Source organism: Streptomyces sp. TRM70350 (assembly GCF_019219825.1).
In the GTDB taxonomy this organism is placed as follows: Bacteria; Actinomycetota; Actinomycetes; order Streptomycetales; family Streptomycetaceae; genus Streptomyces.
The window spans coordinates 170554-223207 of the sequence record NZ_JAHUXH010000010.1 but is presented as its reverse complement, the minus strand read 5'-3'; the positions used below and the strand labels follow the sequence as shown (position 1 = coordinate 223207).

General features: G+C 71.7%; 47 protein-coding genes and 3 pseudogenes (1 of these 50 cut by a window edge). 20 read left to right on the top strand and 30 right to left on the bottom strand.

The genetic code is table 11. The annotated features are described in order from the left end of the window. Positions 1-130 precede the first annotated feature (130 nt). Complete coding sequence (locus KWI83_RS18545; protein ID WP_218515457.1) at positions 131-667, top strand: HAD-IIIA family hydrolase; 537 nt, start codon at positions 131-133, stop codon at positions 665-667. A 24-nt stretch (positions 668-691) separates the two neighbouring features. Here KWI83_RS18545 and KWI83_RS18540 read toward each other — a convergent pair whose 3' ends face one another. Both KWI83_RS18540 and KWI83_RS18535 read right to left on the bottom strand, forming a co-directional pair. After that, positions 692-1630, bottom strand: a complete 939-nt coding sequence (locus KWI83_RS18540) for a polysaccharide pyruvyl transferase family protein (RefSeq protein WP_218515456.1) — start codon at positions 1628-1630, stop codon at positions 692-694. 47 nt (positions 1631-1677) lie between these two features. Beyond that, the gene (locus KWI83_RS18535; protein WP_218515455.1) at positions 1678-3744 is read right to left on the bottom strand and encodes a SpoIIE family protein phosphatase; all 2067 of its coding nucleotides are present in this window, start codon (positions 3742-3744) and stop codon (positions 1678-1680) included. Between the two features lie 157 nt (positions 3745-3901). Between KWI83_RS18535 and KWI83_RS38725 the strand changes: the two genes are divergently transcribed. Then, positions 3902-7072: a SpoIIE family protein phosphatase gene (locus tag KWI83_RS38725; protein ID WP_256362447.1), complete on the top strand. Its 3171-nt coding sequence runs from the start codon at positions 3902-3904 to the stop codon at positions 7070-7072. 15 nt (positions 7073-7087) lie between these two features. On the opposite strand, the gene KWI83_RS18520 is transcribed toward KWI83_RS38725, so the two are convergent. The 4 genes and pseudogenes from KWI83_RS18520 to KWI83_RS18505 all read right to left on the bottom strand — a co-directional run bounded on the left by KWI83_RS18520 (position 7088) and on the right by KWI83_RS18505 (position 10825). Next, the gene (locus KWI83_RS18520; RefSeq protein WP_218515454.1) at positions 7088-7957 is read right to left on the bottom strand and encodes a sugar phosphate isomerase/epimerase; all 870 of its coding nucleotides are present in this window, start codon (positions 7955-7957) and stop codon (positions 7088-7090) included. Next, positions 7954-8973 (bottom strand): Gfo/Idh/MocA family protein, encoded by a 1020-nt coding sequence (locus tag KWI83_RS18515; protein WP_218515453.1) that lies wholly within the window; start codon positions 8971-8973, stop codon positions 7954-7956. Before KWI83_RS18515 ends, KWI83_RS18520 begins: the two co-directional genes overlap by 4 nt. 23 nt (positions 8974-8996) lie before the next feature. Beyond that, positions 8997-9866 (bottom strand): annotated as a pseudogene (locus KWI83_RS18510) (MFS transporter); the annotation flags it as partial. A gap of 8 nt (positions 9867-9874) precedes the next feature. Next, positions 9875-10825: a TIM barrel protein gene (locus KWI83_RS18505; protein WP_218515452.1), complete on the bottom strand. Its 951-nt coding sequence runs from the start codon at positions 10823-10825 to the stop codon at positions 9875-9877. Positions 10826-11047: 222 nt separating this feature from the next. On the opposite strand from KWI83_RS18505, the gene KWI83_RS18500 reads away from it, so the two are divergent. Then, positions 11048-12055 carry a LacI family DNA-binding transcriptional regulator gene (locus tag KWI83_RS18500; protein ID WP_218515483.1) on the top strand — a complete coding sequence of 336 codons (1008 nt, stop codon included), beginning with the start codon at positions 11048-11050 and terminating at the stop codon, positions 12053-12055. 6 nt (positions 12056-12061) lie between these two features. Here the strand turns inward: KWI83_RS18500 and KWI83_RS18495 are convergent, their stop codons facing one another. From KWI83_RS18495 to KWI83_RS18480, 4 genes are all read right to left on the bottom strand, one after another. Beyond that, entirely contained in the window at positions 12062-13066 is a 1005-nt protein-coding gene (locus KWI83_RS18495) for a substrate-binding domain-containing protein (RefSeq protein ID WP_218515451.1), read from the bottom strand. A gap of 725 nt (positions 13067-13791) precedes the next feature. After that, complete coding sequence (locus KWI83_RS18490; protein ID WP_218515450.1) at positions 13792-14214, bottom strand: Fur family transcriptional regulator; 423 nt, start codon at positions 14212-14214, stop codon at positions 13792-13794. Positions 14215-14359: 145 nt separating this feature from the next. Next, complete coding sequence (locus KWI83_RS18485; RefSeq protein ID WP_218515449.1) at positions 14360-16585, bottom strand: cation-translocating P-type ATPase; 2226 nt, start codon at positions 16583-16585, stop codon at positions 14360-14362. Between the two features lie 12 nt (positions 16586-16597). Then, positions 16598-16897 carry a DUF1490 family protein gene (locus KWI83_RS18480; RefSeq protein WP_218515448.1) on the bottom strand — a complete coding sequence of 100 codons (300 nt, stop codon included), beginning with the start codon at positions 16895-16897 and terminating at the stop codon, positions 16598-16600. A gap of 262 nt (positions 16898-17159) precedes the next feature. Here KWI83_RS18480 and KWI83_RS18475 point away from each other — a divergent pair, with 262 nt between their 5' ends. From KWI83_RS18475 to KWI83_RS18435, 9 genes are all read left to right on the top strand, one after another. Further along, positions 17160-18101, top strand: a complete 942-nt coding sequence (locus tag KWI83_RS18475; RefSeq protein ID WP_218515447.1) for a metal ABC transporter solute-binding protein, Zn/Mn family — start codon at positions 17160-17162, stop codon at positions 18099-18101. A 20-nt stretch (positions 18102-18121) separates the two neighbouring features. Next, positions 18122-18982, top strand: a complete 861-nt coding sequence (locus KWI83_RS18470; protein WP_374106330.1) for a metal ABC transporter ATP-binding protein — start codon at positions 18122-18124, stop codon at positions 18980-18982. Beyond that, positions 18979-19860, top strand: a complete 882-nt coding sequence (locus KWI83_RS18465) for a metal ABC transporter permease (protein ID WP_218515446.1) — start codon at positions 18979-18981, stop codon at positions 19858-19860. The genes KWI83_RS18470 and KWI83_RS18465 overlap by 4 nt, the downstream gene beginning before the upstream one ends. 146 nt (positions 19861-20006) lie before the next feature. After that, the gene (locus tag KWI83_RS18460; RefSeq protein WP_218515445.1) at positions 20007-20651 is read left to right on the top strand and encodes a choice-of-anchor M domain-containing protein; all 645 of its coding nucleotides are present in this window, start codon (positions 20007-20009) and stop codon (positions 20649-20651) included. Further along, positions 20651-22339, top strand: a complete 1689-nt coding sequence (locus tag KWI83_RS18455; protein ID WP_256362485.1) for a choice-of-anchor M domain-containing protein — start codon at positions 20651-20653, stop codon at positions 22337-22339. The genes KWI83_RS18460 and KWI83_RS18455 overlap by 1 nt, the downstream gene beginning before the upstream one ends. Next, positions 22339-23895, top strand: a complete 1557-nt coding sequence (locus KWI83_RS18450) for an anchored repeat ABC transporter, substrate-binding protein (RefSeq protein WP_218515443.1) — start codon at positions 22339-22341, stop codon at positions 23893-23895. The genes KWI83_RS18455 and KWI83_RS18450 overlap by 1 nt, the downstream gene beginning before the upstream one ends. A gap of 5 nt (positions 23896-23900) precedes the next feature. After that, entirely contained in the window at positions 23901-25418 is a 1518-nt protein-coding gene (locus KWI83_RS18445; protein WP_218515442.1) for a TIGR03773 family transporter-associated surface protein, read from the top strand. Next, positions 25411-26157, top strand: a complete 747-nt coding sequence (locus KWI83_RS18440; protein ID WP_218515441.1) for an anchored repeat-type ABC transporter ATP-binding subunit — start codon at positions 25411-25413, stop codon at positions 26155-26157. The genes KWI83_RS18445 and KWI83_RS18440 overlap by 8 nt, the downstream gene beginning before the upstream one ends. Beyond that, complete coding sequence (locus tag KWI83_RS18435) at positions 26154-27035, top strand: anchored repeat-type ABC transporter permease subunit (protein ID WP_218515440.1); 882 nt, start codon at positions 26154-26156, stop codon at positions 27033-27035. Before KWI83_RS18440 ends, KWI83_RS18435 begins: the two co-directional genes overlap by 4 nt. Before the next feature lie 8 nt (positions 27036-27043). Here the strand turns inward: KWI83_RS18435 and KWI83_RS18430 are convergent, their stop codons facing one another. From KWI83_RS18430 to KWI83_RS18415, 4 genes are all read right to left on the bottom strand, one after another. Then, the gene (locus KWI83_RS18430) at positions 27044-27811 is read right to left on the bottom strand and encodes a trans-aconitate 2-methyltransferase (RefSeq protein ID WP_218515439.1); all 768 of its coding nucleotides are present in this window, start codon (positions 27809-27811) and stop codon (positions 27044-27046) included. A gap of 94 nt (positions 27812-27905) precedes the next feature. Then, positions 27906-29123: an aminotransferase class V-fold PLP-dependent enzyme gene (locus KWI83_RS18425; RefSeq protein WP_256362446.1), complete on the bottom strand. Its 1218-nt coding sequence runs from the start codon at positions 29121-29123 to the stop codon at positions 27906-27908. Position 29124: 1 nt separating this feature from the next. Continuing rightward, positions 29125-30444 (bottom strand): pyridoxal-phosphate dependent enzyme, encoded by a 1320-nt coding sequence (locus KWI83_RS18420; protein ID WP_218515438.1) that lies wholly within the window; start codon positions 30442-30444, stop codon positions 29125-29127. After that, a complete protein-coding gene (locus tag KWI83_RS18415) occupies positions 30441-31910 on the bottom strand; it encodes a Y4yA family PLP-dependent enzyme (protein ID WP_218515437.1) in 1470 nt (489 codons plus the stop codon). The genes KWI83_RS18420 and KWI83_RS18415 overlap by 4 nt, the downstream gene beginning before the upstream one ends. 276 nt (positions 31911-32186) lie before the next feature. Here KWI83_RS18415 and KWI83_RS18410 point away from each other — a divergent pair, with 276 nt between their 5' ends. Continuing rightward, on the top strand, positions 32187-33278 hold the full coding sequence (locus tag KWI83_RS18410; RefSeq protein WP_218515436.1) for a PP2C family protein-serine/threonine phosphatase: 1092 nt from the start codon (positions 32187-32189) through the stop codon (positions 33276-33278). Between the two features lie 39 nt (positions 33279-33317). On the opposite strand, the gene KWI83_RS18405 is transcribed toward KWI83_RS18410, so the two are convergent. The 10 genes from KWI83_RS18405 to KWI83_RS18360 form a co-directional block, all read right to left on the bottom strand. Then, complete coding sequence (locus tag KWI83_RS18405) at positions 33318-33500, bottom strand: hypothetical protein (protein ID WP_256362444.1); 183 nt, start codon at positions 33498-33500, stop codon at positions 33318-33320. Continuing rightward, a complete protein-coding gene (locus KWI83_RS18400; protein ID WP_256362443.1) occupies positions 33488-33892 on the bottom strand; it encodes a radical SAM protein in 405 nt (134 codons plus the stop codon). The genes KWI83_RS18405 and KWI83_RS18400 overlap by 13 nt, the downstream gene beginning before the upstream one ends. Before the next feature lie 168 nt (positions 33893-34060). Then, positions 34061-34639, bottom strand: a complete 579-nt coding sequence (locus tag KWI83_RS18395; RefSeq protein ID WP_308122099.1) for an SRPBCC family protein — start codon at positions 34637-34639, stop codon at positions 34061-34063. Continuing rightward, positions 34636-34941 carry a DUF427 domain-containing protein gene (locus tag KWI83_RS18390; protein ID WP_218515435.1) on the bottom strand — a complete coding sequence of 102 codons (306 nt, stop codon included), beginning with the start codon at positions 34939-34941 and terminating at the stop codon, positions 34636-34638. The genes KWI83_RS18395 and KWI83_RS18390 overlap by 4 nt, the downstream gene beginning before the upstream one ends. Positions 34942-35020: 79 nt before the next feature. Beyond that, positions 35021-35347: a hypothetical protein gene (locus KWI83_RS18385; RefSeq protein ID WP_218515434.1), complete on the bottom strand. Its 327-nt coding sequence runs from the start codon at positions 35345-35347 to the stop codon at positions 35021-35023. 50 nt (positions 35348-35397) lie between these two features. Further along, positions 35398-36024: a hypothetical protein gene (locus KWI83_RS18380; protein ID WP_256362442.1), complete on the bottom strand. Its 627-nt coding sequence runs from the start codon at positions 36022-36024 to the stop codon at positions 35398-35400. Positions 36025-36219: 195 nt separating this feature from the next. Next, on the bottom strand, positions 36220-37350 hold the full coding sequence (locus KWI83_RS18375) for a site-2 protease family protein (protein WP_218515432.1): 1131 nt from the start codon (positions 37348-37350) through the stop codon (positions 36220-36222). 23 nt (positions 37351-37373) lie between these two features. Continuing rightward, a complete protein-coding gene (locus KWI83_RS18370) occupies positions 37374-37823 on the bottom strand; it encodes a DUF3040 domain-containing protein (RefSeq protein WP_218515431.1) in 450 nt (149 codons plus the stop codon). A gap of 60 nt (positions 37824-37883) precedes the next feature. Continuing rightward, positions 37884-38699: a slipin family protein gene (locus KWI83_RS18365; protein ID WP_256362441.1), complete on the bottom strand. Its 816-nt coding sequence runs from the start codon at positions 38697-38699 to the stop codon at positions 37884-37886. Beyond that, positions 38696-39337 (bottom strand): hypothetical protein, encoded by a 642-nt coding sequence (locus tag KWI83_RS18360; protein ID WP_308122098.1) that lies wholly within the window; start codon positions 39335-39337, stop codon positions 38696-38698. Before KWI83_RS18360 ends, KWI83_RS18365 begins: the two co-directional genes overlap by 4 nt. A gap of 256 nt (positions 39338-39593) precedes the next feature. On the opposite strand from KWI83_RS18360, the pseudogene KWI83_RS40330 reads away from it, so the two are divergent. Continuing rightward, positions 39594-39815 (top strand): annotated as a pseudogene (locus tag KWI83_RS40330) (monovalent cation/H(+) antiporter subunit G); the annotation flags it as partial. A 305-nt stretch (positions 39816-40120) separates the two neighbouring features. Here the strand turns inward: KWI83_RS40330 and KWI83_RS18355 are convergent. The 3 genes from KWI83_RS18355 to KWI83_RS18345 form a co-directional block, all read right to left on the bottom strand. Beyond that, positions 40121-41005, bottom strand: a complete 885-nt coding sequence (locus tag KWI83_RS18355) for a cytochrome c biogenesis CcdA family protein (protein ID WP_218515430.1) — start codon at positions 41003-41005, stop codon at positions 40121-40123. Positions 41006-41011: 6 nt separating this feature from the next. Beyond that, positions 41012-41572 (bottom strand): redoxin domain-containing protein, encoded by a 561-nt coding sequence (locus KWI83_RS18350; protein WP_218515429.1) that lies wholly within the window; start codon positions 41570-41572, stop codon positions 41012-41014. Positions 41573-41668: 96 nt separating this feature from the next. Then, positions 41669-42370, bottom strand: a complete 702-nt coding sequence (locus KWI83_RS18345) for a Crp/Fnr family transcriptional regulator (RefSeq protein WP_256362440.1) — start codon at positions 42368-42370, stop codon at positions 41669-41671. 279 nt (positions 42371-42649) lie between these two features. On the opposite strand from KWI83_RS18345, the pseudogene KWI83_RS18340 reads away from it, so the two are divergent. Then, a pseudogene (locus KWI83_RS18340) lies at positions 42650-42916 on the top strand (M56 family peptidase); the annotation flags it as partial. A gap of 186 nt (positions 42917-43102) precedes the next feature. Here KWI83_RS18340 and KWI83_RS18335 read toward each other — a convergent pair. Continuing rightward, positions 43103-44089 carry a sporulation protein gene (locus KWI83_RS18335; RefSeq protein WP_218515428.1) on the bottom strand — a complete coding sequence of 329 codons (987 nt, stop codon included), beginning with the start codon at positions 44087-44089 and terminating at the stop codon, positions 43103-43105. A 393-nt stretch (positions 44090-44482) separates the two neighbouring features. Here KWI83_RS18335 and KWI83_RS18330 point away from each other — a divergent pair, with 393 nt between their 5' ends. The 4 genes from KWI83_RS18330 (at position 44483) to KWI83_RS18315 (ending at position 49447) form a co-directional block, all read left to right on the top strand. Beyond that, the gene (locus tag KWI83_RS18330) at positions 44483-45820 is read left to right on the top strand and encodes a hemolysin family protein (RefSeq protein ID WP_218515427.1); all 1338 of its coding nucleotides are present in this window, start codon (positions 44483-44485) and stop codon (positions 45818-45820) included. Beyond that, positions 45817-46842 (top strand): hemolysin family protein, encoded by a 1026-nt coding sequence (locus KWI83_RS18325; RefSeq protein WP_218515426.1) that lies wholly within the window; start codon positions 45817-45819, stop codon positions 46840-46842. Before KWI83_RS18330 ends, KWI83_RS18325 begins: the two co-directional genes overlap by 4 nt. 248 nt (positions 46843-47090) lie before the next feature. Beyond that, positions 47091-48431 carry a hemolysin family protein gene (locus KWI83_RS18320; protein ID WP_218515425.1) on the top strand — a complete coding sequence of 447 codons (1341 nt, stop codon included), beginning with the start codon at positions 47091-47093 and terminating at the stop codon, positions 48429-48431. Next, positions 48428-49447, top strand: coding sequence for a hemolysin family protein (locus tag KWI83_RS18315; RefSeq protein ID WP_218515424.1), 1020 nt, complete (start codon positions 48428-48430; stop codon positions 49445-49447). The genes KWI83_RS18320 and KWI83_RS18315 overlap by 4 nt, the downstream gene beginning before the upstream one ends. Before the next feature lie 111 nt (positions 49448-49558). Here the strand turns inward: KWI83_RS18315 and KWI83_RS18310 are convergent, their stop codons facing one another. Together KWI83_RS18310 and KWI83_RS18305 are read right to left on the bottom strand one after the other, a co-directional pair. Next, the gene (locus KWI83_RS18310) at positions 49559-50440 is read right to left on the bottom strand and encodes a universal stress protein (protein WP_218515423.1); all 882 of its coding nucleotides are present in this window, start codon (positions 50438-50440) and stop codon (positions 49559-49561) included. Between the two features lie 139 nt (positions 50441-50579). Next, complete coding sequence (locus KWI83_RS18305; RefSeq protein ID WP_218515422.1) at positions 50580-51266, bottom strand: hypothetical protein; 687 nt, start codon at positions 51264-51266, stop codon at positions 50580-50582. 154 nt (positions 51267-51420) lie between these two features. Between KWI83_RS18305 and KWI83_RS18300 the strand changes: the two genes are divergently transcribed. Next, positions 51421-52654 carry the 5' portion of a glycoside hydrolase family 15 protein gene (locus KWI83_RS18300; protein WP_218515421.1) on the top strand. Its footprint extends 608 nt past the window's final position, so the window shows 1234 of its 1842 coding nt (coding positions 1-1234); its start codon is at positions 51421-51423; the stop codon falls past the right edge of the window.

Below are 52654 nucleotides of genomic sequence, written 5' to 3'. Positions count from 1 at the left end.
GCGGCAGATGGCGTCGTGATCCGGATGCGCACCCGCCCGGCGGAGGTGGCGCCGTGACCCGGATGCGCATCTCCCCGGCGAGAGGTGGCGCCGTGAGTCGGTCCGCGGCGGCCGTGCTGGAGGTGGCGTCGTGAGCCCGATTCGCGCTGTGCTCCTCGGCCGGGACGGCATCCTCGTCGAGGACGTTCCCGGCAACGCCGATCCCGACCGCGTCCGCCCCGTCGCCGGAGTCCACGAGGCGCTCGCGCTGCTGCGCTTCCACGGTTTCCGTACCGGCTTCCTCACCCACGAGCCCGGCGTCTCCCACGGGCGGCTCACCGAGGCCGACGTGCGTCGGGTCGACGCCCGCGTCGAGGAACTGCTCGGCCCGTTCGACGTACACGGCGTGTGCCCGCACGCCCCCGCCGACGGCTGCCACTGCCGCCCACCCGAGCCGGGCCTGATCCTCTGGGCCGCCGGACGCCTGTGCACGGCCCCCACCGACTGCGCCGTGATCGGTGACACCGACGCCCACATGGAGGCCGCCCACCGGGCGGGCGCCCACGCCATCCTCGTACCGACCGCCCGCACGCGACCGGAGACGACCGCCCAGCACACCGCCCCTGACCTGGGCACGGCAGTACGGTCCCTGGTGTCCGGCAGGCCGGTTTCTCGTACGGCGAGGTGACCTGCCCAGGGAGCCGCAGGCTTCTCACCCGCGCCGCTCACCTGCCGCCGGCCGGGCCCCCGTCACCCCCAGCGCCGCCGCCAGCGCTTCCGCGCCGTCCCGTACGCCGGTGCCGTCCCGGAAGCGGTCCCGCGTGCGGCGGGCGGCGCCGCGTCCGGCGGTCAGGCACCAGTCCCACCAGCGCTCCAGCTCGCGCACGTCGAGCCGCTCGGCCGCGATCAGTGCGGGCCAGCCGCACGCGCGCGCCTGTGCGGTCACCTTCGCGCCGCCCGTGACCGGGTCGACGGCCAGTGCCGGAGTGCCCGCCCGCAGCGCCAGCACCAGCCCGTGCAGCCGGTCCGTGACGACGAGGTCGAGGCGGTCGAGCACCGACGACAGCTGGGCGGGCGTCGCGCTCAGCCGCCAGTCGTGGGCGTCGAGCCGGGTCTCCAGCTCCAGCCGCGCACAGTCCTTCCCGGCCAGCCAGCGGGTGACGGCGTCGGCGACCTCCGCGTGCCGTCGCCGCTCCGCGTACTCGTGCTGCCCGTGCGTGAGGATCACCCCGATCACCGGCCGGGCCGGGACGGCGGGCGCGCGGGCGGCGAGGTCCACCAGCGGCTCGGCGCCCGGAGCGTCCCGCGCCAGCACCTGGTGGAAACCGGCGACGGCCGGACCCGCCGGATCGACGACCGACGTACCGACGGCGATCCGTACGCAGTGCGCGAACCGCCGGTGCAGCTCCTCGACCTGCGGCCCGTGCACCGGCCCGCACACGAACACCAGATGGGAGTACGCCTCGGCCCGCACCTCCTCCAGGTGCGGCGCCCCCGGCCGGAACCCCGGACTCCAGGCGACGTCGTACGCCAGCCCGGCCCGCTCCAGTACGTCCTCCACCCGCCGCAGCGCCAGCACGTCCCCGGCGGTCACCTCCCCGTCTCGGAAGCTGAACCACCCGGTGAGCAGGATCCGCCGCGGTTGCTCCATGGTGCCGACGGGTGCCCTGCACCCCCGGCGGCCAATCGCCGTACCGCCTACAGGGCGCGCGCGACGAGGAGGGCGACGTCGTCGTGGTCGTCCGCGTGACGCAGGCCGTACAGCAGCAGGTCGCAGGTCTCCTCCAGCGGCCGGTGGGGTTCGTCGAGGAAGGTGAGGAGGACGTTCAGGCGGTCGTCGATGGGGTGGTGGCGGGTCTCGACGAGGCCGTCGGTGTAGAGGACCAGCAGGTCGCCGGGGGCCAGCTCGACCGTGGTGGGCTCGAACGGGATGCCGCCGATGCCGAGCGGTGCCCCGGACGGCAGGTCGAGCAGTTCAGGGGCCCGGCCGGGACGGGCCAGCGCGGGCGGCATGTGACCCGCGTTGGCGATGCGGCACTGTCTGGTGCGCGGGTCGTACACGGCGTACACGCACGTGACGATGTAGTGCTCCAGATCGCAGGTGATCTTGTCGAGGTGCTGGAGCACGGCACCGGGGTCCAGATCGAGGTCCGCGTAGGCGACGGTCGCCGTGCGCAGCCGGCCCATGGTGGCGGCGGCGTCGATGCCGTTGCCCATGACGTCGCCGACGACCAGGGCGGTCTTGTCGTCGGTCAGGCCGATCACGTCGTACCAGTCGCCGCCGACCTCGCTGGTGGCCTGGGCGGGCTGGTAGCGGGAGGCGAGTTCCAGGCCGGTGTGGTGCGGCGGGTGGTCGGGCAGCAGGCTGCGCTGGAGGGTGAGCGCGGTGTTGCGCACGCTCTGGAACCAGCGGGCGTTGTCGATGGCCACGGCGGCACGGCTGGCCAGCTCACTGGCCAGCACGACGTCGTCCTGGTCGAACGGCAGCGGGTTACGGGTGCGCTTGAGGTCGAGGGCGCCGAGCACCTCGCCGTGCGCGATCAGTGGCACCGCGAGATACGAGTGGACGCCGGCCTGCGCCAGCAGGGCGACGGCCTCGTCGTCCCGGGCGATCCGCGGCAGGTCGCGGTCGTCGACATGCCGTACCAGGACCGGCCGGCCGGTGTGCACGCACAGGGTGACCAGGCGGTCGCCCTCGTAGGCGGCGACGTCTCCGGGCGGGTCGGCGGCGTGCAGCGCCACGGTCGGGTGGGCCGCTTTGAGTGCGAGGGCGCGGAACAGCTCCGGCCCGTTGTCCGGCGGGCGGGTCCGCCGGCAGGCCAGCGCGGAGTCCAGGACGTCCACGGCGACCACGTCGGCCAGCTCGGAGGCGGCGATGTCGGCCAGTTCGCGCGCGGTCTGCTCCACCTCCAGCGTGGTGCCGACCCGGGTGGAGGCGTCGGCGATGAGGGCGAGGCGCCGCCGGGCCCGGTCGGCCTCGGCGGCCGCGCGGTGCCGTTCGGTGACGTCGACGACGGAGGTGGCCGCGCCCAGGACCCGCCCGCCGGGGTCCTCCAGCCGGTAGAACGACAGGGACCAGGCGTGCTCGTGCTCGGGGTCGGTCGGCGGGCGGCCCACGTGGTACTGGTCGAGCAGCGGGGTGCCGGTGGTGAGCACCTGACGCAGGCAGGCCTCGATGGTCTCGATGTCCGGCAGGTGCAGGGTCTCGCGCAGATGCCGGCCGATGTGGTCCTCGGCGGGCACCCCGTCGATCCGCTCCAGTGCCGGGTTGACCAGCAGATAGCGCAGGTCGGGGTCCATGAGGGCCAGGCCGATCGGGGACTGGTTGATCAGCCGCTCGCACAGGGCGAGGTCGGTCTCGACGCGCTGGAGCAGGTTGTGGTCGGCGGCGAGGCCCAGGGCGTAGACATCACCGAGGTCGTCCAGCAGCCGCATGTTGCGGAACTCCGTCAGGCGAGTGCTGCCGTCCTTGAGCCGGATCGGGAAGGTGCCGGCCCAGCTGCGGCCGGTCTCCAGCACCTCCGCGAACAGCTTCATCACGGCCGGCAGGTGCTCGGGGCGGACGAACAGCCGCGCCGCGTGCGTGCCGAGCGCCTCCTGCGCGGTGTAGCCGAAGAGGTCCTCGGCCTGCGGGGTCCAGAACACGATGCGCCCCTCGGCGTCGACCACCACCGCTGCCACGCTCAGCACGTCCAGCAGGCCGGTCGGTCCGGGCGCCTCCGGGCCGTACTCGTCCCCGTCGGACTGGAAGGATTCGGCTGCCATCCCTGATCCTCCTCCTCCGGCCGGCGGAAGTGACGATGTGCCCTTCCATGCTGCCCCCCGCCCTCTGCCTTGCCCAGCCCGAGGGCCGGGGCGTCCGCCGGGGGGCGTGCACATCGGACGGACAAGAAGGAACATGGTCGTGTAGAGGATGGCGACAATGGACGCTGCGCGACACGGTTCCGATACGTCGCCGCCCGCCGGAGCGGGCGAGTACTTCGACGCGTCCACCGACGCGGCGGCGGTGGTCTCCGCCACCGGCGTGGTGATCGGCTGGACCCGCGCGGCCGAGGAACTCCTCGGGCGTCCGGCGGAGGAGGTCGTCGGCGGCTCCGCCGGACGTCTGCTGGCGATGCCCGGGGATCCGGTCCGCACGGCCGGCATCGCCGACCGGTGCCGCGCCGGAATGGGGTGGAGCGGTCACGTCCCGCTGCGGCACCGCGACGGCCACCGGATCGACGTCGACCTGCGGGTCTCCGCCTGCTTCCGGATCGGCTCGCAGGAGTGCTTCCTGGTCTCCGCCCGGGAGCAGCGGCAGCAGTGGAAGGTCGGTCAGTCCGTCCTCGACGGCTTCCTGACCCGCTCGCCGGTCGGCATGGCGGTGATGGACCTGGATCTGCGGTACGTGTGGCTGAACGACACCCTGGAACGCTTCGGCGGTGTGCCCCGGGAGCAGCGGCTGGGCCGCCGGCTCAGCGAACTGCTGCCCGGGCTGCAGGCGGAAACCCTCGAAGGCCTGATGCGCAAGGTGCTGGCCACCGGAGTCCCCGTCACCGACTACGAGTACGTCGGCTGGAGCTGGGCCGACCCGCACCGCCGGCACGCCTACTCCACGTCGTTCTTCCCGCTGGTGGACGCCGACAACTCCGTCACCGGGGTCTGCTACATGGTCCTGGACGTCACCGAGCGGTGGAACGCCCGCCAGCTGCTGTCGCTGGTCAACGACGCCGGGAAAAGCATCGGCCGGACACTGGACGTGATGCGCACGGCACAGGAACTCGCCGACTTCGCCGTCCCCCGCTTCGCGGACTTCGTCGTCGTCGACCTCCTGGAGCCGGTCCTCAGCACCGAGGGGCACGGGGCGTGGCTGACCGACGCGGGACCGGCGTCCGCCAAGCCGGTGATGCGCCGCGCCGGGATGAGTTCGGTGCGCGAGGGCTGTCCGGAGGCCGTGGCGCGGGTCGGGGACAGGGTGGACTTCGTGCCGCCGCCGCACGACGTGAATCTGATCATCAACGGCGATCCGGTCCTCATCCCGGTCCTCGACCCGTCCGACGAGTGGTGGATGGCCGAGGAGCCCGCGCGAGCCGGCAAGATCCGGGAGTTCGGACTGCACACCTTCATCGCCGTGCCGATGCGGGCGCGGAACACCGCCCTGGGCATCACCACGTTCATGCGGTCGCTCAACCCCGCCCCCTTCCAGCCCGACGACGTCCTGCTGGCCCGGGAACTGGTGGCCCGCGCGGCGCTGTGCGTGGACAACGCCCGCCGCTACACCCGGGAGCACACGGCGGCGGTCACCCTGCAGCGCAGCCTGCTGCCCCAGGCCCTGACCGGCGGTACGGCGCTGGAGGTGGCCTCCTGCTATCTGCCCGCCGACCCGAGCGGCGGGGTCGGCGGCGACTGGTTCGACGTCATCCCGCTGTCCGGCGCCCGGGTGGGGCTCGTCGTCGGCGACGTCGTCGGCCACGGCATCACCGCGGCCGCCGCGATGGGTCGGCTGCGTACGGCGGTGCAGACCCTCGCCGACATGGAGCTGCCGCCCGCCGACCTGCTGGCCCACCTCGACGACCTGGTGCTGCGGCTGAGCGAGGAGAAGACCGACGAGAGCACCACCGCCTTTCTCGGCGCGACCTGTCTGTACGCCGTGTACGACCCGGTCAGCAGGCGGTGCGCGATGGCCCGTGCCGGACATCCGCCCCCTGTCGTGGTCGCCCCCGACGGGCAGGTCTCCTTCCCCGAACCGCCGGCCGGGCCGCCGCTCGGGCTGGGCGGGATGGCGTTCGAGTCCACCGAGATCGAACTCGCCGAGAACAGCCTCTTCGGTCTCTACACCGACGGCCTCATCCTGGGAGCCGACCACGACATGGAACTCGGCATGACCCGCCTCGGCGAGACACTGGCCCAGCCCTTCGCCGCCAGGGGCGCGGCGCAGGCCGGGCGCGGGGGCGGTGACGTGGGGGCGGGTGGCGGTGACGTGGGGGTGAGGGCGACGGGTCGTGGTGGTGTGGGGGCTGCCGGGCGGAGCGAGGGCGCTGGTGGTGTGGGGGCTGCCGGGCCGAGCGAGGGTTCTGGTGCGGGGGCTGCCGGGCGTGGTGACGGTGCTGGTGCGGGGGCTGCCGGGCGGGGTGACGGTGCTGGTGCGGGGGCTGCCGGGCGGGGTGACGGTGCTGGTGCGGGGGCTGCCGAGCGGGGTGACGGTGCTGGTGGCGTGGGGTCTCCCGGGCAGGGGCCGGATCCCGGCCTCGTGGAGTCCGCCCGGCGGGGCCCGGATCCCGACGTTGCGCCGTTCACCCGGCGGGGCCAGGACCCCGGCGGGCGGGGTCAGGAGTCCGACGTTGCGGCGACCGGCGGGCGGGGTCAGGAGTCCGACGTTGCGGTGCCCGGCGGGCGGGGTGAGGATCCTGGCGGGGCGGAGTCCAGTGGACGGTGCCGGGAGCGTGGCCCTGTGGGGTCGGCGGGGCGGGGTTCGGTCTCCGGTGCCGTGGCGCCCGGCGGGCGGGGTCAGGAGTCCGACGTTGCGGCGCCCGGCGGGCGGGGTGAGGATCCTGGCGGGGCGGAGTCCAGTGGACGGTGCCGGGCGCGTGGCCCCGTGGAGTCCACCGGACGCGGCCCGGCCCCCGGTGCCGCGGCGGAGCCCGACCTCGTGGCCCTGTGTGCGTCCGCGGTGGAGCGGCTCGTGCCCGTGCCCCAACCCGACGACATCGCCCTGCTCCTGACGCGCACCCACGCCCTCGGTGCCGACCACGTCGTCTCCTGGGCCGTACCCGCGGACCCCGCCGCCGTCGCCGACCTCCGGGCCCGGGCGACCCGCCAGGTCGAGGCCTGGGGCTTCGGGGAGCTGGCCATGACCACGGAGCTGATCGTGAGCGAACTGGTCACCAACGCCATCCGCTACGCCGCACCGCCCATCCATCTGCGCCTGCTCCGCGACTCCCGCCTGACCTGCGAGGTCGCCGACGCCAGCAGCACCGCACCCCGCCTGAGGCACGCCCGCAGCACGGACGAGGGTGGCCGCGGCCTGTTCCTCGTGGCCCAGCTCGCCCACCGCTGGGGCGCCCGCTACACACCCGGCGGCAAGGTCATCTGGGCGGAACAGGAGATCGGGTGAGGCACTCTCCCGGCGTCACCCGGCCAGTTCCTTGGTGATGCGGTCGAGCATGAACGCCGAGGACTCGCGGGCCCGCTCCTCCCAGGCGAACACGCAGGCGGTGGCGACGCCGTCGAAGTCCAGCTCGCGCAGGGTGCCGAAGAAGGCGTCCCAGTCGACCTCGCCCTGGCCGATGTCGAGGTGCTGGTGGATCCGGGCCGGGGTGCCGGGCGGGTTGAGGATGTAGCGCAGCCCGGACGACCCCTTGTGGTTGAAGGAGTCCGCGATGTGCACGTGCCGGAGCTTGTCCCCGGCGTAGCGCAGCATCGCCGCGATGTCGGCCCCCACCTCCGAAGCACCCGACAGGTGGAAGGAGTGCGGCGCGCAGTAGAGGTAGTTCACCCAGGGCTTGTTGATGGCGCGGACCAGGTCCACCGCAGGGGCGTTCTCCTCGCAGAAGTCGTCCGGGTGCGCCTCCAGGTTGAGGGCGATGCCCTCCCGCTCGAAGACCGGCAGCAGTTCCTCCATCGAGCGCCAGAACGCGGCCTCGCTCTCGGCGGCCCGCTCCGGACGGCCGTTGAACTCGGAGTTCATCAGCGGGCATTCGAGGTCGGCCGTGATCTCGATCATCCGCTTCCAGTACCGGACGGCGGCCTGCCGCTCCGTCTCGTCGGGCGAGGACCACTTGTACAGGGGCAGGACGGAGGACAGCTGGACGCCGTGCGTGCGCAACGACCGCTTGAACGCGGCCACACGGTCGTCGTCCGCCCGAGGATGCAGGAAGAACGGCATGAAGTCGTCACGCGGCGACAACTCGATGTACGCATAGCCGAGTTCGGCCACCGTGCGCACCATGTCGTCGAGCGGCAGGGCGCGGAACATGTACGGGTCGAGGGCGATCTTCATGCGGTTCCTCCGTAGAACACCGGGCGGGGCTTCATGTCGACGGTGACGACCTGGCCGCCGGTCTGCAGGGAACGGACGGCGGCGTCGGTGATGACGGTGGCGGCATAGCCGTCCCACGCGGAGGGGCCGGTGGGCTCGGCGCCGTCCGCGACGGCGTTGATCCACTCGCGGAACTCGGTGTCGAAGGCGTCCGCGAACCGCCCCTTCCAGTCCTGCAGGACGGCGGTGCCGTGCCGTCCTGCGGTACGGATCCCCACGGCGGCCGGGTCGGGCAGCCGGACGAGGCCCTCCTCGCCGACGGTCTCGCACTGGATGTCGTAGCCGTACTGGCAGTTGACGAAGACCTCCAGGTCGATGCGGACGCCGCTCGCCGTCTCGAAGTACATGAGCTGGGGGTCCTTGAGGTGCGCGAACCGTTTGCCGGTGGCGCGCGGCGTGATCACCTGGGCGGAGACGATCTCGTCGTCCAGCAGCCAGCGCAGTACGTCGATCTCGTGCACGGCGGTGTCCTGCGCGGCCATGACGGAGGTGTACGACTCCGGCACCGTCGGGTTGCGGTGCGCGCAGTGCACGATCAGCGGGGTGCCGACGGCGCCGGAGGCGATGACCTCCTTCATCTGGCGGTAGCCGGCGTCGAAGCGGCGCATGAAGCCGACCTGGACCAGGCGGCGACCGTGGGCGCGTTCGGCGTCGACGACGCGCAGACAGTCCTCGGCGGTGGTGGCGAGGGGCTTCTCGCAGAAGACGGGTTTCCCGGCCGCGACCGCGTCCAGGACGTGCTCGGCGTGCGTGGGCCCCCAGGAGGTGACGAGGACGGCGTCCACGTCGGGGGAGCCGATCAGGTCGGCGCCCGTGGGCAGCGCGGTGGCGCCGACGCGGGCGGCCACCCCGGCGGCGCGCGATGCGTCGATGTCGGTCACGGCGGTGACGGCGGCCCCGGTGACGACCTCGGTGAGGCGCCGTATGTGGTCCTGGCCGATCATTCCGGCGCCGATGACACCTACACGTACGGTCATGGTCATTCCCTCCACGGGGGTTCAATGATCGTGTTGACGCCGGTGATCTGCTGCACGATCGCGATGCCGAAGCCGACGAACATCAGTCGGCGCACCCAGGGCACGGCCCTCATGTCCCGCCAGCCGCCGAGCTTCTCCCGCTCGTCCCGGACGGCGAGCGCGGACACCTCGCTCAGCTCGGCCTCGGCCCGGGCCCGCGACCGCACCTGCTTCAGCACGTCGAGCGCCTCACCGAAGCGGGTCCGGGAGGCCAGCCAACGCGGGCTCTCCGGCATCACCAGCATGCCGAACCACAGCACCACGGCCGGCAGCGTGGCGATCACCAGCATCCAGCGCCACACGCCGCCGGACTCGCCGCCCACCTGCGCGATGATCGCGTTGGAGGTGAAGGCGAGCAGCTGCCCGCTGACGATCATCAGTTCGTTGCGGGTGACCAGTGCGCCGCGCCGCTCGGCCGGCGAGATCTCCGCGAGGTACACCGGCACGGTCACCGAGGCGCCGCCGACCGCGAGGCCGAGCACGAACCGGGCGACCACCATCACGGCGGTGGTCGGCGCGAGGGTGCAGCCGAGCGCGCCGACGAAGAACAGCACGGCGAGGGCGAGGATCGTACGGCGTCGTCCGCGCGCGTCCGACATCCGGCCCCCGGCGACCGCGCCGAGCGCGGCCCCGAGCAGGAGCGAGCTGGTGACCATGCCCTCGGTGACCGGGGTCAGGCCCAGGTCGTCGGTCATGTAGGGCAGGGCGCCGTTGATGACACCGGTGTCGTACCCGAAGAGAAGGCCGCCGAAGGTGGCGATGACGGTGATGAGGCGCAGCCGCCGGGAGACCGCGGCGGGGGCCCGGTCGGCGACCGGCGTGGGAGCCGGTGTCGCGTCGTCCTTGACGTCCATGCCACCTCCTACCGGGCGTGGTGCGGGCGTTGCGTCCCGGTGAGGCCGCAGCCGGCCAGGTGCTCACGGGTGCGGACGGCGATGGGGAGCGGCACGTCCGGAGCGCACGGGTACAGGTCCTGCTCGACGATGACGAACAACTCGGCGTCGAGCCCGGCGAGTTCCGCCACCACGTCCGCCGGGTCGGGCACGCCCGCCGGAGGGGAGACGCACACCCCGCGCCGGACGGCCTCGCCGAAGGACAGCCCCTCGGCGGCGACCTGGGCGAGCACCGCCGGGTCCATCTGTTTGATGTGCACATAGCCGACGCGCTCACCGAAGCGGCGGATCAGGTCGAGGTTGTCCCCACCGCCGTACGCCACGTGTCCCGTGTCCAGGCACAGATTCGTGTACCGGCTGTCGGACTCGTTCAGCAGCCGCTCGATCTCCGGCTGGGTCTGGAGGTGGCTGTCGGCGTGCGGATGGACGACGAGGCGTACGTCGTACTCGTCGAGGAGCAGCCTGCCCAGCCGGTCGGCGGCCCGGCCGAAACCGGCCCACTGCTCGGCCGTCAGCTCGGACGGCTCGGTGAACGCGCCGGTCTTCTCGTCCCGGTACATGGGCGGGATCAGGACCAGGTGGTGGGCGCCCGCCGCGGCCGTCAGCGCGGCGACCTGCCGGACGTGGGCGAGCATCTCGTCCCACGCCTCGGGGCGGTGCAGCGCGCCGAAGGCCGTACCGCCGGAGACCTTGAGCCCTCGGGCGTCGAGTTCCGCCCGCAGCCGCCGCGGGTCGGTGGGGAGATAGCCGTAGGGGCCGAGTTCCAGCCACTCGTAGCCGGCCTGCGCGAGTTCGTCGAGGAAGCGGGTGTACGGCACCTGGTGTTCGTCCTCGGGGAACCACACGCCCCAGGAGTCCGGGGCGGAGCCCAGACAGAGGTTGCCCGCGGTGGTGCGGAGTGGGGACGGCGCCGTTGCCATGGAATGTCCTTCGGGGAGAGGGAAGAGGGGAGTTCGGAGTTCCTGCGGTTCTCCTCGCAAACGTGCTGTCGCGCTCTACTAGCGCGCTCTAGTGCGAGTACGATGACCCCTGTCCAAATGTCATGTCAATACCTTGTTGCCGGGGGATTTCACGGCTGCCCCAGCAGACGCCGTCGAAGGGTGGGTTCACAGGTGGATGCAACGGGCCGGCAGCGGCCCACGATGGCCGATGTCGCCGACCGGGCGGGCGTGTCCCGGGCGCTGGTCTCGATCGTGTTCCGCAACCAGCCGGGCGCGAGCCAGGAGACCCGCGAACGGGTGCTGCGCGTCGCCGAGGAGATCGGCTACCGGCCCGACAGCGCGGCCCGGCTCCTCGCCCGTGGCCGCAGCCGCACGCTGGGTGTGATGTTCACCGTGCACCAGACCTTCCACACCGACCTGATCGAAGGGATCTACCCCGAGGCCGAGCGACTCGGCTACGACGTCCTGCTCTCCGCGGCGGCCGAGGGACGCAGCGAGTCCAAGGCGATCGAGGCGCTGCTCGGTCACCGCTGCGAGGCGCTGATCCTGCTCGGCCCCGAGGCGGACGCCGCCTACCTCGACGAACTCGGGCAGCGCGCCGTCACCGTGTCGGTCAGCCGCCGAGTGCCGCGCGCCGCCCGGGTGGACTTCGTGCACAGCGCCGAGAGCAAGGGGGTGCGGCAGGCCATGGACTACCTGGTGGAACTCGGGCACCGCAGGATCGTGCACGTCGACGGCGGCCGGGGGCCCGGCTCGGCCGAGCGGCGGCGCTCCTACCGGGCCGCGATGCGCCGGCACGGACTGGAGCCGGAGATCCGGGTGATCCCCGGCGAGCACACCGAGCAGTCCGGGATCGAGACCGGCCGCCTGCTCCTGGCGGAGCACGACCGGGGCCTGCCCCTGCCGACGGCGGTCCTCGCGGGCAACGACCGGTGCGCGATGGGCGTGTTGATGGCCCTGGTACGGGCGGGTGTCGAGGTCCCGCGGGACATGTCCGTCGTCGGCTACGACGACAGCCACCTCTCCCATGTGATGCCGATCGGGCTGACCACCGTCCGCCAGGACGCGAGGCTGATGGCCGAGCACGCGGTGCGGTTCGCCGTGGAACGGCTGCAGAGCCCGGAACTGCGGCCACGGGAGGCGGTACTGGACCCGAAGCTGGTGGTACGGGGGACTACCGGCCCGCCGCCTGAGGGGGCGGCGGGCTGAACCTGGTCAGCGGGTGCCGTTGGCGGCGAACTTCGCGACGGAGTCGACGTTCTCCTTGGTGACGAAGGCCGGTCCGGTGAGCACCGGGGCGGTGCCGCCGCCGCTGATGTTGCCGTTGGTCCGGTACAGCCACAGCCCGTCGACGGCCAGGTAGCCCTGCAGATACGGCTGCTGGTCGACCGCGAACTCCACGGACCCGTCCTGGACGGCCTGGACCAGGTCCTTGTTGAGGTCGAAGGTGGCCACCTTGGCCTTGCTTCCCGAGTCCTTCACCGACTGCACGGCCGTGAGCGCGAAGGGGGCGCCGAGGGTGACCACCTGGTCGATGGAGGAGTCCTGCTGGAGCTTGGCGGTGATCGTGGACTTCACGGTCGGCATGTCGGTGCCGTTGACGTAGAGGGTCTCGGTCTGGCCCTTGAATCCCTTCTTCAGGCCGGCGCACCGGGCCTCCAGTGCGACCTGCCCCTGCTCCTGGATCACACACAGGGCGTGCTTGGCGCCCATCTGGTTCAGACGCTCGCCGAACGCCACGCCCGCGATGTTCTCGTCCTGGCCGAAGTACTCCAGCATGCCGAGCTGCTTCCAGTCGTCCAGGCCGGAGTTGAAGCCGACGACCGGGATACCGGCCGCCGTGGCCTTGGCCACCACCGCCTTCATCGCGTCCGGCTTCGCCGCGGTGAGCGCGATGCCGTCGACCTTCTGGTCGATCGCGTTCTGCACCAGGTTGGCCTGGTTTCCGGCGTTGGGGTCGCTGGAGTAGACGAGCTTGATGTTGTCCTTCGCGGCGGCCGCCGTGGCGCCCTTGCGGATCAGGTCCCAGAAGGTGTCGCCGGGGGCGGCGTGCGTGATCATCGCCACCGTCATACGGGGGGTGTCCGCCTTGCCCACGCCGGCGTCCGCCGCGGCTTCCTCGGACTTCTTGCCGCCGGAGCCGCTGGAACAGCCGGCGGCGAACAGGGCGCCCGCCAGAAGCGTGGCGGTCAGGGCGGCGGCTCTGTGGTTTCTGTGCATGTCCCGTGCACCTCGTGAGGAGTAGATCGAAGGAGGGAGTGAGGGGGGAGAAGGGGATGGCAGCTCCGTGCGGGGCGGGGGCGGGTCGTCGGCCGAACGATGCCTCGCGCGGTGCCTCGCCTGTGCTAGAGCGCTTTATTAGCGCGCTCTAGTAGCACGTACTATGGGGCCGCCCCCAGGGGATGTCAATGCGTTTGTCAGGACGTTTGAACAAGGTGTGTGTCGTCCCGCACGCCGGGCAGGGCGAAGAAGGGGGTTGGCCGGCCGGATGTGGCTGTCCAGCGGGATCACGTCCCCCTGCGGGTCCTGCGCGTACCGCGGGGTGTCGGTCTCGTGCCGCCCGTGCCGCAGGGCGGGCAGGGCCGGGTTCGGCTTCGGTGTCGAGGGCGGTTTCGGGCACGCCCGGCCTCCGGACAGTTGTACGAACGAGGCGGTGCAGCCGATGCCAAGCAGCGCCCGGCCCCGCACACCGCGTTCCTGACCAGCTCCTGACGTGAGGCAGAGCGAGAATTCGTCCGCCGTCCACTCACCGCGGCACGGCTCTGCCGCAGGAACCGCGCGCCCTCGTCCGTCAGGCGGGGGAGAGTCACCTCGTACCGGGCCGTGTCGCCGATCGGCGGGCGAACCGGCACCGCGTGTGCGGGATCGTCGGCCGGCGTTGTCCTGGTTGCGGCCGTGCGACGTTCGTGCACGGCGCGGCGGTGTGGCCCGCCGCCCCCGAACCGTTACCGGACCATGACGGCGGTGTCTTCTCCGTCCTCGGTGGTATGGCAGTCGGTGCACAGGCCGGTGAGCTCGACGGTGTGCTGCACCGCGGCGAACCCGGTGTCGGCGGCGATCCGGTCCGCCCACCGCTCGACGACCTCGGAGTCCACCGGTCGGCTGCTGCCGCAGCAGCGGCAGATCAGGTAGTGGCGGTGGCCGTCGGCGGGCCGCCGACGGTAGAGCCGTCCGCCCGCCTCGTCGCGTACGACGTCCACACCGCCCTCCGCCTCCAGGTCACGCAGTGCGCGGTAGACGGTGGTGAGGCCGATCTTGTGGGCGTCGGCGACCAGCAGGGCGTGCAGTTCCTGGGCCGACACGAAGTCCTGGCAGCCCGCGAGCGCGCTCAGGACCGCCTTGCGCTGCCGGGTCGTCCGGCCACCCACGGCAGATCACCCCCCATCGACGCTCGCCGGGTCGTCGGCACGCGCAGGCCAACTGGAAATGACATCCATATCCATATGGACGATAGCTCAAGTGTGCGGGGGTGTGCGAGCAGGACGCGGGGCGCCCGGCCGACGGCGTGGGGAATCAGCGCACTCGCCGCTCCTCCAGCGGTGCGGCCCGCAGTCGTGCGGTGGCGTCGCTCGGCAGGTGCGGGGTGTGACCCACCAGTCGGGCGGAGTTGGCGACCACGGCGATGCTGCTGGTGTTGTGCAGCAGGGCGGCCAGGACGGGGTTGATGGAGCCGCCCGCGCCCGCGATGAGTCCGGCCAGGTTCACGCCGATGGACAGCGTGTAGTTCTGCCGTACGACGCGCAGGGTGTGGCGGCTGAGTTCCACGACGGCGGCCACCTGGCGCAGGTCGTTGCCGGCCAGGGCGATGTCGGCGGTCTCCAGAGCGACATGGGAGGAGTGGGCGCCCATGACGATGCCGACGTCGGCGAGCGCCAGGGCGGGCGCGTCGTTGGTGCCGTCGCCGACCATCGCCACGCTGTGTCCCTCTGCCTGGAGGTCACGGATCAGCTGGAGTTTGGCCTCGGGCAGCGCGTGGGCGTGGACCTCGGTGATGCCGAGGGTGTCGGCCACGGCCTGGGCGGTCTCGGGGGCGTCGCCGGTCAGCAGCACGATCCGGGTCACCCCGAGGTCCGTCAGCTGGCGGACGACGGTGTCGGCTCCGCCGCGCACGGCGTCGGACAGGCCGAGCATGCCGATCAGCTTGTCGTCGTGGGCGAGGCAGATGACGGTCTCGCCGCCGGCGCGCAGTCGGCTCGTCCACTCCTGGGCCACCTCGGAGAGGTCCAGACCGTGGCGGCGCAGCAGGGCGGGGCTGCCCACCAGCAGGCGGCTGCCGTCGAGTTCGGCGCGCACGCCCATGCCGAGGACGACCTCGCAGGCCTGGTGGATCGGGATGTGCAGGTGCTGTTCCTCGGTGCGCCGGACGATGGCCTGGGCGAGCGGGTGCCGTGCGTGCAGTTCGCCGGAGGCCGCGAGGCTCAGCACCTCGTCGGCGGTGACCGCCTCGTCGAGCGTCACCACGCTGGTGACCAGGGGGCGGCCGAGCGTGAGCGTGCCGGTCTTGTCGAAGACGACGGCGGTGACGCGGCCGATGCCCTCCAGGTGGGTGCCGCCCTTGATGAGGGTGCCCCGGCGGGCGCCGTTGCCGATGGCCGCGCTGATCGCGGTCGGGGTGGCCAGGCCCGCGGCGCAGGGGCAGGCGATCAGCAGCATGGTCATCGCCCGTCGGGCATCCCGGGTCAGCGCGTACGTGATCCCGGCGAGGGCGAACGAGACGGGCACGAAGCGGCGGGTGAAGGCGGTGGCGACGGTCTGGATCGGGGCCCGGTCGGCCTGTGCCTCCTCGACCCGGGTGATGATCCGCCCGACGACCGTGTCCTGTCCGACCGAGGTGGCCCGTACGGTCAGGGAGCCGGTGGAGACGAGGGTGCCCGCGTACACGTCGCTGCCGGGCTGCACGTATACCGGGAGTGCCTCGCCAGTGATGGCCGCCTGGTCCACGAGTGCCTCGCCGGTCTCGGCGGTGCCGTCGACGGGGATGCGGTGGTGCTCGTACACCGCGATCACGTCTCCGGCCCCGACCTCCGCGAGATCGACCTCCACCTCCACACCGTCGCGGACCAGCCAGACGCGCTCCTCGCCGATGGAGAGCAGCTCCTCGATGGCGCGCCGGGTTCGCCGCAGGGTGATGGCCTGGAGGAACTCACCGATGTTGAGCAGCCACAGCACCATGAGCGCGACCACGTTCTCGCGCAGCACGAGCGAGATCACGGTCGCCGTCGTCACCAGCACATCGGTGCCCGCATGGCGTCTGCCGCCGAGTGTGCGGGCGGCGCCGCGGAAGAACGGCAGCCCGCTGAACACGGTGACCGCGCCGAGGAAACCGGCCGAGCCCGTCGGCGTCCACGGCGTCCGGCCGAGCAGTCGCCGCAGTCCCACGAGGGCGAGTACCGCACCGCCGACCACGAGTCGCGCCACCTCTCCGGTGGAGGAGTCGGGCGCGGACCGGCTGTCCCTGGCGGGCACCCCCGGCGGCGGCGCCTCGTCGAGGGCGGCGACCAGGCGGTCGACGTCGACCAGGTCGGGCTGCACCCAGACGATCACGGCACCGGTCCGCGGGAAGATACGCAACGCCCGGAAACCCGGCAGATCGGTGAACCGCTCGTCCACGATCCCGGCGCGGCCCGGCCGCCCCCGCAACCAGGGAACCAGCAGCCGTACGCGCCCGGCAGCCGCCGAGCGCACCACCACCCCGGAGCCGGAGGCCGGACGACCGGCCACGGGAACGTTGCCGGGCATGGCCACCGCCTCTCAGTGCTCGTGGTCGTGGGCGTGTCCCTCGACACCGACCGCCGAGGGCGGCGGCGCCTCCTCACCCAACTGCTCCCTGGCCTCCGCCAGCAGGTCGCCCGCCTTCAGGCGGGCCTCTTCGGCGGCAGCACCGAGCCGCCGCCCCGTCGTGATGCCACCGGCGATACCGCTGACCAGAAGTCTGCGCGCCGAGGGCTTCGCCTTGGCGGCTCCCCGCAGAACCAGTACGCCCGCGGTTCCGGACAAGGCGTAGTGCGTGATGCGGCCCACGACCGCACCGGCGAAAGCGGCGGGATGCATCATGATCTCCTTCCGCGGAGCGGATTCCTCCGTTTTCGACGCGGTACGTCCATTCTTGTCCCGTGGGGGGGCGTCGCGCATCAGTCATCGCTGGGGAAGTCGTGGCCGCGCATGCCGAGGCGACGAGAGTTAGGTTCTTGGTAAGGATTTCCATATCGGCTGACCGAAAGGCGGTGTTGACATCCGTTTCCATCTAGCGTGGGCCCCAGCCGGGACAGGCTGAGCTCGGCGGACAACTCACTTCATCGCGGAGGGATTCCCCATGCGTGCGTCCTGGTCCCGGCGTTCGGCGCCGCTCATAGCCGGTGTCTGCCTGGCCGCCCTGGCCGGTTGCGGCAACTCGTCCGACTCCGGCGGCGACCCCCACGCCTCGCAGAGTCCCGTTTCCTCGTCCGCCATCCCGGTGGTGGCCTCGACGAACGTCTACGGCGACATGGCCGAGCGGATCGGCGGCGCGCGGGTGAAGGTCACCTCGATCATCAGCAACCCGGACCAGGACCCGCACTCCTACGAGGCCAGCACCCAGAACCAGTTGGCGCTGTCCAAGGCGAAGGTCGTCATCGAGAACGGCGGCGGCTACGACGACTTCATCGGCCGGATGCTGACGAGCAGTGACAACTCGTCCGCCGAGGTCATCAACGCGGTCAGGGTTTCCGGGAAGACCGCCCCACCGGGCGGGGAGCTCAACGAGCACCTCTGGTACGACTTCCCCACCGTGGGCAGGATCGCCGACCGTATCGCCACCGCCCTGGGCAAGGCCGACCCGGACGGCGCCGACACCTTCACCAAGAACGCGAACGCCTTCAAGGCGCAGCTGAAGCCGCTTCAGGAGAAGGAAGCGCAGGTCAGGACCGACCACGGCGGCGAGCAGGTGGCCGTCACCGAACCCGTCCCGCTGTACATGATCGAGGCCTGCGGCCTGGAGAACGCGACGCCGGAGGAGTTCAGCGAGGCCGTCGAGGAGGGCGACGACGTCTCCCCGAGGACCCTGCAAGCCACGCTGGCGCTGTTCACCGACAAGAAGGTCAAGGCGCTGGTCTACAACGAGCAGACCTCCGGCCCGCAGACCGAGAAGGTCGAGAAGGCGGCCAAGTCCGCCGGAATTCCCGTCGTCCCCGTGACCGAGACCCTGCCGGAGGGCAAGGACTACATCGGCTGGATGACCGCCAACGTCGACGCGCTCGCGAGCGCGCTGGCCAAGTGAGGCGGTCCGCCGTGGCCACCGTGTCCCGCGCCCGCGACCGCGGGACGACCGACGACCGTGGCACGGCCGGCGCGGTGATCAGCCTGCGCGGAGCGGCCCTCTCCTACGGCGAGCGCGTGCTGTGGCAGGACCTCGATCTCGATGTCCAGCCGGGGCAGTTCCTGGCCGTACTCGGGCCCAACGGATCGGGCAAGACCAGCTTCGTCCGCGCCCTGCTGGGGCAGCGGCAGTTGTCCGCGGGCACGCTGACGGTCCTGGGCCGCCCGCCGCGCCGGGGCAGTCGGCACATCGGCTACGTCCCCCAGCAGGCGACGCTGTCCGCGCACGCGATGCTGCGCGCCCGGGACGTCGTCCGCTTCGGCATCGACGGGCACGGCTTCGGACCACGGCTGCGCACGGGCGCCGTACGGAAACGGGTGGACGAGGTTCTTGCGGCGGTCGGTGCCGCCGCGTTCGGGGACGTCCCCGTCGGCCTGCTCTCCGGCGGTGAACGGCAGCGCGTGCGCATCGGGCAGGCGCTGGCGACCGACCCGCGGATCCTGCTGTGCGACGAGCCCCTGCTCTCCCTCGACCTGCACCATCAGCGGGCCGTGACGGAACTGGTGGACGCCCGGCGCCGCTCCCACGGCACGGCGGTGGTCTTCGTGACCCACGAGATCAACCCCGTGCTGGGACTGGTGGACCGCGTGCTGTACCTCGCCCGCGGCGGCCACCGGGTCGGCACGCCGGACGAGGTGCTGACCTCCGAGGCGCTGTCGCAGTTGTACGGCACGCAGGTCGACGTCATCCGCGTCCGGGACCGGATCACGGTGGTGGGCGTGCCCGACGAGGTGGCCGAGCCGCCGCACCACCCGAAACTGCCGCACGGAGTACGGCCATGACCATCGCCGAGGGGATCTGGCAGCAGATCTTCAACTTCGACAACTACGGCGAACTGCTCGCCCTGGTCCGCAACTCCCTCATCGCCGGTGCCGCGCTCGGCCTGGTCGGTGGGCTGGTCGGGGTTTTCGTGATCATGCGGGATCTGCCGTTCGCGGTGCACGGGACCAGCGAGCTGTCGTTCGCCGGCGCCTCGGCCGCGCTGCTGCTGGGGGTGAACATTGTGGCGGGCTCGATCGTCGGATCGCTGATCGCGGCCGGGACGATCGGCCTGCTCGGCTCGCGTGCCCGGGACCGCAACTCGGTGATCGGCACGATCATGCCGTTCGGCCTCGGGCTCGGCGTGCTCTTCCTCGCCCTGTACGAGGGCCGGGCCGCGAACAAGTTCGGCATCCTCACCGGGCAGATCGTCGCCGTCGACACCCCGCAGATGTCGTGGCTGCTCGGTACGTCGGCCGTGGTGCTGGTGGCGCTGGCGGTCATGTGGCGGCCGCTCGCGTTCTCCAGCGCCGACCCGGAGGTGGCCGAGGCGCGTGGGGTGCCGGTCCGCGCACTGTCGTTCGCCTTCATGATCGTGCTGGGACTCGCGGTCGCGCTGTCCGTGCAGATCGTCGGGGCGCTGCTGGTCCTCACCCTCGTCGTCACCCCCGCGGCCGCCGCGGCCAGGATCACCGCGTCGCCGGTGCTGCTGCCCGTGCTGAGCGTGGTCTTCGCGGTCGTCTCGATCGAGGGCGGGATCCTGCTCGCCCTGGGCGGCAGCATCCCGATCAGCCCCTACGTCACCACCATCTCGTTCACGATCTACCTGGTCTGCCGGGGCCTGGGCGCCCACCGGACCCGGCAGTGGGGAGCCAGGAGACCGGTTCCCGAGCCCGGCTGATCACCGCGCATCCGTCCCGCCGTCCCGCAGCTGTCGTACGGCCGTCACCCAGGCGTCACCGCAAACCCGTTGCCCCCTCTGTTGAAAATGATTATCGTCTTTCTCGTGCCCGATCGGGCATGAACATGACCCATGGGGGGTTTCTCTTGCGTACCCACAGACGCCTGCTGACCGTCACCGGCCTCGCCGCCGCCGCGCTCGCCACGGCCGGTCTCAACACGTCGGCCTTCGCCGCCACCACCCTGAGCAGCGGCCACGTCGACGTCCTCGACGCCGAGTGGGACGGCGCCGACCTGCACCTGCACGTCCACGACGAGGAGACCGGCACCGAGTACGAGCCGGCCGACGTGACCCTCTCGGTGCCGGCGGCGGCGAAGGTCGCCAACCCGGGCTTCGGGTTCCTCGGTTCGGGCAGCCAGATCTGGCTGCTGCCGGACACCGAGGCCGAGGCCGACGCGGCCGGGGTGCTGTTCCCGGGCATCTCCACCGAGCACCTGACCACCGGGGTCTTCGCGAACGACACCGTCACGTACCGGCTCGTCAGCGCCACCCGCGACGGCGCCGCCACCGACGACTTCAGCATCTACGCGGGCAACGGGGCCCGCTGGTACGACAGCAACCCGAACATCTCCACCTTCAAGTCCCGGACGTTCGGCGTCGACACCCACAACCACGCCAACTGGGCCTTCGAGGAGGCCGGTACCTACCAGCTCACGTTCCGTGTCCAGGGCACGGTCGGTGGCGTGACGGAGTCCGTCACCGAGACGTACACCGTCGTCGTCAGCTCGTGATGCGGGCCCTGACGCGCGGCGGACGCGCCTTCACGGCCGCGGTTGTCACCGCGGCGACCGCGGTGCTCCTGGGCGCGGCAGGGCTGGCCGCCGCCGGCGGCGGCGGGCCCGCCCGCGCCGCCGGCGGTGCCGTCGTACTCGACGAGGGCGAGCTCGATCTCACGCCCCGACCGGTTGACGGAAAGCTGGAGTTGCAGATCGACGACCGGAGCGGCGGTACGACGGTCGTGCGTGAGCCCTCCGGCGTGGTGCTGCACGCGGTGCAGTCGTCCCTGCAGTTCACCCTCGACCCGGTCGCCATGGCGCTCGGCACCACGAACCTGGACACCTGGCAGCTCAACGGCTGGGAGGCGGAGAACATCTTCGCGCCGGAACCGGGCTGGAACGGCTCCGCGGCGGGGGGTGACACCGAGGTCACGCTGTCCGGGTACGAAGGGCCCGGGGACTTCGGTATGGCCGCGTACACCCGCGAGATGGACAGCATGGACGCTCCGGCGATCCCGTACCTCGGCAGCGTCGCATCCGTTCAGCGCGCCTTCACCCTGCCCGGCGACGAGGAACGGCTGCTTCCCGTCTGGCAGTTCACCAAGGAGGGCGTCTACCGGCTGACGTTCACGGTGACCAGCGGTGGTTCCACCGACACCGAGACGCTGGCCGTGGTGGTCGGCGACGACGTCGACCCGAACGACGTGCTGCCCGGCGACGGCTCCACACCGACGCCCTCGACTCCGCCGACGTCCTCGGCGCCGACGAGTACCGCGCCCTCGACGAGCGCGACGCCCACCGCACCGGCTCCACACGTCATCGACAACGGCCACCTCGATCTGGCGGCGCGCCCGGTGGACGGCTCGCTGCAGTTCCAGATCAAGGAGGGCACGGCGCAGGACCACGAGTGGTTCGAGCCCGGGAAGGTCGTCCTGCACGTGAAACCCGCGGCCCGACGGAAGATCACCGAGGGGTACGAGTTCCTGGGCTCCGTGGGTGATCCCGTGTGGTGGCTGCCCATCCAGCAGGTCGACGGGCTCCTCTGGCCCGGCTGGAGCACCGACCAGTTCAAGAGCTCCGAGATCGACGGCCGTGTCGCGTTCCGGCTGGACGCCGTCCAGGGCCCGGGAGGGCTGAGCATCTTCACGGAAGGCTCGGTCGGCTCGGTCACCATGCACGCCCACAGCGGGGACGGGCTGCCGGACGGCTTCGACCTGTCCGTACCGACCCACCGCCACACCGTGTGGGCCTTCGCGGCCGAGGGCGTCTACCGCACCACTTTCACCGTCAGCGCCACCCTCGCCGACGGCAGGAGGGTCAGTGACACGGAGACCGTCGCCTGGGTGGTCGGGGACGACGTGGACCCGTCGACCGTGACGCCGGGTGAGGGGGACGAGCCGACAGCGTCACCGACGGTCACCCCGTCGGGCTCCGAGTCCCCGACGCCGACTGCCACCACGACCGCGACCACGGCCCCGTCCCCGTCCCCGTCCGCGTCCGGCTCGGCCTCAGCCACGGCCCCGGGCTCCGGCTCCTTCGGGACCGGCGGAACCTCGTCGACCGGCGGCGACGGCACCTCGACGCACGGCGGGCTCGCCTCCACTGGCGCGCAGGCCGCCGTGATCGCGGGCATCGCCGCTGCGGCCCTGCTCGCGGGCGGCGGTGCGGTGTTCTTCGTACGACGTCGCCGTACCGCCCAGTGATGGCTGTTCGAGAAAAGGAGGTGCCCGTGCGGGGCCACCGCAGACGCACCACCGCCGCGCTGGTCGCGGCGAGCGCCCTGCTCTCCGGGTGCAGTGGGCCGCACACCGGGTCGTCCGACGCCGAGCTGACGGTGTCGACGACCACCGCGATCATCGCCGACCTCGTCGAGCAGGTCGGCGGCGATCGCGTCGACGTCACCTCGATCGTGCCGCACCACGGCGACCCGCACTCCTACGAGCCGAGCCCCGGCGACGCGGCCAAGGTCGCCAGGGCCGATGTCGTGTTCAGCAACGGTCTGCTGCTCGAAGAGCCCGGGATCATGAAGATGGTCCACACCAACGCCAGGAAGTCCGCACCGAAGATCGAGGTCGCCGAGCAGCTGGAGCAGTACGGCGGCACGGTCATCAAGCTGGAGGAGGACCTCGGACTCGACGTGCTCTGGCTCGGCTGGGCCGTCGAGGGCAGGGTCGGCGGAGACGGCTCCCAGGTCCGCACGACCGCAACGAAACTGGAGGGGCCCGGCGAGCTGCGCGTGTATCTCACCGACACGCTCGGCAGGCCCCAGGTGTACATGGACTCCGCCAACGGCTTCGACGACGCCGACTCCTTCGCCCTGCCGCCCGAGGCACACACGCACGTCAACTGGGCGTTCAGCGAGCCCGGCACGTACCGGCTGACGGTCGAGGGGCGGACCGAGACCCTCGACGGGACGACCGAGGAGATCGGCAGCGGCACCTTCACCTTCACTGTCGGCGACGACGCCGAGGCGCCCCAGGGAGCGCGCGTGCTCGACGGAGGGCACGCCGACGTCACGCTGAATGCCGAGACCGGGAAGGTGTACGTCCGCGCCGACGACGACAAGAGCGGCGAGCCCGAGCGTCTCCCGGCCGACGACGTGGTGCTGAACGTTCCCGACCGGGCCAAGGAGACCGTGCCGAAGGAGCAGCCGTACGCCTTCCTCGGCGCGGCGGGCGACGAACTGTGGGTGCTGCCGCAGGCCGTGATCGGCAAGCACGTGCACGGCGAGATGGACCCGCACGCCTGGGCGGACGTCGCCAACGCCCAGGCGTACGTGCGGCGGATCGAGGCCGAGCTGATCAAGGCCGACCCGGACGGGAAGGCGACGTACGAGAAGAACGCCGCCGCCTATCTGAAGACGCTCGGCGCCCTCGACGAGGAGGTCGCCAGGAAGCTCGCCACCGTGCCCGAGCGGAACCGCAAGCTGATCACCACACACGACGCCTTCGGCTACCTCGCGAAGGCGTACGGCATGGAGGTCGCGGGCTTCGTCGTGCCCGTGCCCAACCAGGAGCCGAGCGCGGCCGAGGTGGAGGAACTCGGCGGCACCATCCGGGAGAAGAAGGTCCCGTCCGTGTTCCTGGAGCCGAATCTCGCCGCGCGGGCCGACGTGCTGCGCCGGGTCGCCGAGGACGCGGGGGTCGGCATCTGCACGATCTACGGTGACTCGTTCGACGACAGGGTCCAGGACTACGTATCGATGATGCGGCACAACGCGACCGAGCTCGCCAAGTGCCTGGGGGAGGACGCCCGATGAGGGGCATGCGGAGCGTTGGGCGAGTCGCCGTGGCCGTGCTGTTCGCGGCCGCCCCGGCGGGAGGCGGGGTCGCCGTCGCCGAAGACGGCACGGCAGGGCCCGCACTCGGCCGGATCGCCTACGCGGACGGGGTGCTGACCCTGGATCCGGCGACCGGAGCCCATGTGATCGAGGTCGGTGACGCGGGCGTGGCTCACGCGTCGGCGCCCGGGTGGGACACCACCGATGTCCCCGAGGGCGCGGTGACCGGGGACACCGTGCGCTGGTCGCTGACCGGGCTCGACGGGCCGGGTGACCTGAAGGTGTACTCGGACGACGAGGGCGGCGCGTCCGCTGTGCTCTTCGACAGCGCCGACGACCTGCCCGACGAGCACGAGCTGCCGGTGGGCCACCAGGGCGACACCCGCTGGGAGTTCAGCGAGGACGGCACGTACCAGGTCATCTTCACCGCCGAGGCCACGGCCGCGGACGGGCGGGAGCTGTCCGTCGGCACCGTGTACACGGTGATGGTCGGGGACACGGCGGACGGGAAGGACACGGCCGGGGAGGAGCCGGTCGCCGAGGCGTCTCCCGTCGAGGAGACCTCCGAGGAGGCCCCAACTCCTTCGGTGGGCGGCACGACCGTGACCAAGGCGGCCGAGCCCGAGCGGCGCACCGCCCTGGCCGCCACCACGGCCTCCACCGACGTCGTGTCCGAAACGACGGTCCTCGACGAGGGCCACGTCGACTTCGCGGCCCGCGTCGTCGGCAGCAAGCTGCAGATCCACATCAAGGACGGCACGGTCTCGGGGAGGACCACCTGGCGCGAGCCCTCCTCCGTGGTCCTGCACGTCAAACCCGCGGCCAGGAACACCCTTCCGCCCGGCGACGAGTTCGCGTTCCTCGGCAAGGGCGGTGACCCGGTGTGGCTGCTCGACCAGGTGCAGCAGGAGGGCCTGCTGTGGCCCGGCTGGTCGACGGACAACATCGAGGCGGGGAAGACCAAGGGGGGTGTGGAGTTCTCGCTCACCGCGGTCGCGGGTCCGGGCGTCTTCGCGCTCTACACCTACGACGCGATGTCGGGCGCGAACGTCCTGTTCAACAGCAAGGACGGGGTGCCGGACTCCTTCGACGTCGCACAGAACACGCACGCGCACGGCGGATGGGCGTTCACCGAGGAGGGAACGTACCGGCTGACCTTCACGATGAGCGGCACCCTGGCGAACGGCACGAAGGTCTCCGACACGGAGACGGTGACGTTCGCCGTCGGCGACACCGACCCCGGCACGGTGACGCCGGGCGACGGCTCCGGCAAGGGAACGTCCGAGCCCTCCGGGACGTCCGGGTCCTCTTCCCCGGACACGTCGGGCTCCGTGTCCGACTCCGGGTCCACCGGCGGCTCTTCGACGGACGACGCCGGCGGTTCGATGGCCTCCACCGGGGCGGGCGGGGCGCTGCCCCTGGGCTCGGCCGCCGCCGCGCTGACCGCCGTGGGCGCCGTGTCCTTCCTGGCCGTCCGGCGCAGAAGGACCACGCATGACTGACAGCGGCCCGCTGCTGCGGGTCACCGACGCGAGCGTCGTCCTCGGCGGGCGGACCGCCCTGGAGAAGGCCGACCTCTGCGTCGAAGCGGGCGAGCTGGTCGGCCTCATCGGCCCGAACGGCGCCGGGAAGACGACCCTCCTGCGCGCCGTCCTCGGCCTCGTTCCGCTGGCCGCGGGCGAGGTCGCCGTCGAGGGACGGACCGGACGTCGGGTCGGCCGAGGCATCGGATATGTGCCCCAACGGCACGAGTTCGCCTGGGACTTCCCCCTCGACATCGCGGGCGCCGTGCTCACCGGACGCACCCGGCAGATGGGCTGGCTGCGCCGCCCGGGCGCGGCGGACCGGGCGGCGGTGGACGAGGCGCTGGAACTGACCGGGCTCGCCGAGCTGCGGCGGCGCCCGCTCGGGGAGCTGTCCGGCGGCCAGCGGCAGCGGGTCCTGGTGGCCCGCGCGCTGGCCGCGGGCCCGCGCATCCTGCTCCTGGACGAGCCGTTCACCGGAGTCGACGTACCCACCCAGGAGTTGCTGAACGAGCTGTTCGGCCGGCTGACCACGGAAGGCAGGGCGCTGCTGATGACCACCCACGACCTGGCGGCTGCCGCCCGCACCTGCCACCGGGTCGCGCTGATCAACCGCACGATCGTCGCCGAGGGCGGCCCCGATCTCCTCGCCGACTCCGACCAGATGCTGCGCGCTTTCGGCCTCGACCGCGCGATCGGCACGGTGACCGCGTCATGAGCGAGCTGGTCGCCTTCTTCACCGATCCCTGGCACCTTCCCTTCATGCAGCGGGCGTTCGCCGTGGCAGCGGTGGTGGGCCTGGTGTGCGGCGTCGTCGGCGTGTACGTCGTCCTGCGCGGCATGGCCTTCATCGGCGACGCCGTCGCCCACTCCGCCTTCCCTGGCGTCGCCCTCGCCTACGCCTTCGAGGGCAACCTCCTGCTCGGCGGCGCCGCGGCCGGCATCACCACGGCCGTGCTGATCGCCTTCGTCTCCCAGAACCGGCGGCTGAAGGAGGACACCGTCATCGGCGTCTTCTTCGCCTTCGCCTTCGGACTGGGCATCGTCCTGGTCTCCACGCGTGACAGCTGGACGACCGACCTGTCCTCCTTCCTCTTCGGACAGGTCCTGGCGGTCAGCTCCGCGGACGTGTGGACCGTGGCCGCGATCGGTGCCGTCCTCGTCCTCGTCGTCCTGGCGATCGGCAAGGAACTGGTCGCGGTCAGCCTGGACCGCGAGACGGCACGCGCCGCGGGACTGCCGGTGTTCCGCCTCGACCTCGCGCTCTACGTCGTCGTCACCACGACGATCGTGATGTCCCTGGAAGCGGTCGGCAACATCCTCGTCCTCGCCCTGCTCATCACCCCCGCGGCCACCGCCCGCATGCTCACCGAACGGCTGTGGGCGATGACCCTGCTGGCCTCGCTCATCGGCTGCGCGGGCAGTGTCACGGGCCTGTACGTCTCGTACGCCTACGACCTCGCCGCGGGCGGCTCCGTCGTCGTCGTCCTCACCGGTCTGTTCCTCCTCACCTGGTGCCTGGCACCGCGCCATGGACTGCTGGTGAGGCTCGTCCGGCGCCCGGACCCCGCCGCGCCGGCGCCCGCGGGGCGGTGAGCGCCGCCCTAACGGGTCGCCACCACCACGTAACTGTTGCCGTACTGCCAGACGGGACCGGCATGCGTGAACCCTGCCTGCCGCAGCAGCCGTACGTGTGCGGACAGGGGCAGCCCGCTTCCCCTGCCCGTGCCGTTGCCCGGCTGTTTGTGGCGGCGTTCGGCGAGGAGGTCCGCCAGCTCCGGCTCGCCGGCCACAGCGGTCCACCAGGATTCCCAGTCCTCATGGGCGAACGCCTGCTGTCGCTCCGCCCGGCGTCGCCCGACGTGGGCGACGATCCCGGCGGCCTCCGGGCCGCCCTCCGGCGGGAGGTGGTCGCCGTTGACCAGGACGCCGCCGGGGCGCAGCAGCGCGGCGAGCTGCCGGTAGGTGCGCCGCAGGGCTGGGGGAGCGAGGTAGTGCAGCGCGGTCGTGGAGACGGCCGCGTCGAGCGGGCGGTCCAGGCCCAGCGCCCGGACCCAGCCGGTCTCACCGACGACCGCCTCGACGTAACGGGCGGCGGCGCCGTGATGGGTGCGGGCCAGTTCCAGCAACAGGGGATCCATGTCCACCGCCACGATCTCCGCGTCCGGAAGTCGCCGGGCCAGCCGCGCCGCCAGCGATCCCGGGCCGCAGCCGAGGTCGAGTACGAGGGGCGTGACCGTCCGGCCGGCCGTGATGTGCTCGACCACGTCGGCGATCACCGTGAACCGTTCCTCGCGGCCGACGGCGTACCGCTGCTGCTGGCGTTCCCAGCGCTCCACCCACCGTTCGGCCGTAGCCATGCTGAGCCCCATCCGGTCGCGCCACCCTCGCCGTTCGCACCTGTCCTCCGGAGTTCCTCAGCACCCTACAGGTGAAAACGGTTCCCATTCACACTGTGGTGTCGTGTCACTGCAGGGAGGCGAGTACGGACAACAACCGGTCGATTTCCTCAGGCGTGTTGTAGACGTGCAGGCTGACGCGGACCGAGCCGGTCGTCTCGCCCGCGCTGCCCTGGCAGTGGTGGTCGGAGCGGACCATGAAGCCGTGGCTGAAGAGGATGAAACCGAGGTCGCCGGAGCCGATGTCGCGGTGCCGGAAGGTGACGATGCCCCGGCGCTGCTGGACGGGTGAATCGGCGGCCAGGCTGAGCGGGCACCCGAGGATCTCGTAGGCGTCCAGGTGGCGCAGTCCGTCCGTGAGCCGAGCCGCCAGGGCCACTGTCCAGCGCTCGATCCGGTCGGTGCCGGCTGCCTCCAGCCAGTCGAGCGCGGCGGCCAGGGAGGCGATGCCGGTGGTGTTCGGGGTGCCCCGCCAGCCGCCGGGTGCGAAGGCCGGTCCGCGCGCCTGCCGGGCCCACACCGCGCCCGTACCGGGCAGGGCCAGGGCCTTGTGCCCGGAGAAGACGACGAAGTCCACGTCCAGGTCGGCCACGGACACCGGCAGGTGGCCGGCGCTCTGGGCGGCGTCGAGGCAGATGACCGCGTCGGGGCCGACCGCCTGCCGGATGCGGTGGACGTTCATGTTCCCGCCGTAGACGTGGTGCACATGGGTGGCGGCGACGAACCGGGTCCGAGGGCCGGCCTGCGCCGCCAGCGCGTGGTGGTCGTAGTCGTGGGAACCGGGCTGGTACGGCATCCGGCGCAGGTGAACGCGCACCCCCTGACCGGCCAGCAACTGTTGCGTCTCCCGCCAGGGATCGATGTTCGCCCGGTGGTCGGCCACGGGGACCACGATCTCGTCCCCGTCGGTGAGCCAGGAGGTCAGCCAGTCGCGCGCGATCGTCCGCAGTCCCTCGGTCGTGCCGCTGGTGAAGTGCACGACGGAGCGTTCGCCGGCCGGGTCGGCCAGGAATTCCTTGACCCGGTCCCGGGCCCGCTCCACGAGTTCCGTGGTGCGGTTGGCCCAGGTGTAGGTGCCGCGGCCGGCGTTGGCGTTGGTGGTGGTCAGGTAGGTGTGGACGGTGTCCAGCACGGCCTGCGGTTTCTGGGCGGTGGCGGCGCTGTCCAGGTAGGCCAGTTCCGGATGGGCGACGATGATCGGGAACTGGGCGCGCAGCTCGCGCTGCCAGTCCCGCAGGTCCTCCGGGAAGGACATGCCGTTTCCTCGGTCGGAGCTGACGGTCATGTCAGTCCCGTACCAGGGGCGCGCCCGCATCGCGCCAGGCCACGATGCCGCCGGCGAGGCTGCGGACGTCCGGATGTCCCATCCGGGTCAGCAGTGCGGCGTACGCGGCGGACTTCTCGCCCACCGGACAGGCCAGCAGCACCGGTCGGCTCCGGCTGAAGGGCAGACCGCCCCTCACGAGCTCGTCGAACAGCTCGTCGACGATGTTGACCGACCCGTCGATGTGCAGCGCCGCGTACGCGAACGGGCTGCGCAGGTCGACCACGAGCGGCCCGTCGGTGGCGATCCACCGCTGGGCGTCCGCGACACCGATGGCCGGGGCGGTGCGCACTTCGGCGGCGGACAGGTCGGCCAAAGAGTTCCTCCGGCGGGGCCTGCCCAGGAGGTCGGGCCGCCGCTGCCGGACGTAACTCAGGTAGCTCTCGACGCGGTCGCAGACGATGAACACGGCCGTCTGACGCTCTGTCAACTCGGCGTCCACCTCCCGCAGATGGCGGACCGCGCCGAAGTAGGCCGCGCCGCCGGTGGGCCCGGCCAGCATTCCGCAGCGGCGGACCAGGGTGAGCATCCCCTCGATCGCCTCGTCGGCGCTCACCGTCTGCATCGCGTCGTACGTGTCCGGGTCGAACAGGCCGACTTCGTGGACCTCGTCGATGGTGCGGATGCCCGGTATGAAGTCGGACTTGCCCCCGACCAGCCCGATGACCCGCACCTTGGGGTCGTGCTCGCGCAGCACCCTGGCCACGCCCGTGGAGGAGCCGGCGGTGCCCACGCAGGCGATGAACCAGTCCGGGGCCCGGCCGTCCAGGTCCTTGACGATCTCCGGGCCGGTGCCGGTCACATGGGCCTCGGTGTTGCGGGGGTTGAAGTACTGGTCGGTGTGCAGATACGCGCTGCCGGACTCGGCCAGCGAGCGGTGGAAGAGGGTCAGCGGGTCGTCGGTCGCGGTCGGGTCGAGGCACTCGCTCTGACCGGGCAGCTCCTCGATCTCCGCGCCCAGCAGCAGGAGCAGGTCCTTGATCTCCGGCACCCGCATGCGGTTGGTGACGCTCTTGAAGGTCAGGCCGTGCATCCCGGCGATGACGGCCAGCGCCTTGGCCGTGTTGCCGCTGGAGAGTTCGACGATCTGGCCGGCGCGCTCGACGGCGTCGGCGAGGTGGGGGCGCGCCATGTTCCAGGCGGTCCGGTCCTTGACCGAGCCGAAGGGGTTGAGCATCTCCAGCTTTGCGAACAGGTCGATGTTCCGCAGACCGGTGACGGCCGGGTCGATGCGCACCAGCGGGGTGTTTCCTATGACCTCGGTGATGCTGTCGTACCTCACTGCTGACCCCCCGAGGGCGTCGTCGGCCAGTACTGTTCGTCGAGGCTCCAACGCCATGAACCACCGTCCTCCCAGACGGCCACCTTGCGGGCGACGGGCTGGTGCTGTGCGTGGCCGGCGTGAAAGTCCATGGCGTATCCGGCGGTGTTCGCGAAGGCCAGCAGGTCGCCGGGCTCCGGTCGGCACGGAAGGAAGACCGTCCTGCGGGTGATCATGTCGGTCTCCAGACAGAGACTGCCGAAGAGATGGACACCGACGGGGCCGCCCTCGGCGCGCGCTCCGGCACCGTCCCTGGGGAGGACGACGGGATCCATCAGCACCCCGTGCTCTTCCAGGGCCATGTCGTCGGCCTTCAGCGCCAGCCGCACCAGCAGTTCACCGCCGGTGCCGAAGTCGCGTACCTCAAGCACCCTCGCCAGCGTGATCCCGCACTGGTCCACCAGGGCGCGCCCGGGTTCGATGTGCAGGTCGTACAGGTACTCCAGCAGCAGTGCGGCCAGTGGGCGGCCACCCAGCGACGGGGCGGGCTGCGCCAGCAGTTCGTCCAGATACCGTTCCCCGGCGACCGGTCGGTGAGCCGGGTACAGCCCCAGCGCCCCCCGCACCGTGCCGCCCTCGGCGCGCAGCCCGTAGCCGTGCCCCTGCCAGGTCAGGGGCGGGCGCCTGCCGAGCACGGCTTCCGTGAGCTGTGTCGTGTACCGCTCCCACTGCTCCTGGTGCGCGAGGTAGTTGACGCCGAATCCGCCGCCGATGTCCACGGCCCGTGGACGCAGCCCCCGGCTGCGGCACTCTTCCAGGACCGTGAGACAGCCCTCAAGGGCTGTCGCCTTCTCGGTGAGACTGGTGGTGTCCAAGTGGTAGGCCACACCCGTCAGTTCGACCGTGTCCCGGTGCCGTTCCACGGCCTCCAGCAGGCGGTCCGCTTCCCGTACGGGCGAGCCGAAACGACTGCGCCGGCTCAGCACCCGCACACCGGCCGCCTCGAATCCCGACAGGCGCAGCAGGACGCGGACCCGGGGGAGTGCGTGCCCCCGGACGAGACCGGCGAGCTGGTCCAGCTCACCGACCGAGTCGACGCCGACGGTCACCCCGGCGCGGGCGGCCAGCCACAGGAACTGCGGGTTCTTGGGCCCGGTGGCCACGATCCGGTCGGACGCGAAACCGGCCCCGAGCGCGTGCTGCAGTTCGCCCAGGGACGCCACGTCCACGCCCGCGTCCGTCGCGGCGAGCCGCCGTAGCAGGGAGCTGGACCGGTTGGCCTTGTGGGCGAAGAAGACCTGGCCGGACAGGTGGTGCCTGCGGTACACGGAGCGGAAGCGCTCCAGGTTCTCGGCGATCTGGTCGGGCACCAGCACGTTGAGCGGCGATCCCAGGGCGTCGGTGAGCAGGTGCAGCAGGCCGGGGGACTGCAGCAGGGACCGCAGCCGGGCACCGAGCCGGGGTTCCAGGTGCAAGGGTCTGCCCATGCGTGTCGCTCCCCCCTCCTGCGGTTCGCCGTATAGCACCTTTCCCTCAGGTGCGCTCCCCTACGCCCCGAGGAGCCGGTGTCGTACCGCGATGGCCGGGTAACACCGAGGAACGGTAGGCGGCTCGGCCCCCGCCGGGAGGTGTCGGTGCGCGGCCTCGATTGGGTAAAGGCCCGGCGACGACACCCTCGTATCTGCGTCTTTGCATAGTCTAAAGACGGGGAGGGGTGCCTGGGAAAGGCGGCTCTCAAGTGTCGCGACACCGTGGGAGCGGGCATGGCCGCAGAGAAACCGCAGACCAGTCTGGCGGTGCTGACCTGGTTGCCGGTCGTGGTGATGGCGGTGGTGGCCGTCGTGGACGTCGTCGCCGGACCGGAGGTCGGCTTTGTGCCGCTGGTGTCGCTGGGACCCGCGTTCGCCGGACTGGTCGGCGGATGGCGGCGTACAGCTCTGATCGGCCTGGTGGCGCTGGTGCTGTGTGCCGGGCTCGGGCTGTACGACGGGCTGTTCGACGGCCGCCGGGGCTATACGGCGATGGCGTCGGTGGCCGGAGTGACGGGCGCGGGCGTCGCCGCCGCCGTGATGCGCGGCCGCCGCGAGGCCGAGCTGGCCAGCGTCCGCTCCATCGCGGAGGTGGCCCAGCGGGTGCTGCTCCGGCCGGTGCCGCTGACCGCGGGGCCGCTGCAGGCCGCGGTGTCGTACACCTCGGCGGTCGCCGAGGCCCGGATCGGCGGCGATCTGTACGAGGTGGTCGCCTCGCCGCACGGGATACGGGTCATCGTGGGCGATGTGCAGGGCAAGGGGCTGGCCGCGGTGGAGACGGCGGCCGTGGTGCTCGGCGCGTTCCGGGAGGCCGCACACGACGAGCCCGACCTCTTGACGCTGGGCGAGCGTCTGGAGCGCAGCGTCGCCCGGGAGTTGGAGGGCGAGAAGTTCGTGACCGCGATCCTCGCCCAGGTCGGCTGGGACCATGAGGCGGTCTTCCTCAACTACGGCCATCCGGCCCCCATGGTCGTACGCCGCGACGGCACGGTCGACTTTCCACAGCCGCCCGCGTACGCGCTCCCGTTGGGGCTGGGCGCGCAGGGCAGCGAGGGTCCCGAGCCGTACCGGGTGCCGTTCATGCCCGGGGAGCAGGTGCTGTTGTACACCGACGGTGTCACCGAGGCCCGGGACGCCGGTGGCGCCTTCTACCCGCTGGGCGAGCGGGCGCACCTGCTCAAGGACTCCGACGCCCGCAGCGCGTTGGAGGCCCTGCGCGAGGACCTGGTCCGGCACGCCGCCGGGCCGCCCCACGACGACGCCGCGATGTTGCTGTTGCGGTACCACGGTCATGGGGACGGGGGAACATCCGCGCCGGTGAGCTGAGTGGTCGCGGAGGCCGGGGGCGGGTAGGCGCCGCGGTCGTCACAACGCCCTTTCGGCGATCGGCAGGGCGTGGCCGAGGGTTCCGCCGGTGACGGCCGTACGGGCCGCCGCGAGGGCGGCGGGGGCGGCGTCCAGGTCCACTCCGGCGTCGGTGAGCCGTTGCGGGGCGGTCATGCGCAGCAGGTTCAGCCGGGCCTCGATCTGGTCGATCATGCGCAGCATGGCCCGGTCGTGGCGCTCGGTGCGGACGGTGCGCAGTCCGGCGGCGGCCAGCATCGCGGCGTACTCCTCCAGCGGGCGGGCAGGATGTGCTCGTGGATGGTGGGCTCGCCGCCGGAGAACATCACCACCTCCGCCTCGCCCTCCGACTCCACGAACGCGTCGAGCATCCGCTCGCACTGCTCGTGGCTGAGGGAGTAGCCGCCGCTGTGGTGGCCGCAGTCGGCGAAGCAGATCGGGCAGTCCAGGCTGCAGCCGGTGTTGACCTCGATGATCCCCAGGCAGGCGTGCTGCTTGTGCTCCGGGCACAGCCCGCAGTCGCTCGGGCAGCCGTCCCTCACCTCGGTCCGGAAGGCCAGCGGGATCGCGAGCAGCGGTTTCGGGCGGGCGCTCACCGAGGCGCCCGAGGCGCCGGACGAACTGGTCGCCGCCCAGACCGACCGGAGGATGGGGCGCCGTGCACCAGGCCGTACGCGCCGAGGACGGGACGGAGCACCGTGTGCGGCACGCTGCGGGCGCCGAGGCGGCCGGAGCGGTAAGCGCGCTCACCGAACCGGCCGCGTTCAGCGGTTCGGTGCGGCGCGGCGCTCGGCCTCCGCCTTGACCTGGGCGAGCGAGGCGGCGACCGTGGCCTCCCAGCGGGCGGTCACCGCCGTGCCCCACCACTGCCCGGCCCGCCACAGGTCGGTGCCCAGCTCGCCCTCGTACACCAGCCGCGTCCCCGTCGTGGTCTCCTCCAGGACGAAGGACTCGGACACGTGCGGCACCGGGCCGCGCACCAGCCGGAAGTCGATCCGCTCGGGCGGGGTGAAGCGCACCGTCTCCACCGTCACCGCTCTCAGCCGCCCGCGCAGGATCGGCGTGTAGTGCTCGGCCAGCACCAGGTCACTGCCGCGCTCCAGCACATGCAGCTTCTCGTGCATCGCCCTCGGCGTGCCCAGATACGGCTGGGCCACCACGTCGAACACGGTCTGGCGTGGGGCCGCGATGTCGACGGTCCGCGGGCCCAGCGGCCGGGTCCGGCGACCCACCCCGACGTCGACCGGGACAGCTCCGGTCACCAGTCCCAGGTAGGTGGCGGCCAGCGCGCCGCCCACACCGGCGGCCCAGGCCATGACCCGCAGACCTCGCGCGGCGCTCACCGGCTCTCCTGCGGCGCTGCTTCCTCGACCACGACACCGTTCCAGAAGGCGACATGGTTCTTGATCTTCCGGGCCAGCGGGCTGGGGTGCGGGTAGTACCAGGCCGCGTCCGGGTTGGTCCGGCCACCGGCGGTCACCGTGTAGTAGCGGGCGAGCCCCTTCCAGAAGCACAGGGACCTGGCACGGCTCTCGGTGAAGCACTCGCGGTTGAGCGACTCGGGCGGGAAGTAGTGGTTGCCCTCCACCACGACGGTCCGCTCGGACTCCGCGAGCACGGTGCCGTTCCACACGGCGCGCATCATGACCGGTCACCTCCGACGAGATCCTGGTGTTCCATACCGCGACGCTAGAACGCCGACCCCGACTCAACGGTGACCGCGCTTACACTCCGCCGCCCGTGTCGTCGGCCGCTTGCAGGGCCCGCCGGAGCTGATCGACTTCGGGCGCACCGTCCGGGCCACTGGGGGTGCGGTAGATCCGGCAGGCCACCGACGGGGAGGCGCCCGGCTCGGCGAACGGGTCGCGGCCGTCGATCAGGATGGTCGGAGAGCCGGTGAACCCCGACCGCTCGGCCTCGGCCTGGTCGGCGATCACGCGCGTGGTGAACCCGGCGCCCACCAGCCCGGCGCCCTGCAGCGCCTGCCGCAGCCGATTCTCCGCAAGCCGCTGGTGTGGGCACCCGGGCACCACGAGAACTTCGAGTTCCATGTCTCCAGGATCGCGCGCCCGGGCCGATGGGGAGTACGAACCGTCCACCGCTAGGAGCGAGGGTCGCTCGCCGGAACAGCGTCCTGTTGCGCCGCCCGCCGTTCCACGGCCCAGCGCCGCAGGGCAAGGGCGAAGCCGACGCCGGCTATCAGCGCGGGAACGGCCAACTCCATCGCCAGTGACGCCATCCAGTCGGGGTTCATCCGCCGCGTCATGCCGCTGGTGTACTGACAGGTCGCCTGGGGTGGGAAAAAGCTGTACTCCAGGGTCCTTGGCGCATTGGTTCCCCAGTCCGCTCCTGCCGAGCAGACCGAGGACGGTCCCGCGAACAGCTGCCATCCGGCCAGCGCGTAGACCATGACGAACACGGAGCCGGTCACGAAGAACGCCGTCCCCGTGCGGCTGAGCTTCTCGGCCCTCGACATGGGCACCACCAGTTCGCCACCGAGCCGCGGATCGAAACACTCCGCGATGAGGGCCACGAGCAGGCAGACGACCATGACCAGCAGGCTGCCCCAGAGCAGTACGCCGAGCACTCCCTGGCCGCCGATCGAGGAAACCTCTCCGTGCTGGAACTCGCAGATGGTGGCCGGTGGAAACGCCTGATTCCGCACCCGCACAAGTCGGCCCGGCCCCTGCGTCAGCCCCTGCATGCACCGCTCGTCGAACTCCAGCATGCCGACCAGGGCGACCCCTGAGCCAACCACCACAGCACCGAACGAGATCCCTGCCCCGGCCCATAGGCCGCCCGTCCGGTAGCCACCATGCGTACGCGAGTTCGACATCCGCGCACAGTAACCGACCGCGTCGATTCAGTTCCTGCCGTTTCACCCATGAGCCTCACTCTGTGACCGCACTCTGCTGTGCGGTGTTCATCCGGTCCCGTTGCTGCGCAACCGGCGGCGCTGGGCGAGGCGGATGATGTCGTGTGCGGTGATGATGCCGGTGAGGTGTCGGCCGTCCAGCACGAGGATCGGCAGACCGCCCGGCGAACGGAGGTTTTTGAGGGCGTCCTCCAGGAGGTCGTCCGGTGCGCAGGTGGTGCACCGCGACAGGGGAGTCGCCACGTCGCGCAGGCGCAGCCTCTCCCGCTCCGGCGCCGGGACACGTGCCAGCTGCGGCAGCCGAAGCAGGCCGCTGGGGCTGCCGTCGAAGTCCAGCAGGGGCAGCGCCGAGTGGCGGGCGTCGATCGCGGGATCGTCGATGAATCGCTGGACGGTGATCCAGTCGTGGGCCGTCTCGACGGGGCTGGACATGGCGTCGGCGGCGCGGAGCCCGCTCAGTGCCGAGGCCAGGGATGCCTGTTGCAGCTCGGCCTTGGCGGCGATCACGACGAAGAAGCCGATGAGGGCCAGCCACAGTCCGCTCCAAGCGCCGCCCAGGAACGAGATCCAGCCGAGGACGATCAGCAGGACGCCGAGGATCTGTCCGCTGCGGCCGGCCGTCCGCTCGGCCCGCTCCCGGTCTCCGGTGCGCCACCACATCACGGCCTGCACCACCCGTCCGCCGTCGAGCGGGGCGGCGGGCAGGAGATTGAAGACCCCCAGCACAAGGTTGGCCCAGCCCAGCCACACCAACACGGCCGCGGGCAGGTGCCAGCCCGGTCCCGCGCTCAGTCCCGCACCCGCAGCGAGCGCCGCTCCACCGGCGATCAGACTGGTGAACGGTCCGCTCACGGCAACGAGGAGGGCTGCCCCCGGAGCGGGGGGTTTCTCCATCTCGGTCATGCCCCCGAGCGCCCAGAGCGTGACGCTGTGGACGGGGATGCCCTTGCGCCGGGCCGTGACGGCGTGCGCCGACTCGTGCGCCAGCAGGCTCAGCAGGAGCAGCAGGGCGCCGGTGAGCCCGGCGACCGTGTAGGCGGTCGTGGACCGTCCCGGGAGCCAGGCGGGCAGCGTCCCGCCGGCCAGGCCGTAGCCGAACAGGAAGACCAGCAGCGGCACGGTCCAGTGGACGCGCAGCGGGATCCCGGAAACCCGTCCGGCGGGTAGCGAGTTCTTCATGACGAGGTCGCCGCAGTCTGCGATCAGACGGTCTGGAAGCGGCGGAGGCGAACCGGCTCCCCGGTCGGCAGGAAGGGCTGACCCGCGGGGAGGCACCGGGGTATGCCGCCGGGGTCCGGGCGGCGCCGGCGTGGCGCTGTCCTCGGTGGGCAGCGGCGCTGGGACTGTACGGAAACCCCCGGCACCATGCCCTTCGGCGGTGGCGGGTCCCTGTCGCCCTGGTGCGAACTGCTGTTGAGCACCGCGGTGAGGAAGAGACCCAGCGCGGCGATGACGGCGAGGACCGTGGCGGCGGTGCGCCGCCAGTCGTGCTGCTTCTCCTTCTCCTCATGGCTCTGGGCGGGCTCTGCTTCGGGCTCCTCGGGGAACTGCTCGTTGAGCGCGTCCATGGTCGCGGCGAGGGCGGGATCGTCCTGGGCGAGACGTCGTTCGAGCTGTGCGAGGACGCGTTCCTCGTCCATCTCGGGGTTCATGCCAACCTCCTCGAAGCCTTGCGGGAGCGGGCCGGAACGAGCCAACGGGGTTCGAGTGCGTCACGACTTGTCCATGGTGAGCCTCTCCGCGCCCGACTTCTCGGCGCCGACGGGGGTCTGGGGCTGGCGGAACATGTCGATGAGACGGAGGATCTCCATCGGCAACGGGAAGATGAGGGTGGAGTTCCGCTCGGCGGAGATCTCCGCCATGGTGGACAGGATCCGCAGGTGGAGAGCGGCGGGGTGGCCTTCCAGACGGTCCGCGGCGTCCGCCAGCGTCTCGGCGGCCTCGTACTCGCCCTTGGCGTGGATGACCTTGGCACGCCGGTCACGCTCGGCCTCGGCCTGGCGGGCCATGGCGCGCCGCATCGGCTCGGGCAGTTCGACGTCCTTGACCTCGACGAGGGTGACCTTGACGCCCCAGGGGTTGGTGACCTCGTCGATGATGCGCTGCAGCCGCTGGTTGATCTCGTCGCGGTTGATCAGCAGTTCGTCGAGGTCGACCTGTCCGAGGATGCTGCGCAGTGTCGTCTGGGCGATCTGGGAGGTGCCTTTGATGTGGTCCTCGATGGCCACGACGGAACGGTTGGGGTCGACGACGTTGAAATAGGTCACCGCGTTCACCCGTACGGTGACGTTGTCCTTGGTGATGACGTCCTGCGGCGGGATGTCCATCGTGACGGTCCGCAGGGACACGCGGACCATGCGGTCGACGACGGGGATGATGACGAACAGCCCCGGTCCCTTGGCGCCGATGATCCTGCCGAGCCGGAAGATCACTCCGCGTTCGTACTCGGGCACGATCTTCACTGCGGCCATCAGCAACAGGAGCAGGACGGCTGCGCCGATGACGATGCCGAGGAGTCCTGAGTTCATGATCCGTCCTCCGGTGCCCTGTGCGGTCCGCCATGGGCGGCCTCGGCGCTCTCGACGATCAGGCCGAGGCCGTCGAGGTCCACGAGGCGGACGTGCTGTTCTTCGGTGACGGGGGCCGTGCGGCCGCGGGCGGCCGACCACGCGCCGTCGAGCAGGACCCGTCCCCGCTCGCCGTCCACCCGGCGTACGACGGCCTCGCCGCCCAGCAGTCCTTGTGGCCGACCGCCGAGGTGGTGGTCACCGCGGAAGAGCAGGATCATCCCGCCCGCGGCGAAGACGCCGACCCCGGGCGTGAGCACATCCGCGGCGGACAGGGCCGCGGCCGGGATCAGCAGGAGCGGGCCGCCGACGTGGAACGGCAGCACGCTCAGCGCGACGAAGCGGGGGACGAGCAGGACGGCCCCGATGACGCCGCCGGCCCCCGTGCCCGGGGCTGCACCGACCACGACGCGGCGGCCGTCCAACTCGGTGAGCGGGGCTTCGCGCGACGGCGTCACGAGGCCGACCACGTCGGCGCGCACGGCCTTCCGGTCGGACACCGACGTGCCCTCGCCGTCGCGCCCGGCGAGGCGCGGTCCGCTCCTGAGGTGGTCGGCGGCGACGGGGGTGATGATGCCGTCGACCCTTGTGAGGAGCACGCTCGGTGTCCGGGCAGCGCTCATCGCGGGGGCGGCGAGCCTCCGGACGAGACCGGTGGGGCGGATTCGGGGCACGGGTGCGGTACCCCCTGGTTCCTGACGCTGAGCGACTCACCATTCCGGACTACCCGGCGGACCTGCGCGGATACGGGCCGCAGCGAGCCATCGGCGGACATCTTCAGGTGCGCCAGCTTGCTGAGGGTCGGCAAAGTGAAGGCGCACTCGAAGCCCGCCGAGCGGACCTTGCCCGGCGCGCATGCGTCTGCCACCGGTGGACCCCCTGGACGGGCGGTTGGGCGGCAGCCGACCGCACACCGCCTGTCGGCGGAGCGGGACGCCGTGGAGGAGTTGGTGCTGTGCTGTTCCTGCCGGCCGTCCACGCGCTGGTCGCCGCGGCGATCCCCTGGTGGGCCGACTGCACGCCGCGGCCAAGGCCCAGACGTTCGGACTGCTGCTGATCCTGGTGGGAACGGCGGTGCAGATGCCTCTCCGTCATGCCCCGGTGCTGCTGTTCGAGATGGTCCGCAACGACTCACCGGTACCGCCGGACTGGCGCTCCCGCGAGGTGCACGACGCCCTCGACCTGTGCCTGGCCTGCAAGGGCTGCAAGACGGACTGCCCGGTCAACGTCGACATGGCCACCTGCAAGGCGGAGTTCCCGCACCACCACTACAAGGGCCGACTGCGGCCCCTCGCGCACTACGAGCGTCCGGCGCCAGACGCCGATCGCACACCTCTGCGCCGACCCGTGACAGGCAGCACGAACGCGACAGGCTGTGACGCCTACGGGGCAGGCGTGCTGTCGGGGGCGGCGGGTGCTCGACCCGGGGTGGCGGGACGTCGGCGGCGCAGGACCGCGCCCCCGACGAGCAGAGCGGCGACGAGGGTGGCGATGGCTCCGGGGCCGATGGTGTCCAGGGCGTCGGCCAGGGTGCGTTGGACCGTCCCCGCGGCGTCGATGACCGGGTCCTGGGTGGCCGGGTCGTGCTGGACGCGGATCTCGTACCAGCCGTAGTAGGAGACGTAGGCGCCGACGATCAGGATCAGGGCGCCGCCGGTGCGCGAGGCGAGCGAGCCGAGGCGGCGCAGACCGCTGACGCGAGCGGACCGGGTAAGGGCGACGGACAGGGCGGCGGCGCCGACGATCAGGCCCATACCGGCCGCGTAGGTGGTGAACAGGGTGATGCCGTCGAGGGTGGATCCGCTGCGGAAGGCGGAGACGACGATGGCGAGGAAGGGTGCGATGGTGCAGCCGAGGGAGGCGATGGCGTAGGCGGCGCCGAACAGGGCCATCGATCCTGCGGAGCGGGTGACGGTGGGGGCGCGGCGGAGTTTGGGCAGCAGGACGGGCAGGTCACGTCCGGTCAGCAGCCAGATGCCGGCCAGGGCGAGCAGCAGGCCGAAGGCGATGGTGAACCAGGGCAGGTGTTGTTGGACCTGGCCCGCTGCGGGGGCGACGGCGAGCCCGAACAGCGCGAAGACGGCGGCGAATCCGGCGGTCATGGCCGCGGTGGCGGCGAGCGCGCGGCGGATGGCAGCCGTGCGGGTGGGGGAGTCGTCGCCCAGGACGAGCAGGGAGAGGTAGGCGGGCAGGAGGGCGAAGCCGCAGGGGTTGACGGCGGCGAGCATGCCCGCGGTCAGGGCGAGGGCCAGGGGCTGGTCGGACATGGCGGTTCAGCCGACGAGCGGGCCGACTTTGCCGGCGAGGCCCTTGCCGGCCGGGAGGCTGCCGGTGAAGACGGTCCTGCCGTCCTTGTCGAGGATCACGTAGACGCTCTGCTGGGTGATCTCGAACTTCTTCCAGATGTCCCCGGCCTCGTCGGCCAGGTTGGGGAAGGTGCCGACCCCGGTGTCGCCGACGAAGTCCTTCATGGCCTGCGGCGTGTCGAGTCCGGCCACCCCGATCACATGCGCCTGGCCCTCGAACTGCTCGGCGACCTTGGCGGTTTCGGGCCCCTGTGCCTTGCAGGTGGGACACCACGGTGCCCAGAACCACAGCACGGTGGGCCTGCCCGCCAGCGTGGCCGCGTCGAACGGCTTGCCGTCCACGGTCGTGCCGGTGAACCGCAGCGCCTGAGGGACCGCCGCGGTGCCGGGCCCTGCCTGCGCCGACCCGGACGGCGAACCGGTCCTCGCCGTGGCGTCGCTGGGGGATGCGGTCTCCTCCGTACCGCAGCCGACGAGGGTGAGCGCGGCGGCGGCCAGCAGGCCGGGGAGGATCAGGCGGGCACGCATGACGAGACGGCTCCTACGGGTCGGGTCGGGGTCGGCTGAACTGTAGGCGGGCGGCAGGCGGTGTGGACGGGGGCGGGTGCTTACGGTTCGGTGACGTCAGCCCGCGTGGTCGGCGAGCCGTTCGGCGTCGAGGACGGTGATGCGGCCCCGGGCCAGGCGGATCAGGTGCTGGTCGGCGAAGTCGCGCAGCACCTTGGTGGTGGTCTCGCGGGAGGTTCCGGCCAGTGCGGCGATCTGCTGGTGGGTGAGCGCGATCTGCGGACTTCGGGCCCCGAGCACCCTGGGGCGGGTCTCGGCCGCGAGAGTCAGCAGGGTGGTGGCGATGCGCTGCGGGACGGACTTGAAGACACTGTCGGACAGGCGCTGTTCGAGGTCGGTCACGCGGCGGCCGAGGATCTCGGTGATCCGGGCGGAGATTCGCGCGTCGGACAGCAGGAAGCGGTGGACGTCGGCGCGGCGCATCACACAGACGGTGACGTCGTCGAGGGCCTCGGCGAAGTTGTCGTACATCCGCTGCCCGAGCAGCACCATCTCGCCGAAGATGGTGCCCGGGCTGATGATCGCGCAGGTCAGGGCGCGGCCGTCGGCGGAGACCCGGAAGATCCGCACCCGGCCCTTCTTGAGGATGAACAGCACCTCGGAGGGCTGGGAGGGCGAGTAGAGCAGTTCGCCGGCGCCGTAGGTCTTCATCGGGGCCGCGACGGCGATGGCGTCCATCTCCGCGTCGCTCAGATCGCGGAAGATGTCGACCTCGGAGATGCACCAGGTCTTCTCGGCCTCGTCACCGGTGTGGTTCATGTGATGTGGTTCCTCGCGTCGTCCCGGGGCCATGGCGGGGGTGAGGCGCCCCACGCCGGGCTGGTCGGCGCGCCCGCGCCGTCGGCCAGACAGTAGTCGTCCGGGGCACCCAGGAGAGGTTCGGCACCCCGGAGCGGCGAGCCGGGATCAGGTGTCGACGCTGGTGGTAGCGGCGTCATGCGGTGGTCCGGCCGGTGTGCCCGCCCGCCGTCCGGGCGACGAGCGAGAAGGTGAGGCCGGCCAGCAGGCCGAAGACGAGGTGGGCGCCGAGGCTGGAGGGTGGACAGCCGCCGGACGGTGGCGTGTGCAGTGTCCCGGGGGACTGCGGTGGTGACGTTCGCGGGTCTGGCGGCGCCGGGGCCGGTGCCGCGTCGGGTGGCGGCGTTGCTGGGTCCGGCTCCGTTGATGCGTAGCTGGCCGTCGGTGTTCACGTCGGTGGGCTTGGCGGCGTGGGGTGCGGCGGCGGGCACGGCCGTGTCCGCGATGTCGTCGGCGAACTCCGCGGTGACCATGTTCTTCATCCTGCACGCCGCGACACCCCTCTGAGCGGGGATGGGTGCCGCTGAGAGGCCGACTCGTGCGGTGGCAGTGGGCCTTGGCGATCTCCTGCAGCACGCTGACCTTGCCGAAGTCGAAGTCGGCGGTGAGCTTGTCGAGGTCGTCGCCGTACCTCGTTGGTGGCGATCAGCGGGGCGGGGAGTCCGGACTCTCCGCCCCGCTGCCGATGCCAGGTCAGCCTTCCTCTTCCTCCTCGCCCTCGAAGAAGTCGCCGACCTCGTCGACGACTTCGGCCGCGACCATGCCGCCGACGACCCCGACCGCGAGCCCGGCAGCGCCCGCGGCGACGGCCGTGCCCATGCCGGGGCCGGAGCGGTGGCCGTCATGAGGGTGGTGATCGCCGTGGCCGTGACCGTACGCATACGGGTCGCCGTGGTGGCCGTAGGCGGCGCGATGCTCGACCAGCTGCCGGATCCAGCCGTCGACGATGCCGTTCCAGTCCTGGTGCTCGACTCCGTCGTGGGCGACGGTGAAGCGGGTCAGTGCGTCGCGGCCGGAGGAGAGGAGGCCGCCGCGCTTGTCGGCCTCCAGGACCACCTCCATGCCGCCCGGGTTGGCGAGGAAGGTCACCTCGATCTCGTTGACCTGCCCCGCGTACTGCGGCGCCGGGGTCAGCTCGATCTCCTGGTAGAAGGGCAGCTGCTGGCCGGTGCCGCCGACGCGCCCGTACTCCAGGTCCGCGGACCTGAAGCCGAAGCCGAGCTGTCCGAGCGCTTCGAGGATCGCCTCCTGCACGGGCAGCGGGGCGATGTTCAGCTGGTCCAGGTCGCCCTTGTCCTTCGCGCCCGCCACCGCCAGCTCGGTGCGCACACCGAGGACGACGCCCAGGTGCTGCCCGTACAACTCGGTGACCGGCGTCTCCCAGGGCAGCGCCACGGTGAACGGGACGCTGTGCCGCTGTCCCGCGCCGAGCCGGAAGCCGCCGCCGACGGTGAACCGCTCGAAGGCGACGACACCCTCGCTCTCCCCGCCGTCGTGCTCGGCCTCGACCCGCGCGACCAGCTCCAGGGTGATGTGCTCGATGTCGAAGTCGGCGTCTGCGCCCATCAGATGGACCTGTCCGGTCAGCGTGCCGCCGGGGCGGGCGGCTCCCGGGTCGAGGACCGTGTCGACCGTGGGCCCGCCCACGCCGAGCGATCCGAGCAGTCGCTTGAACACCATCGTGGCTTCGGCTCCTTGATACGTGCGTGCGTTTCGTTCAGGTGCGGCGCCGCGCACCGGGGCCCGGGCCTGCCGCGATCCTTCTACAAGCGAGTAGAAGCATAAGCTGATGAAGGCAGGGAAGGGCGCGGTCCGCGCAGGCGCGTCGGGAAAGGCCGAAAACGGATGCCTGCGCCGAACTGGGCGCCTGCCGTGACCCTGTGAGCCCCGGCCTCACAGAATGGGTTTTGCGGATCCTTTACAGTGGGTGTAGAAGCAGGTCATCCTGCTTCCACCCACTGCTTTGTACGCCTCTTGAGTAAGGAGCGACGGTCCCCCGATGGGTGAGCCTCCCAGTACCAGCCGTGCCATTCCCCGCCTGACTCATGTGACTGAGGGAGCGGGGGTGGCGCGGTGACCGAGGTCCTGCTGCTCCTGCTGGCCCTCCTCCTCACCTTGGCCTGCGCGGTGTTCGTCGCGGCCGAGTTCTCCCTGACCACCGTGGAGCGCGGTGAGCTGGAACGTGCCGCCCGGGCCGGTGAGCGCGGCGCCGAGGGCGCGCTCAAAGCCGTACGGCGGCTGACTCTGCAGCTCTCCGGTGCTCAGCTCGGCATCACCGTCACCTCGCTGGTGATCGGCATGCTGGCCGAGCCGTCGCTGGCCGCCCTCCTGCGGGGCCCGCTGAAGGCGCTCGGCCTGGGCGGCGCCGCCTCACCGGTGGCGACGGTGCTGGGCGTGGCGGTCTCCACCGTCGTGCTGATGGTCGTGGGTGAGCTGGTGCCCAAGAACTGGGCGATCTCCCGGCCGCTGGCGGTCGCGAAGGTGGTGGCGGGCCCGCAGCGCGGCTTCACGGCCGCCTTCGGCCCGTTCATCCACCACCTGAACAGCACCGCGAACCGTTTTGTGCGCCGCTTGGGCCTGGAGCCCGCCGAGGAGCTGGCCTCCGCCCGCACCGCCGAGGAACTGGGTGCGCTCGCCCGGCACTCGGCGGCCGAGGGCGCGCTGGAGGCGGACTCCGCCGAACTGTTCGTCCGCACCCTGCACCTGAGCGAGCTCACCGCCGAGAACGTGATGACCCCGCGGGTCGACGTCAAGGCCCTCGAAGTGCACGCCACGGCCGCCGATGCCGCGAACCTGACGCACGCGACCGGACTGTCCCGCTTCCCGGTCTACCGCGACAGCCTGGACGAGGTCGTCGGCACCGTCCACATTCGCGACGTCCTCGCCCTGGAGCCGGAGAAACGGGCCGTGACGCCGGTCATGGATCTGGCCACCGAGCCCCTGCTGGTGCCGGACAGTCTGACCGCCGACCGGCTGCTGGAGCGGCTGCGCGCCAGTCGCACCATGGCCGTGGTCATCGACGAGTACGGCGGCACGGCGGGCGTCGCCACGGTGGAGGACATCGTCGAGGAGGTCGTCGGCGAGGTCCGCGACGAACACGACCCCGTCGAGGTGCCCGACCTGGTGCCCGCCCCGGCGACGAGGGACGGGCGCGCGGTGTGGGAGGCGGACGGCAGTGTCCGCATCGACCAGCTCACGGAGATAGGACTCGTCGCGCCGGAGGGCCCGTACGAGACCGTGGCCGGACTGATCGCCACCGGCCTGGCCCGCATCCCCGCCAAGGGGGACGTGCTCGACCTGGAGGGCTGGCAGCTCACCGTGCTGGAGGTGGAGCACCACCGCGCCGACCGGATCCGGATCACCGAGCCGGTCGTGACCCCCGCGGTACAACTCGCGGAGGAGGTCCGATGACGACGCTGCAGCTCGCCATCGGCGCCCTGACCCTGCTGACCAACGCCTTCTTCGTCGGCGCCGAGTTCGCTCTGGTCTCCGTGCGCCGCAGCCAGATCGAACCGCGCGCCCGGGCGGGCCACAAGCGGGCCCGGATGACCCTGTGGGCCCTGGAGCACCTCTCCCAGATGATGGCCACCGCCCAGCTCGGCATCACTGTCTCCTCGCTGGTCCTGGGCGCGGTCGCCGAACCGGCCATCGCGCACCTGATGGAGCCCGCCTTCGAGGCGGCCCACGTCCCGCATGCCCTGGTGCACCCGATCGCGTTCGTCATCGCGCTCACGCTCGCCACGTATCTGCACATGCTGATCGGCGAGATGGTGCCGAAGAACATCGCACTCGCCGCACCCGTGCCCAGCGCGCTGCTGCTCGGCCCGCCCCTGGTGGCCCTCACCCGGGCGCTGCGGCCGTTCGTGTTCGGCATCAACGCCTTCGCCAACACCCTGCTGAAACTGCTCCGCGTCGAGCCGAAGAACGAGGTCGAGTCGGTCTTCACCGACGACCAGCTGGCCCGCATGGTCGTCGACTCCAGCGAGGCCGGGCTCCTGTCGCCCGCCGACGGCGAGCGGTTGCGCGACGCGCTGGAACTGGGCACCCGCCCGGTCGGCGAGATCCTCGTCCCGGCGCAGCGGATGCGGACCGTGGACGCCTCGATCACCCCCGCCCGGCTGGAAAGGGTGGCCGCCGAGGCGGGCTACTCCCGCTTCCCGGTCACCGGCGCCGACGGCACCCTGCTGGGCTACCTGCACATCAAGGACACCCTCGGTGTCACCGATCGCGACCGCCCGTTCCCGCGCGGCGTGCTGCACCGGGTCACCCGGGTCCGCATCGACACGCCGCTGGACGACACCCTCACCGCCCTGCGGGCCGAGGGCAGCCACCTCGCCGCCGTGCTCGGCGAGAGCGGCACGGTGATCGGCTTCGTGACGATGGAGGGCGTCCTGTCCGAGCTGGTCGGACCGGCGGCGCCGACCGCCGTGTGACGGCCCGGCCGGGTGCTGATCCACCCTGCCCCCGGGTGCGGAATGATGACGTCCACGGGGGCAGGAACAGGGGTTCCGCCACAATCGTTGACCGTGGTGCACGTCTGAATGCCTTGAATACCTTTGAATCCTTTGAACACGTTGAGGAGCCACCAGTTGTCCGCCAGATCGACGGACCCCTCTGGGCACAGTCCCCGACCATCCCGCCAGGTACTTCGTGAGCACGGCACGCGGCGGGGTGGTGTTCGATGAGTGCCGTGAACGCCCTCCTGGGCCTGCTCGCGGTGTTCGCGCTGACCGCGGGCACCGGATACTTCGTCGCCCAGGAATTCGCGTACGTCTCCGTCGACCGGCTCGCCCTCGCGCGGGAAGCGCAGGCGGGTGACAGGAAGGCCGCCCGCGCCCTGAAGGTGCTGGAGCGGCTGTCCTTCATGCTCTCGGGCGCCCAGCTCGGCATCACCGTGACCGGCCTGATCGTCGGCTTCATCGCCGAGCCGTCCGTGTCCGCGCTGCTCAGGCCCGCCCTGAACGGCCTCGGCATCCCCGACGCCGCCGTCAGCGGCATCGCTGTGGTGCTCGCGTTCGTGCTGGCCACGGTCGTGCAGATGGTGCTGGGCGAGCTGGCCCCGAAGAACCTCGCCATCGCCGTCCCGGAGCGGCTGGCCAAGGCGCTGGCCACTTCCACGCTGGCGTATCTGAAGGTCGTCGGCCCGGTCATCCGGGTCTTCGACGGGGCGGCGAACAAGCTGCTGCGCAAGGTCGGCATCGAGCCCGTCGAGGAGCTGCACCACGGCGCGACCCTGGAGGAGCTGGGCCACCTGATCGGCGAGTCCCACGAGCAGGGCCACCTGCCCAGGGACACCGCCGAGCTGCTCGACCATGCCCTGGAGTTCTCCGACCGGACGCTGGACGAGGTGATGGTGCCACGCGTGGACGCCGTCTTCGTCCGCAAGGACGCCACCGCCGCCGAGGCGGTCGACCTGATCGGCAAGCACGGCCACTCCAACTACCCCGTGCTCGGCGACCACCCCGACGACGTCAGCGGCGTCCTCGGGGTCCGCGAACTGACCCGCCTGCCCGCCGGCCGTTTCACCAGCACCTCCGTGGGCGCGGTCGCCCGCCCCCCGCTGCTGCTTCCGGACACGCTGCCGCTGCCCGACGCCGTCGAGCGGATGCGTGAGCTGGACGACGAGTTCGCCGTCGTCCTGGACGAGCACGGCGGCGTCGCGGGCATCGTCACCTACGAGGACATCGCCGAGGAACTGGTGGGCGACATCGCCGACGAGTCCGACACCGTCACCGAGATCGCGGTCACGGACGGGGACGGCTGGCTGGTGGACGCCGGGCGTCGCCTGGACGAGGTGGCCGAGGCGACCGGCGTCGAGTTGCCCGAGGAGGAGGACTACGACACCGTGGCCGGCCTGATCGTCGACCGGCTCGGCCGCTTCCCGGCCATCGGTGACCGCCTCACCGTGGATCTGCCGGACGGCGGCAGCGCGGTGATCGACGTACGCAGCCTCGACCGGCACGTGCCGGAACGGGTACGGATCGAGCGGCTGGCTGCCGAGCTTGCGGAGGAGCAGGCATGAGTTTCCCGATGGCGCTCTTCGTCACCGTCCTGCTGCTGATCGGCAGCGGCTTCTTCGTCGCAGCCGAATTCGCGCTCGTCGCCGCCAAACGGCACCGTATGGAGAAGGCGGCGGCCGACGGGCAGCGCGGCGCCAAGGCGGCGCTCGCCGGGATGCGTGAGCTGTCGCTGATGCTGGCCGGTGCCCAGCTGGGCATCACCGTGTGCACGCTGGGCCTGGGGGCGGTGTCCAAGCCCGCGATCTCGCACGAACTCGACCCGCTGCTGCACACGCTGGGCCTGCCCTCCGCGCTCAGCTACGGCGTCGCGTTCGCCGTGGCACTGATCGTCGTGGTGTTCCTGCACATGGTGGTCGGTGAGATGGCGCCCAAGTCGTGGGCCATCGCCCACCCCGAGCGCTCGGCGATGCTGCTCTCGCCGGCCTTCCGGGGGGTGATCGCGGCCGTACGGCCGTTGATCCAGGTGCTGAACAAGATCAGCAACGGCCTGGTCCGCCTGTGCAAGGTCACCCCGCGCGACGAACTCGGCTCGGTCCACAACCGGGAGCAGCTCACCCACCTGGTCGAGGAGTCCGAACGGCTGGGCCTGATCAGCAAGGACGACTCCGAGCTGATCACCAAGTCGCTCACCGAGCCCCAGATGCCGGTGGGCGACCTCCAGATCCCGGCCGCCGAGATCATCTCGGTACCGGCGGGGGCCGATCTCGACACCGTCCTCGCCACGGCGGCCGAGCACGATCGCAGCCGCCTGCTGGTCCGCGACGGTCCGCTGGTCGTCGGCTCGGTGCACGCCCGTGACGCCCTGATCGCCCGCAGCCGGGGCCGCACCGCCACCGCGCGGCAGCTCGCGCGCCCCGTACCGGAGCTGGCGGCCGGGGACACGGTCGGCCACGCCATCGAGCAGCTGCGCGGGCGCCGAGCCTCCCTCGCCGTCGTCCGCGACGGCAGCGGGCGGCTCACCGGCCTGGTCACGCTGGACGACCTGCTGGCCCGCCTCCTGCACCCGCAGTCCGCGTAACGGAACCCGCAGCGCCCTGACCGAGCCGAAGGCTCGGTCAGGGCGGGCCTGCGGGCTCCGGGCTGCCCACTCCGACGGTAGTCACGGTGCGCGGACCCGTTTGGACGGGCGTCACGCCAGGCCGGAGCGCACCACGGTGACCGGGCAGTGCGCATGATGGAGCACGGCCTGGCTGACCGAGCCCAGAAGCAGTCCGGTGAATCCGCCCCGTCCGCGCGTACCGACCACCATCAGCTGGGCGCCACGACTCGCCTCGATCAGCGTGGGCCGCGTACGGCCTCGCACGACACGCGCATGCACGGTCACGTCAGGGTGCTCCTTCCGGTGGCCGGACAGGGCCTCGTCCAGGAGGCGCTCCTCGTGGGCCTGAAGCGTCTCGACGTCACCGGTCAGATCCACCGGTTCCACCGGGCGTGCGTCACCGTGGTCGCTCCACGCCCCCCACACGTGCAGCGCCACCAGGCCCGTGCCGCGCAGCGAAGCCTCCTCGAAGGCGAACGCGACCGCCCCACGGCTCTGGGGAGTGCCGTCCACCGCCACCAGCACGGGTCCGTCCCGCGTCGGTCGGTCCCGCACCACCATGACCGGGCAGTGGCTGTGAGCGGCCAGATGGACCGACGTCGAACCCAGCAGCAGTCCCGCGAAACCGCCCGAGCCGCGATGGCCCACCACCATCAGCTGCGCCGTCCGCGACTCCGCTTCCAGGGCTGTGACCGCCTCGCCCGCGATGACCGCGTGGTCGGCCAGCACGCCGGGCGCGGCAGCCAGGGCTCGTTCGACGGCTTCGGCGAGCAGATGCTCGACGGATTCCCGCACGCCCCCCGTGGGCGGGCCCAGCGGCGAGCCGCCGGGCGGAACGTGCATGGCGGGCCAGACGAAGGCATGCACCACATGCAGCCGGACTCGCCTCATCCGCGCCTCTTGTGCCGCGACCTCCACGGCGGCCAGCGCGGAGGGGGAGCCGTCCACTCCCACCACGACCCGCCCGGACATCACGCTGCGCTCTCCTCACCATGGCATCGACGCGGACCACGGCCCGGCGCCCTGCTCTCCCAGCCTCCCGCACCGGCCATACGGGCGCCACCAGGCGCAGGCCGGTCCCACCCCGGCTGAGCTGCACACGCAGCCGCCGTCAGCCGGTTCGGCGGTGGCCTGCCGCGCGGGCCGCGCGGAGGAGGGCCGCCCCGGCCAGGAAGCAGGCCAGGGCTGTGGTCGGCAGTCCGAACGGGCCGCGGTCGGCGGGACCGGCGACGGCCACGCCGAGCAGGCCGAGTACGCAGGCGGCGTAGCCGGCGGTGGTCGCGGTGGCGCGCGGCCTGGACCGGCCCAGTGCCCTCGGCGTCCACCAGGGGCGTGAGGCGACCTCGCCGCGCCGCATGCCGCGCCTTTCGACCCGGCCGAAGACCGCCACCAGCGCGCCGAGCGCGATCAACAGGACGGCAAGCCAGGGCAGTTTCCACAGCAGCCAGGCGCCCGTGTCGGTGGGGGGCTGGGGCAGCGGGACCAGGCCGGAGGCGTACGCGGCGGCGGCGACGAGCACGAATGCGCTCATGTGCCACAGCAGCACGGTGAGGATGACGGAGTTGACGGCGATCACGGCCATCCACGGCCCGAGGTGTCGCATCCCCCGGTTCCCGGCGTCGCGCAGCAGCAGGACCAGCCCGAGCTGTGCGGTGGCCGGCGCGAGCAGCGCGAGGGGCGGCGGTGAGAGGTTGCGCAGCGTCGTGCCGGGGATAAAGAAGTCACCTTCCTCGACGTCGACCATCCGGCTCCCCTGCTGGTCCGTGCCGACGGCACCACCTGCTGGCCCGAGCCTCACTCCTCCGCGCTCCCGCTCGGCTGGGACGATCACGGTACGGAGCCCCCGGAGCCGTTCCGCGGGTGCTTCCTCGACCGCGCTCATCTGCTCAAGGAGCGCGACCGGAGCCGCGTAGGACTGATCAATCGGGCCGGTTCTGGGTACCTGGTGGTGCGTGCAGCTCTGGCAGCAACTGACCCGCCGAGAGGGGTACCTGCCGATCGAGGATCATGGTCTGATCGGTGACGGCCGCGGCTGCGCCCTGGTCGGCCGGGACGCGGGGATCAGCTTCATGTGTGTTCCGCGCTTCGACCGGGACCCTGTGTTCTGCTCATTGCTCGACCGGCGTCATGGCGGTGGCTTCCGGCTCGCGCCGGACGGAGTGCGGGAGAGCCGCCAGCGCTACGTGGACGACACGGCCGTCCTGATCACGGAGCTTCGCACGGACACCGGCGTTCTTCAGGTCACGGACGCTTTCGCGCTGCGTCCTGGTGCACGTTTGGAGGAAGACGCGCCGGCAGCCGCGGGGGAGCTGCTACGCCATGTCCGCGTGGTCGAGGGCGACGTCACCCTTCGTATCCACCTGGAGCCACGCGGTGGCGCCCGCGTCCGTCGCCGGGGAGAAGACTGGACGCTCGACTGCGAGCGGCAGGGGATCACCCTGCGCCTGTGGTCCTCACCCCCGGTGACGCTTCCGGACAGCGACCTGACGCTCCACGCCGGACAGGAGCTGTTCCTGCGATTGCGCTGGGAGGGGTCGTCCAGCCCTTACCCGTCTGTGGATGCAGGCCTTGAGAGCACGGTGCGTGCCTGGAAGGGCTGGGCCGCTCGCGTGGTCGACGACGTACCGCGGTCCGACCTGGTGCGCCGGTCGGCCCTGACCCTGAAACTGCTGGACCACTTCGAGAACGGGGCGATCATCGCGGCTCCCACGTCGTCGCTCCCCGAGCACATCGGGGGGACACGCAACTGGGACTACCGCTATTCCTGGATCCGCGACGCCGCCTACACCGTCTTCGCGCTTCGCCGCATCGGACTGCCGTCGGAGGCCGGGGGCTTTCTGCGATGGGCCCTTGAGGCCGCTCGTCACAACCATCAACCGCGGGTTCTGTACGGCGTGGACGGCGAAGTCCCGCCGCCTGAGGTGGTGGACGACGGACTCGAAGGGTATCGCCGGTCCGCACCCGTTCGATGGGGCAACGCCGCGGTCGAGCAGACCCAGCACGACGTCTACGGGGAGATCCTGGACTGCGCCTTCCAGTGGGCAGCCACCGGAGGAACGTTCGACGCGACGCTGTGGGACTGGCTGGCCGGCCTCGCCGAGCGTGCCGAGCACGCCTGGCGCAGTCCCGACCACGGCATCTGGGAAGTCCGCACCTCCGGCAGACCCTTCACCTACTCCGCCGCCA

Excerpts from the sequence above, each read along its gene's own strand:
- KWI83_RS18325 (WP_218515426.1), top strand. The coding sequence starts at position 45,817 with ATGACGACGCTGCAGCTCGCCATCGGCGCCCTGACCCTGCTGACCAAC.
- KWI83_RS18515 (WP_218515453.1), bottom strand. The coding sequence starts at position 8,973 with ATGACCGTACGTGTAGGTGTCATCGGCGCCGGAATGATCGGCCAGGAC.
- KWI83_RS18320 (WP_218515425.1), top strand. The coding sequence starts at position 47,091 with ATGAGTGCCGTGAACGCCCTCCTGGGCCTGCTCGCGGTGTTCGCGCTG.
- KWI83_RS18500 (WP_218515483.1), top strand. The coding sequence starts at position 11,048 with ATGGCCGATGTCGCCGACCGGGCGGGCGTGTCCCGGGCGCTGGTCTCG.
- KWI83_RS18380 (WP_256362442.1), bottom strand. The coding sequence starts at position 36,024 with ATGCTGGAGTTCGACGAGCGGTGCATGCAGGGGCTGACGCAGGGGCCG.
- KWI83_RS18415 (WP_218515437.1), bottom strand. The coding sequence starts at position 31,910 with ATGGGCAGACCCTTGCACCTGGAACCCCGGCTCGGTGCCCGGCTGCGG.
- KWI83_RS18475 (WP_218515447.1), top strand. The coding sequence starts at position 17,160 with ATGCGTGCGTCCTGGTCCCGGCGTTCGGCGCCGCTCATAGCCGGTGTC.
- KWI83_RS18345 (WP_256362440.1), bottom strand. The coding sequence starts at position 42,370 with ATGAACCACACCGGTGACGAGGCCGAGAAGACCTGGTGCATCTCCGAG.
- KWI83_RS18435 (WP_218515440.1), top strand. The coding sequence starts at position 26,154 with ATGAGCGAGCTGGTCGCCTTCTTCACCGATCCCTGGCACCTTCCCTTC.
- KWI83_RS18405 (WP_256362444.1), bottom strand. The coding sequence starts at position 33,500 with ATGCTGCGCATGATCGACCAGATCGAGGCCCGGCTGAACCTGCTGCGC.
- KWI83_RS18375 (WP_218515432.1), bottom strand. The coding sequence starts at position 37,350 with ATGAAGAACTCGCTACCCGCCGGACGGGTTTCCGGGATCCCGCTGCGC.
- KWI83_RS18440 (WP_218515441.1), top strand. The coding sequence starts at position 25,411 with ATGACTGACAGCGGCCCGCTGCTGCGGGTCACCGACGCGAGCGTCGTC.
- KWI83_RS18410 (WP_218515436.1), top strand. The coding sequence starts at position 32,187 with ATGGCCGCAGAGAAACCGCAGACCAGTCTGGCGGTGCTGACCTGGTTG.
- KWI83_RS18315 (WP_218515424.1), top strand. The coding sequence starts at position 48,428 with ATGAGTTTCCCGATGGCGCTCTTCGTCACCGTCCTGCTGCTGATCGGC.
- KWI83_RS18390 (WP_218515435.1), bottom strand. The coding sequence starts at position 34,941 with ATGATGCGCGCCGTGTGGAACGGCACCGTGCTCGCGGAGTCCGAGCGG.
- KWI83_RS18430 (WP_218515439.1), bottom strand. The coding sequence starts at position 27,811 with ATGGGGCTCAGCATGGCTACGGCCGAACGGTGGGTGGAGCGCTGGGAA.
- KWI83_RS18535 (WP_218515455.1), bottom strand. The coding sequence starts at position 3,744 with ATGGCAGCCGAATCCTTCCAGTCCGACGGGGACGAGTACGGCCCGGAG.
- KWI83_RS18335 (WP_218515428.1), bottom strand. The coding sequence starts at position 44,089 with ATGGTGTTCAAGCGACTGCTCGGATCGCTCGGCGTGGGCGGGCCCACG.
- KWI83_RS18385 (WP_218515434.1), bottom strand. The coding sequence starts at position 35,347 with ATGGAACTCGAAGTTCTCGTGGTGCCCGGGTGCCCACACCAGCGGCTT.
- KWI83_RS18425 (WP_256362446.1), bottom strand. The coding sequence starts at position 29,123 with ATGACCGTCAGCTCCGACCGAGGAAACGGCATGTCCTTCCCGGAGGAC.
- KWI83_RS18485 (WP_218515449.1), bottom strand. The coding sequence starts at position 16,585 with ATGCCCGGCAACGTTCCCGTGGCCGGTCGTCCGGCCTCCGGCTCCGGG.
- KWI83_RS18520 (WP_218515454.1), bottom strand. The coding sequence starts at position 7,957 with ATGAAGATCGCCCTCGACCCGTACATGTTCCGCGCCCTGCCGCTCGAC.
- KWI83_RS18355 (WP_218515430.1), bottom strand. The coding sequence starts at position 41,005 with ATGTCCGACCAGCCCCTGGCCCTCGCCCTGACCGCGGGCATGCTCGCC.
- KWI83_RS18540 (WP_218515456.1), bottom strand. The coding sequence starts at position 1,630 with ATGGAGCAACCGCGGCGGATCCTGCTCACCGGGTGGTTCAGCTTCCGA.
- KWI83_RS18495 (WP_218515451.1), bottom strand. The coding sequence starts at position 13,066 with ATGCACAGAAACCACAGAGCCGCCGCCCTGACCGCCACGCTTCTGGCG.
- KWI83_RS18310 (WP_218515423.1), bottom strand. The coding sequence starts at position 50,440 with ATGTCCGGGCGGGTCGTGGTGGGAGTGGACGGCTCCCCCTCCGCGCTG.
- KWI83_RS18370 (WP_218515431.1), bottom strand. The coding sequence starts at position 37,823 with ATGAACCCCGAGATGGACGAGGAACGCGTCCTCGCACAGCTCGAACGA.
- KWI83_RS18350 (WP_218515429.1), bottom strand. The coding sequence starts at position 41,572 with ATGCGTGCCCGCCTGATCCTCCCCGGCCTGCTGGCCGCCGCCGCGCTC.
- KWI83_RS18450 (WP_218515443.1), top strand. The coding sequence starts at position 22,339 with ATGGCTGTTCGAGAAAAGGAGGTGCCCGTGCGGGGCCACCGCAGACGC.
- KWI83_RS18505 (WP_218515452.1), bottom strand. The coding sequence starts at position 10,825 with ATGGCAACGGCGCCGTCCCCACTCCGCACCACCGCGGGCAACCTCTGT.
- KWI83_RS38725 (WP_256362447.1), top strand. The coding sequence starts at position 3,902 with ATGGACGCTGCGCGACACGGTTCCGATACGTCGCCGCCCGCCGGAGCG.
- KWI83_RS18445 (WP_218515442.1), top strand. The coding sequence starts at position 23,901 with ATGCGGAGCGTTGGGCGAGTCGCCGTGGCCGTGCTGTTCGCGGCCGCC.
- KWI83_RS18465 (WP_218515446.1), top strand. The coding sequence starts at position 18,979 with ATGACCATCGCCGAGGGGATCTGGCAGCAGATCTTCAACTTCGACAAC.
- KWI83_RS18480 (WP_218515448.1), bottom strand. The coding sequence starts at position 16,897 with ATGCATCCCGCCGCTTTCGCCGGTGCGGTCGTGGGCCGCATCACGCAC.
- KWI83_RS18365 (WP_256362441.1), bottom strand. The coding sequence starts at position 38,699 with ATGAACTCAGGACTCCTCGGCATCGTCATCGGCGCAGCCGTCCTGCTC.
- KWI83_RS18455 (WP_256362485.1), top strand. The coding sequence starts at position 20,651 with ATGCGGGCCCTGACGCGCGGCGGACGCGCCTTCACGGCCGCGGTTGTC.